The 53474-nt window shown below is 55.4% G+C and carries 51 protein-coding genes, 2 tRNA genes, 1 rRNA gene and 2 pseudogenes; 35 read left to right on the top strand and 21 right to left on the bottom strand.

Going from position 1 to position 53474, the window contains the following annotated elements:
- The first annotated feature begins 36 nt into the window (after nucleotides 1-36).
- The 3 genes from rrf (at nucleotide 37) to dkgB (ending at nucleotide 1254) form a co-directional block, all read left to right on the top strand.
- A 5S ribosomal RNA gene (gene rrf, locus HMPREF1024_RS01895) occupies nucleotides 37-152 on the top strand.
- A gap of 57 nt (nucleotides 153-209) precedes the next feature.
- Nucleotides 210-286: transfer RNA gene (locus tag HMPREF1024_RS01900), tRNA-Asp, on the top strand.
- A 164-nt stretch (nucleotides 287-450) separates the two neighbouring features.
- Entirely contained in the window at nucleotides 451-1254 is an 804-nt protein-coding gene (gene dkgB, locus HMPREF1024_RS01905; RefSeq protein WP_009309810.1) for a 2,5-didehydrogluconate reductase DkgB, read from the top strand.
- 45 nt (nucleotides 1255-1299) lie between these two features.
- Here dkgB and yafC read toward each other — a convergent pair whose 3' ends face one another.
- A complete protein-coding gene (yafC, locus tag HMPREF1024_RS01910) occupies nucleotides 1300-2205 on the bottom strand; it encodes a DNA-binding transcriptional regulator YafC (protein ID WP_009309809.1) in 906 nt (301 codons plus the stop codon).
- A gap of 104 nt (nucleotides 2206-2309) precedes the next feature.
- Between yafC and HMPREF1024_RS01915 the strand changes: the two genes are divergently transcribed.
- The 3 genes from HMPREF1024_RS01915 (at nucleotide 2310) to HMPREF1024_RS01925 (ending at nucleotide 5261) form a co-directional block, all read left to right on the top strand.
- The gene (locus tag HMPREF1024_RS01915) at nucleotides 2310-3500 is read left to right on the top strand and encodes an MFS transporter (protein WP_009309808.1); all 1191 of its coding nucleotides are present in this window, start codon (nucleotides 2310-2312) and stop codon (nucleotides 3498-3500) included.
- 102 nt (nucleotides 3501-3602) lie between these two features.
- The gene (locus HMPREF1024_RS01920; RefSeq protein WP_002889629.1) at nucleotides 3603-4400 is read left to right on the top strand and encodes an endonuclease/exonuclease/phosphatase family protein; all 798 of its coding nucleotides are present in this window, start codon (nucleotides 3603-3605) and stop codon (nucleotides 4398-4400) included.
- 90 nt (nucleotides 4401-4490) lie between these two features.
- Nucleotides 4491-5261 carry a class I SAM-dependent methyltransferase gene (locus HMPREF1024_RS01925; RefSeq protein ID WP_004183066.1) on the top strand — a complete coding sequence of 257 codons (771 nt, stop codon included), beginning with the start codon at nucleotides 4491-4493 and terminating at the stop codon, nucleotides 5259-5261.
- Between the two features lie 57 nt (nucleotides 5262-5318).
- Here HMPREF1024_RS01925 and mltD read toward each other — a convergent pair whose 3' ends face one another.
- Both mltD and gloB read right to left on the bottom strand, forming a co-directional pair.
- The gene (gene mltD / locus HMPREF1024_RS01930; protein WP_002889632.1) at nucleotides 5319-6686 is read right to left on the bottom strand and encodes a murein transglycosylase D; all 1368 of its coding nucleotides are present in this window, start codon (nucleotides 6684-6686) and stop codon (nucleotides 5319-5321) included.
- A 71-nt stretch (nucleotides 6687-6757) separates the two neighbouring features.
- A complete protein-coding gene (gloB, locus tag HMPREF1024_RS01935; RefSeq protein WP_009309807.1) occupies nucleotides 6758-7513 on the bottom strand; it encodes a hydroxyacylglutathione hydrolase in 756 nt (251 codons plus the stop codon).
- A gap of 32 nt (nucleotides 7514-7545) precedes the next feature.
- On the opposite strand from gloB, the gene HMPREF1024_RS01940 reads away from it, so the two are divergent.
- Entirely contained in the window at nucleotides 7546-8268 is a 723-nt protein-coding gene (locus tag HMPREF1024_RS01940) for a class I SAM-dependent methyltransferase (RefSeq protein ID WP_002889685.1), read from the top strand.
- On the opposite strand, the gene rnhA is transcribed toward HMPREF1024_RS01940, so the two are convergent.
- Entirely contained in the window at nucleotides 8265-8732 is a 468-nt protein-coding gene (gene rnhA / locus HMPREF1024_RS01945; RefSeq protein WP_002889686.1) for a ribonuclease HI, read from the bottom strand. The two genes, HMPREF1024_RS01940 and rnhA, sit on opposite strands and share 4 nt — an antisense overlap.
- A 64-nt stretch (nucleotides 8733-8796) precedes the next feature.
- On the opposite strand from rnhA, the gene dnaQ reads away from it, so the two are divergent.
- On the top strand, nucleotides 8797-9528 hold the full coding sequence (dnaQ, locus tag HMPREF1024_RS01950) for a DNA polymerase III subunit epsilon (protein ID WP_004152034.1): 732 nt from the start codon (nucleotides 8797-8799) through the stop codon (nucleotides 9526-9528).
- A gap of 133 nt (nucleotides 9529-9661) precedes the next feature.
- A tRNA-Asp gene (locus tag HMPREF1024_RS01955) sits at nucleotides 9662-9738 on the top strand.
- A gap of 59 nt (nucleotides 9739-9797) precedes the next feature.
- Here the strand turns inward: HMPREF1024_RS01955 and HMPREF1024_RS01960 are convergent.
- Nucleotides 9798-10679 (bottom strand): LysR family transcriptional regulator, encoded by an 882-nt coding sequence (locus HMPREF1024_RS01960; RefSeq protein WP_004145830.1) that lies wholly within the window; start codon nucleotides 10677-10679, stop codon nucleotides 9798-9800.
- Between the two features lie 103 nt (nucleotides 10680-10782).
- Between HMPREF1024_RS01960 and eamB the strand changes: the two genes are divergently transcribed.
- Nucleotides 10783-11373 (top strand): cysteine/O-acetylserine transporter, encoded by a 591-nt coding sequence (eamB, locus tag HMPREF1024_RS01965; RefSeq protein WP_004178672.1) that lies wholly within the window; start codon nucleotides 10783-10785, stop codon nucleotides 11371-11373.
- Between the two features lie 30 nt (nucleotides 11374-11403).
- On the opposite strand, the gene HMPREF1024_RS01970 is transcribed toward eamB, so the two are convergent.
- The gene (locus tag HMPREF1024_RS01970) at nucleotides 11404-12174 is read right to left on the bottom strand and encodes an amidohydrolase (RefSeq protein WP_002889689.1); all 771 of its coding nucleotides are present in this window, start codon (nucleotides 12172-12174) and stop codon (nucleotides 11404-11406) included.
- A gap of 179 nt (nucleotides 12175-12353) precedes the next feature.
- Nucleotides 12354-14798: an acyl-CoA dehydrogenase FadE gene (gene fadE / locus HMPREF1024_RS01975; protein WP_009309803.1), complete on the bottom strand. Its 2445-nt coding sequence runs from the start codon at nucleotides 14796-14798 to the stop codon at nucleotides 12354-12356.
- Nucleotides 14799-15037: 239 nt separating this feature from the next.
- Here fadE and lpcA point away from each other — a divergent pair, with 239 nt between their 5' ends.
- Both lpcA and HMPREF1024_RS01985 read left to right on the top strand, forming a co-directional pair.
- Nucleotides 15038-15619, top strand: coding sequence for a D-sedoheptulose 7-phosphate isomerase (lpcA, locus tag HMPREF1024_RS01980; protein ID WP_004145825.1), 582 nt, complete (start codon nucleotides 15038-15040; stop codon nucleotides 15617-15619).
- 74 nt (nucleotides 15620-15693) lie between these two features.
- Nucleotides 15694-16461: a class II glutamine amidotransferase gene (locus HMPREF1024_RS01985; RefSeq protein WP_002889696.1), complete on the top strand. Its 768-nt coding sequence runs from the start codon at nucleotides 15694-15696 to the stop codon at nucleotides 16459-16461.
- Here the strand turns inward: HMPREF1024_RS01985 and dpaA are convergent.
- On the bottom strand, nucleotides 16432-17172 hold the full coding sequence (gene dpaA / locus HMPREF1024_RS01990; RefSeq protein WP_002889699.1) for a peptidoglycan meso-diaminopimelic acid protein amidase: 741 nt from the start codon (nucleotides 17170-17172) through the stop codon (nucleotides 16432-16434). The two genes, HMPREF1024_RS01985 and dpaA, sit on opposite strands and share 30 nt — an antisense overlap.
- Nucleotides 17173-17583: 411 nt before the next feature.
- On the opposite strand from dpaA, the gene HMPREF1024_RS01995 reads away from it, so the two are divergent.
- The 7 genes and pseudogenes from HMPREF1024_RS01995 (at nucleotide 17584) to nqrM (ending at nucleotide 23643) form a co-directional block, all read left to right on the top strand.
- Nucleotides 17584-18927 (top strand): Na(+)-translocating NADH-quinone reductase subunit A, encoded by a 1344-nt coding sequence (locus tag HMPREF1024_RS01995; protein WP_009309799.1) that lies wholly within the window; start codon nucleotides 17584-17586, stop codon nucleotides 18925-18927.
- A gap of 3 nt (nucleotides 18928-18930) precedes the next feature.
- Nucleotides 18931-20169 (top strand): NADH:ubiquinone reductase (Na(+)-transporting) subunit B, encoded by a 1239-nt coding sequence (locus tag HMPREF1024_RS02000; RefSeq protein ID WP_009309797.1) that lies wholly within the window; start codon nucleotides 18931-18933, stop codon nucleotides 20167-20169.
- Complete coding sequence (locus HMPREF1024_RS02005) at nucleotides 20162-20956, top strand: Na(+)-translocating NADH-quinone reductase subunit C (protein ID WP_004191877.1); 795 nt, start codon at nucleotides 20162-20164, stop codon at nucleotides 20954-20956. Before HMPREF1024_RS02000 ends, HMPREF1024_RS02005 begins: the two co-directional genes overlap by 8 nt.
- Nucleotides 20949-21587: an NADH:ubiquinone reductase (Na(+)-transporting) subunit D gene (locus HMPREF1024_RS02010; protein ID WP_002889716.1), complete on the top strand. Its 639-nt coding sequence runs from the start codon at nucleotides 20949-20951 to the stop codon at nucleotides 21585-21587. Before HMPREF1024_RS02005 ends, HMPREF1024_RS02010 begins: the two co-directional genes overlap by 8 nt.
- 6 nt (nucleotides 21588-21593) lie before the next feature.
- Nucleotides 21594-22189, top strand: a pseudogene (nqrE, locus tag HMPREF1024_RS02015) (NADH:ubiquinone reductase (Na(+)-transporting) subunit E).
- A gap of 12 nt (nucleotides 22190-22201) precedes the next feature.
- Entirely contained in the window at nucleotides 22202-23425 is a 1224-nt protein-coding gene (gene nqrF / locus HMPREF1024_RS02020; RefSeq protein WP_002889720.1) for an NADH:ubiquinone reductase (Na(+)-transporting) subunit F, read from the top strand.
- A gap of 2 nt (nucleotides 23426-23427) precedes the next feature.
- Entirely contained in the window at nucleotides 23428-23643 is a 216-nt protein-coding gene (gene nqrM, locus HMPREF1024_RS02025; protein WP_009309791.1) for a (Na+)-NQR maturation NqrM, read from the top strand.
- A gap of 222 nt (nucleotides 23644-23865) precedes the next feature.
- Here the strand turns inward: nqrM and HMPREF1024_RS02030 are convergent, their stop codons facing one another.
- On the bottom strand, nucleotides 23866-24726 hold the full coding sequence (locus HMPREF1024_RS02030) for a glycerophosphodiester phosphodiesterase family protein (protein ID WP_009309789.1): 861 nt from the start codon (nucleotides 24724-24726) through the stop codon (nucleotides 23866-23868).
- A gap of 159 nt (nucleotides 24727-24885) precedes the next feature.
- Between HMPREF1024_RS02030 and dinB the strand changes: the two genes are divergently transcribed.
- Nucleotides 24886-25941, top strand: a complete 1056-nt coding sequence (gene dinB, locus HMPREF1024_RS02035; RefSeq protein WP_002889726.1) for a DNA polymerase IV — start codon at nucleotides 24886-24888, stop codon at nucleotides 25939-25941.
- 2 nt (nucleotides 25942-25943) lie between these two features.
- Nucleotides 25944-26396: a GNAT family N-acetyltransferase gene (locus HMPREF1024_RS02040; RefSeq protein ID WP_004894066.1), complete on the top strand. Its 453-nt coding sequence runs from the start codon at nucleotides 25944-25946 to the stop codon at nucleotides 26394-26396.
- Nucleotides 26397-26438: 42 nt separating this feature from the next.
- Here the strand turns inward: HMPREF1024_RS02040 and pepD are convergent, their stop codons facing one another.
- The gene (pepD, locus tag HMPREF1024_RS02045) at nucleotides 26439-27896 is read right to left on the bottom strand and encodes a cytosol nonspecific dipeptidase (protein ID WP_004183072.1); all 1458 of its coding nucleotides are present in this window, start codon (nucleotides 27894-27896) and stop codon (nucleotides 26439-26441) included.
- Between the two features lie 257 nt (nucleotides 27897-28153).
- On the opposite strand from pepD, the gene gpt reads away from it, so the two are divergent.
- The 3 genes from gpt to crl all read left to right on the top strand — a co-directional run bounded on the left by gpt (nucleotide 28154) and on the right by crl (nucleotide 30418).
- Nucleotides 28154-28612 (top strand): xanthine phosphoribosyltransferase, encoded by a 459-nt coding sequence (gpt, locus tag HMPREF1024_RS02050; protein ID WP_002889733.1) that lies wholly within the window; start codon nucleotides 28154-28156, stop codon nucleotides 28610-28612.
- 105 nt (nucleotides 28613-28717) lie between these two features.
- Nucleotides 28718-29962 carry an esterase FrsA gene (frsA, locus tag HMPREF1024_RS02055; protein ID WP_002889742.1) on the top strand — a complete coding sequence of 415 codons (1245 nt, stop codon included), beginning with the start codon at nucleotides 28718-28720 and terminating at the stop codon, nucleotides 29960-29962.
- Nucleotides 29963-30019: 57 nt separating this feature from the next.
- Entirely contained in the window at nucleotides 30020-30418 is a 399-nt protein-coding gene (gene crl, locus HMPREF1024_RS02060) for a sigma factor-binding protein Crl (protein ID WP_004177332.1), read from the top strand.
- 85 nt (nucleotides 30419-30503) lie between these two features.
- Here crl and csiR read toward each other — a convergent pair whose 3' ends face one another.
- The 6 genes from csiR to glaH form a co-directional block, all read right to left on the bottom strand.
- Nucleotides 30504-31196, bottom strand: coding sequence for a DNA-binding transcriptional regulator CsiR (gene csiR / locus HMPREF1024_RS02065; protein ID WP_004191866.1), 693 nt, complete (start codon nucleotides 31194-31196; stop codon nucleotides 30504-30506).
- A 45-nt stretch (nucleotides 31197-31241) separates the two neighbouring features.
- Nucleotides 31242-32642, bottom strand: a complete 1401-nt coding sequence (gene gabP, locus HMPREF1024_RS02070) for a GABA permease (protein WP_002889795.1) — start codon at nucleotides 32640-32642, stop codon at nucleotides 31242-31244.
- A gap of 149 nt (nucleotides 32643-32791) precedes the next feature.
- Nucleotides 32792-34075 (bottom strand): 4-aminobutyrate--2-oxoglutarate transaminase, encoded by a 1284-nt coding sequence (gene gabT, locus HMPREF1024_RS02075; RefSeq protein WP_009309781.1) that lies wholly within the window; start codon nucleotides 34073-34075, stop codon nucleotides 32792-32794.
- A 12-nt stretch (nucleotides 34076-34087) separates the two neighbouring features.
- Nucleotides 34088-35536, bottom strand: a complete 1449-nt coding sequence (gene gabD / locus HMPREF1024_RS02080; RefSeq protein ID WP_002889845.1) for an NADP-dependent succinate-semialdehyde dehydrogenase — start codon at nucleotides 35534-35536, stop codon at nucleotides 34088-34090.
- A 25-nt stretch (nucleotides 35537-35561) separates the two neighbouring features.
- A complete protein-coding gene (gene lhgO / locus HMPREF1024_RS02085; RefSeq protein ID WP_002889846.1) occupies nucleotides 35562-36830 on the bottom strand; it encodes an L-2-hydroxyglutarate oxidase in 1269 nt (422 codons plus the stop codon).
- Nucleotides 36831-36857: 27 nt separating this feature from the next.
- Entirely contained in the window at nucleotides 36858-37835 is a 978-nt protein-coding gene (gene glaH / locus HMPREF1024_RS02090) for a glutarate dioxygenase GlaH (RefSeq protein WP_002889847.1), read from the bottom strand.
- A gap of 461 nt (nucleotides 37836-38296) precedes the next feature.
- Here glaH and HMPREF1024_RS02095 point away from each other — a divergent pair, with 461 nt between their 5' ends.
- The 3 genes from HMPREF1024_RS02095 to HMPREF1024_RS02105 all read left to right on the top strand — a co-directional run bounded on the left by HMPREF1024_RS02095 (nucleotide 38297) and on the right by HMPREF1024_RS02105 (nucleotide 40097).
- On the top strand, nucleotides 38297-38554 hold the full coding sequence (locus HMPREF1024_RS02095; RefSeq protein ID WP_002889848.1) for a YjhX family toxin: 258 nt from the start codon (nucleotides 38297-38299) through the stop codon (nucleotides 38552-38554).
- 57 nt (nucleotides 38555-38611) lie between these two features.
- Nucleotides 38612-39361, top strand: a complete 750-nt coding sequence (locus tag HMPREF1024_RS02100) for a cyclopropane-fatty-acyl-phospholipid synthase family protein (RefSeq protein WP_009309776.1) — start codon at nucleotides 38612-38614, stop codon at nucleotides 39359-39361.
- Nucleotides 39362-39632: 271 nt separating this feature from the next.
- A complete protein-coding gene (locus HMPREF1024_RS02105; protein WP_009309774.1) occupies nucleotides 39633-40097 on the top strand; it encodes an HNH endonuclease in 465 nt (154 codons plus the stop codon).
- 190 nt (nucleotides 40098-40287) lie between these two features.
- Here the strand turns inward: HMPREF1024_RS02105 and HMPREF1024_RS02110 are convergent, their stop codons facing one another.
- From HMPREF1024_RS02110 to HMPREF1024_RS02130, 5 genes are read right to left on the bottom strand one after another with little or no spacing between them, the layout of a single operon-like run.
- Nucleotides 40288-41022 carry a fimbrial assembly chaperone gene (locus HMPREF1024_RS02110; protein WP_009309773.1) on the bottom strand — a complete coding sequence of 245 codons (735 nt, stop codon included), beginning with the start codon at nucleotides 41020-41022 and terminating at the stop codon, nucleotides 40288-40290.
- A complete protein-coding gene (gene stbD, locus HMPREF1024_RS02115) occupies nucleotides 40988-42322 on the bottom strand; it encodes a fimbrial usher protein StbD (protein WP_009309772.1) in 1335 nt (444 codons plus the stop codon). The genes HMPREF1024_RS02110 and stbD overlap by 35 nt, the downstream gene beginning before the upstream one ends.
- Before the next feature lie 4 nt (nucleotides 42323-42326).
- On the bottom strand, nucleotides 42327-44882 hold the full coding sequence (locus HMPREF1024_RS02120) for a fimbrial outer membrane usher protein (protein ID WP_009309771.1): 2556 nt from the start codon (nucleotides 44880-44882) through the stop codon (nucleotides 42327-42329).
- Complete coding sequence (locus HMPREF1024_RS02125; protein ID WP_009309770.1) at nucleotides 44866-45624, bottom strand: fimbria/pilus periplasmic chaperone; 759 nt, start codon at nucleotides 45622-45624, stop codon at nucleotides 44866-44868. The genes HMPREF1024_RS02120 and HMPREF1024_RS02125 overlap by 17 nt, the downstream gene beginning before the upstream one ends.
- A 59-nt stretch (nucleotides 45625-45683) precedes the next feature.
- Nucleotides 45684-46220 (bottom strand): fimbrial protein, encoded by a 537-nt coding sequence (locus HMPREF1024_RS02130; RefSeq protein ID WP_004183089.1) that lies wholly within the window; start codon nucleotides 46218-46220, stop codon nucleotides 45684-45686.
- 477 nt (nucleotides 46221-46697) lie between these two features.
- Here HMPREF1024_RS02130 and HMPREF1024_RS02135 point away from each other — a divergent pair, with 477 nt between their 5' ends.
- From HMPREF1024_RS02135 to HMPREF1024_RS30210, 8 genes and pseudogenes are all read left to right on the top strand, one after another.
- Complete coding sequence (locus HMPREF1024_RS02135) at nucleotides 46698-47444, top strand: membrane protein (protein WP_032419511.1); 747 nt, start codon at nucleotides 46698-46700, stop codon at nucleotides 47442-47444.
- Nucleotides 47417-47917, top strand: a complete 501-nt coding sequence (locus tag HMPREF1024_RS0127645; protein WP_026005907.1) for a hypothetical protein — start codon at nucleotides 47417-47419, stop codon at nucleotides 47915-47917. The genes HMPREF1024_RS02135 and HMPREF1024_RS0127645 overlap by 28 nt, the downstream gene beginning before the upstream one ends.
- Before the next feature lie 58 nt (nucleotides 47918-47975).
- Nucleotides 47976-49538, top strand: a complete 1563-nt coding sequence (locus HMPREF1024_RS02140; protein ID WP_009309768.1) for an EAL domain-containing protein — start codon at nucleotides 47976-47978, stop codon at nucleotides 49536-49538.
- Nucleotides 49539-49594: 56 nt separating this feature from the next.
- Nucleotides 49595-50329, top strand: a complete 735-nt coding sequence (locus HMPREF1024_RS02145) for a transcriptional regulator (protein ID WP_009309767.1) — start codon at nucleotides 49595-49597, stop codon at nucleotides 50327-50329.
- Nucleotides 50302-50790, top strand: a complete 489-nt coding sequence (locus HMPREF1024_RS02150; RefSeq protein ID WP_009309766.1) for a hypothetical protein — start codon at nucleotides 50302-50304, stop codon at nucleotides 50788-50790. Before HMPREF1024_RS02145 ends, HMPREF1024_RS02150 begins: the two co-directional genes overlap by 28 nt.
- A gap of 209 nt (nucleotides 50791-50999) precedes the next feature.
- Nucleotides 51000-51536: an Ail/Lom family outer membrane beta-barrel protein gene (locus HMPREF1024_RS02155; RefSeq protein ID WP_009309765.1), complete on the top strand. Its 537-nt coding sequence runs from the start codon at nucleotides 51000-51002 to the stop codon at nucleotides 51534-51536.
- A gap of 238 nt (nucleotides 51537-51774) precedes the next feature.
- Nucleotides 51775-52131, top strand: coding sequence for a DUF4156 domain-containing protein (locus tag HMPREF1024_RS29495; protein ID WP_011977699.1), 357 nt, complete (start codon nucleotides 51775-51777; stop codon nucleotides 52129-52131).
- Between the two features lie 129 nt (nucleotides 52132-52260).
- Nucleotides 52261-53154 (top strand): annotated as a pseudogene (locus HMPREF1024_RS30210) (IS3 family transposase); the annotation flags it as partial.
- Nucleotides 53155-53474: the final 320 nt, after the last annotated feature.

Raw genomic sequence — 53474 nt, 5'->3', positions numbered from 1 at the left:
AATATAAAGAATTGCGTACTGAGCACAAAGAATTTGCCTGGCGGCACTAGCGCGGTGGTCCCACCTGACCCCATGCCGAACTCAGAAGTGAAACGCCGTAGCGCCGATGGTAGTGTGGGGTCTCCCCATGTGAGAGTAGGGAACTGCCAGGCATCAAATTGCAGTAAGCCGGGGTGACAACCGGTGGTAATAAAGCGAAGAAATTCGGTGGAGCGGTAGTTCAGTCGGTTAGAATACCTGCCTGTCACGCAGGGGGTCGCGGGTTCGAGTCCCGTCCGTTCCGCCACTTATTAAGAGCCCTGAGCATTTGCTCAGGGCTTTTTTGTTTGATCTGTTCTCTATTATTGCTAATTCAGCAAAAATCCTCTGCATTAATCGCTCTTTTTCCCCTCCACACCATCAGCCATAATTTCATCCGTTAACCGAAATGAAGAAATAACGAGGAAAATCATGGCAATCCCTGCATTTGGTCTTGGCACCTTCCGTCTGAAAGATGATGTTGTTATCGCATCCGTAAAAACCGCGCTGGAGCTGGGCTATCGTGCTATCGACACCGCGCAAATCTATGACAACGAAGCCGCGGTGGGTCAGGCTATCGCCGAAAGCGGCGTGCCGCGTGATGAGCTGTTCATCACTACCAAAATCTGGATCGAGAACCTGAGCAAAGACAAACTCATCGCCAGCCTGCAAGAAAGTCTGCAGAAGCTGCGCACGGACTATGTTGACCTGACGCTCATCCACTGGCCGTCACCGAACGATGCGGTTGCCGTTGAAGAGTTTATGGCAGCCCTGATGGAAGCGAAGAAGCTGGGTCTGACCCGTCAGATTGGTATCTCCAACTTCACTATTCCACTGATGGAGCGCGCGATTGCCGCCGTTGGCGCTGAAAACATTGCGACCAACCAGATTGAACTCTCGCCGTATCTGCAAAACCGTAAAGTCGTCGACTGGGCACGTGAGCACGGCATCCACATCACCTCTTACATGACGCTGGCTTATGGTAAGGCGCTGAAAGATGAAGTGATTGCCCGTATCGCGGCGAAACATAATGCGACTCCGGCGCAGGTTATCCTGGCATGGGCGATGGGCGAGGGGTACGCGGTGATCCCGTCCTCGACGAAGCGTGATAACCTGGCCAGCAACCTGAAGGCGCTGGATCTGCAGTTGGAAGATGAAGATCGACAGGCGATCGCTGCGCTGGATTGCAACGATCGGCTGGTGAGCCCGGAAGGTCTGGCGCCACAGTGGGATTAATCACTCGCTACCGGTATGCCGTTCGCCCTGCCGCCCGAGAAGGTATTACGACAGCTCCTTCGGGAGCTGTTTTACGTGGTCGCTCAGAAAATCAATAAATGCCCTGATGCGAGTGCTGACCGCCCGGTCGCTGTAATAGACGGCACTGAAAGGCATTTCCACCGGTAAGCGCTTATCGGCCAGTAGCTCGACAAACTCTCCGCTGGCAATCTCTTTATCCACCATGTAATCCGACAGGCAGGCAATACCGTTGCCGGTCAGGCACAGCTGCTTGAGCGTTTCGCCGCTATTGGATGACACCGCCGCTTCGATCTCTAACAGCTGGCCATCGCAACAGGAGACCGGCCAGGTATTCAGCGATACCGGCTCGGTGAAGCCGAGGCAGTGATGCTGTTTCAGATCGGACGGATGCTGCGGCATACCGTAGCGCGCGACATAGTCGGGCGAGGCGACGATCTTACGATAGCTGGTAAACAGCGGTCGGGCGCGCAGGCTGGAATCCGTTAAGGTCCCGGCCCGAATGGCCACATCCACTTTCCGTTCAATCAGATTGATAAACGTCTCAGACGAGACGAGCGACAGCGTCATTTCCGGGTAGCGCTCGCGAAATGGCTTCACCAGCGGCATGAGAAAATGCAGAATCACCGGCGTCGCGGCATCTACCCGCAGCAGGCCCCGCGGCGTCGTGCGCGTCTCCAGCAGATCGTTCTCTGCCGCCGCCATTTCCTGCAAGACCACCTGCATCCGGCGAAAGTAGCGCTCGCCTTCTTCTGTCAGGCTGAGCTGGCGGGTGGTCCGATTGAGCAGGCTTACGCCTAGCTTTGATTCCAGCTTTTTGACCGCCCGGCTGACGGCGGAGTTGGCCTGTCCGAGCTGCTCGGCCGCCCGGCTGAAACTCCCGCTTTCCACCACCGCCACAAAGATGGCGATCTCCTCTGATGTGGCTCTCATTATTGCACCTATAGCAAAATTCTATTGATACTTTGATAGTTTTTGTTATTTATACAACCCTTCATACTACGTGTCATCTTAATCCTGATGCTACGGAGTAAATTATGCCACTGGCGCTATTTGCCTTAACCATCGGTGCCTTCGCAATTGGCACCACTGAATTTGTGATTGTCGGCCTGGTCCCGACCATTGCTCAGCAACTCTCTATCTCTCTGCCTTCGGCGGGACTGCTGGTCTCTATCTACGCGCTGGGCGTGGCGATCGGCGCCCCGGTACTGACGGCGTTGACCGGGCGTATGCCGCGTAAACAGCTGCTGCTGGCGCTGATGGTGCTGTTTACGGCGGGTAACATACTGGCCTGGCAGGCCCCTGGCTATGAAACGCTGATCCTGGCGCGACTGCTGACTGGTCTGGCGCACGGCGTGTTCTTTTCTATCGGCTCGACAATCGCCACCAGCCTGGTGGCAAAAGAGAAAGCAGCCTCGGCCATCGCCATTATGTTCGGTGGCCTGACGGTCGCGCTGGTGACCGGCGTTCCCTTTGGCACCTTTATTGGCCAGCATTTCGGCTGGCGGGAAACCTTCCTCGCGGTATCGATTCTCGGGGTGATTGCGCTAATCAGCAGTCTGCTTCTGGTGCCGAATAATATTCCGGGCCGCGCCAGCGCCAGCCTGCGCGATCAGCTTAAAGTATTAACCCATCCGCGCCTGCTGATGATCTACGCCATTACCGCGCTGGGCTATGGCGGCGTGTTTACCGCTTTTACCTTCCTGGCGCCGATGATGCAGGAGCTGGCCGGCTTCAGCCCGTCAGCGGTGAGCTGGATCCTGCTGGGCTATGGTGTCTCGGTGGCTATAGGTAACGTGTGGGGCGGCAAACTGGCCGATAAGCATGGCGCCGTCTCCGCGCTGAAGTTTATCTTCGCTGCGCTGGTTGTGCTGCTGCTGGTCTTCCAGCTGACCGCCAGCGTTCACTATGCCGCGCTGGCGACAGTGCTGGTGATGGGCGTTTTCGCCTTCGGCAACGTGCCGGGTCTGCAGGTCTATGTGGTGCAAAAAGCAGAGCAGTATACCCCGGGGGCTGTCGACATCGCTTCCGGCCTGAATATTGCCGCCTTCAATATCGGTATCGCGCTGGGGTCGATCGTCGGCGGACAGACGGTCGAACGGTACGGTCTGGCGCAGACGCCGTGGATTGGCGCGATGATTGTGCTGGTCGCTTTGCTGTTGGTGGTTCTGAGCGGACGTTTAGATAAATTGCCACGCCGTTCGGCAGCGCTTTCTCCCGAAGGCTAAGGGTTTCTCGCAATTTGCATTGAAAGTGTATGGGAAAATCCCTATAACAGAATAACCAGTCGTCGTCGGGCTGGTTTCTGTTATCGAGGATTAATGCCCAAATTGCGAAAGAACACCTACGCCATGCGCTATGTCGCCGGACAACCTGCGGAGAGAATATTGCCTCCGGGGGCGTTTGCGGGCGTAAGTCCGGTTTATCCCGCCGGTACGCCATTAAGCAGCGATGAGAAGATCCGCGTGCTGGTATGGAATATCTTCAAGCAGCAGCGCGCAGAGTGGCAGTCGGTCCTCAAAAATTTCGGCAAAGATGCGCATTTGGTCCTGTTGCAGGAGGCGCAAACCACCCCAGAACTGGTCCGGTTCGCGACTTCAAACTATCTGGCCGCCGATCAGGTGCCGGCGCTGGTATTGCCGCAGCATCCTTCCGGCGTAATGACGCTGGCCTCCGCGCACCCCATCTATTGCTGTCCGCTGCGCGAGCGCGAGCCTATTTTGCGATTGCCGAAATCGGCGTTAGTGACCGTTTATCCGCTGCCGGATGCGCGGTTGTTGATGGTAGTCAATATCCATGCCGTCAACTTTAGCCTTGGCGTCGACGTCTACAGCAAACAGCTGCTGCCAATTGGCGATCAGATCGCCCATCACAGCGGGCCGGTGATCATGGCCGGCGACTTCAATGCCTGGAGCCGGCCGCGGATGAATGCGCTGTACCGCTTTGCGCGTGAGATGTCGTTACGCGAAGTTCGTTTCTCAGACGATCAGCGCCGCCGCGCGTTTGGTCGTCCCCTCGATTTTGTGTTCTACCGTGGGTTAAGCGTGCACGATGCTTCCGTGCTGGTGACCCGCGCCTCCGACCACAACCCGCTACTAGTCGAATTCAGTCCCGGCAAGCCTGATTAATTTAAGGTTGGTCAGGCCTGCCATGGGGCAGGCCTGCGCATGCATGGTGCTGCCTTTTATTACTCAAAAAAACCGTAAGGACAAGACAACATGACAACACGCTCTCACCATGACAACGTCGAAAAGCAGTTCGGCTCCCAGGCCAGCGCCTATCTGACCAGCACCGTACACGCCTCTGGTCGCGATCTGCAGCGGCTGGCGGAACGGCTGGCTGATTTTCCTCAGGCGAAAGTGCTGGATATGGGCTGCGGGGCAGGGCACGCCAGCTTTACCGCGGCGGGACAGGTTGCCGAGGTGACCGCCTATGATTTATCGAGCCAGATGCTGGAGGTCGTTGCCGCCGCGGCAAAGGAGAAAGGTTTTAGCAATATCGTGACCCAGCAGGGGTACGCCGAAACGCTGCCGTTCGCTGATGCCAGCTTTGATGTGGTGATTAGCCGCTACTCCGCGCACCACTGGCATGACGTTGGCCAGGCGCTGCGTGAGGTGAAACGTGTTCTCAAGCCGGGCGGGGTGATTATCGTGATGGACGTGATGTCGCCGGGTCATCCGGTACGTGATGTCTGGCTGCAGACGGTGGAAGCCCTGCGCGACACCTCGCATGTGCGTAATTATTCCAGCGGCGAGTGGTTGACGCTGGCGACTGAAGCGGGGCTGGTGGTTAACCAGTTGTTGACCGATCGCCTGCCGCTGGAGTTCAGTTCATGGGTGGCGCGGATGCGTACTCCTGAGCCGCTGGTGGAGGCGATTCGCTTATATCAGCAGAGCGCTTCGGCGGAGGTCAAAGCGTACTTCGAGTTACAGGAGGACGGATCGTTTACCAGCGATACCATTCTGTTCGAAGCGCATAAAGCGGTTTAATTTAGGCAACAAAAAAGGCACCGGGGAAGTCGGTGCCTTTTTGTCGAACCAGAGGTATCAGGACTCTGGTCGATCGCTGTTTTTCACAAACAACGTTAGCTGATCGCCTGGGCGCAGGTTGTCGGTATCGCTGTTCCAGCGCATCACGTCGCGAATATTAACGCCGTGACGTTTGGCGATGCTCGACAGCGAATCGCCTTTACGAACGCGATAGGTGATGCTATCGCTGTTGTTCGCCAGACGCTGGGCGCTGCTGCCAGCGCCAATAACCAGATTCTGCCCAACCTTTAATCCAGAGCCGCGCAGGTTATTCCACTGCTGCAGATCGCGGGTCGTCACACCAAGACGGGAAGCTATCCCGGAAATGGTGTCGCCGGAACGCACCTTATAGCTACGGCTGGTCAGCGGCGTATTGTCCGCGAGCTGCGTCGGCTGCACGGCGGCAATGTCGCCAGAGGCCAGCGATTCACGCAGCTGTGCGGCGTGCTTCTGCGGCACCATGACGTACTTTGGCCCGCTCGCGCCCAGCGTTGACCCTTTTACGCCCGCATTGAACGTCTTCAGCTTGCTGACCGGCATACCGGCCATGTCCGCGAGCTGAGAAATATCAACCGGACTGTCGAGGCGAACGCGCGCCAGCGCACGGCTTTCATCAGCCGTAGGCAGCTTTACGCCGTAACGTTTGCTGTTTTTGAGAATGTCGCTCAATGCCAGCATTTTCGGGACGTAGATTTTCGTTTCATGCGGCAGAGACAGCGACCAGAAATCGGTGGGTTTGCCACGCGAACGGTTCGCTTTTACTGCCTTCATGACCCGGCCTTCGCCGCTGTTATAGGCTGCGACCGTTAACAACCAGTCGCCGTCGAACATTTTGTTCAGACGTTGCATCATGTCCAGCGCCGCGGTAGTAGACGCGACGACATCACGACGCGCATCGTAACTGCGGGTCTGTTTTAAACCATAATTGCGCCCTGTGCTCGGAATGATCTGCCAAATGCCTGCGGCATTGGCGCCAGACGTCGCGTGTGGGTCAAAAGCGCTCTCCACTATGGGTAGTAATACCAGTTCCATTGGCATGTTACGTTTCTTAACCTGCCCGGCTATCCAGTACATATACGGCTCTGCCCGTAAAGTTACATCGTGGAGATAGCTCTTATTTCTTAAGTACTTCTGTTTCTGTTCGCGAATCCGGGGATTATCCGGTATTCCCATCTTTAGCTCGTCGCCTATGGAAGTCCACAGATCCTGGTCTTGCGCGTAGAAGGTTCCATCATCTAACCAGCGCGCTTGACTTGTGAACTTGCCTGCTTCCCCTTGACCAGCCGCAGAAAGGCTCTGTGCTCGCTGTTCGACGGTGCCATCGTGCTTAGACGCCTGGCACCCCACCAGCAGGACAGAGGCGAGTAATATCGCTCGTGCCTTCATGTGTGTGTCAATAGTTGCTTAAAAGACGACCAAGGATAACGGCGAAGTTGGCCGATGACAAGAATTAAATATCAGAAGTCATCTTTCTTTGACCTTAACCATGCAAATCGCGCCACAGAGTGTTGCAAATTTGTTTCTTTGTTAATTTTGTCAATTAAATCAATATCATTTACGCGTAAAAATAAATTTATACGCCGCTCATTTTTCAGAGTTACGGGTAGTGTTTTTGTTTTTTTGTCACGTAACTCATTAACTTTATGATAGTAATCGTTTATGTCCCTATCATCTGGCAGGATACTCAATGCAAACTTCATATTCGCTAACGTATATTCATGTGCGCAACATATGAGGGTTTCTTCAGGAAGGGCGTTAATTTTCATAAATGATTGATACATCTGCTCTGCTGTACCTTCGAACAGCCTTCCGCAGCCGCCGGAAAACATCGTATCGCCACAGAACAGATAAGGTTCGCTGTAGTAACAGATATGTCCTAATGTGTGACCTGGCGTAGAGAAAATGGAAAAATCGTGCCCGAGAATTGACAGCCGATCGCCATCGCCTACCACCTGAGTGACGCCTTTATCCTGGGTTTCCGCCGGCCCGTAAACCACTATAGAAGGGAATTTTTCACGTAATTGTTTTACGCCGCCGACGTGATCCTGATGATGATGGGTCAATAAAATAGCCTCGAGCTGCCACTGGTTTTCCTCGATGGCCGCCAGAACCGGCGCGGCTTCGCCTGGATCTACGATGATGCAGCGGCCGTTATTCTCACTGAGAACCCAGATGTAGTTGTCCTGAAACGCGGGAATACTGATAAGATTCATAAATTACCTCTAAAGCGTAGCGGAAGGTGGCAATGAAGCCGGCAAGGATACCTCACACAGTGACAGCGCCTGAGCATTGGTCCAGTATGCCGTGGGGCGAATACTATCGCGAAACGCTGGAGCAGCAGATGAAACCGTGGCTGGCTAAATTATATGGCTTTCATCTGCTTAAGATTGGCAATCTGAGCGCGGAAATCAATACCGAAGCTTGCGCCATCTCGCACCAGGTGAATGTCTCGCTGGCGGGAAATCCAATGCAGGTCCGGGCTGACCCGCTGCATTTACCCTTTGCCGAAAAGTCCGTTGACGCCTGCCTGCTGGCGCACACCCTGCCGTGGTGTAGCGATCCGCATCGTCTGCTGCGGGAAGCCGATCGTGTACTGATCGATGATGGCTGGATGATCCTGACCGGGTTTAATCCGGTCAGCCTGATGGGGTTGCGTAAGCTGGTGCCGGTCCTGCGCAAAGGAACGCCTTATAATAGCCGTATGTTTACGCTGATGCGCCAGCTGGACTGGCTGGCGCTGCTCAACTTTGAAGTGCTGCACTATGGACGTTACCAGGTTTTGCCCTGGTCGCGCCATGGCGGCAAATTGTTGAGCACCCATCTGCCGGCGCTGGGCTGTTTGCAATTGATTGTCGCCCGCAAACGGACCATTCCGCTGACGCTCAATCCGATGAAATCCGGCAAAGCGAAAACTCAGCTGCGGCCGGCGGTGGGCGCCACCCGGCAGTGGCGCAAAGGGCAGAATTAACTCTCAGGCAGGTAGCCGACATCGTCCAGTGTGGGGTGGGAGGCCGCCGCGCGCGCCAGCTCGTCGCAGCGTTCATTTTCAGGATGGCCGGCGTGGCCCTTTACCCATTCCCATTTAATTTTATGCTGGCCAAGCGCGGCGTCCAGCCGCTGCCAGAGGTCGACATTTTTCACCGGCTTTTTCTCTGCCGTTTTCCAGCCGCGCTTTTTCCAGTTGTGGATCCACTGGGTGATCCCCTGACGAACATACTGGCTGTCAGTGCTGAGCACCACTTCGCAATGCTCTTTTAACGCTTCCAGGGCAACAATTGCCGCCATCAGTTCCATGCGGTTATTGGTGGTCAGACGGTAGCCAGCGCTGAAGGTTTTTTCGTGCTGGCGGTAGCGCATGATGGCGCCGTAGCCGCCAGGTCCTGGATTACCCAGGCAAGAGCCGTCGGTGAAAATTTCTACCTGTTTGAGCATCTCTGGTAGACTTCCTGTAATTGAAATCGATTTGTAAACGATAAGTCTGACATAAATGACCGCTATGAGCACTGCAATTACGCGCCAGATTGTTCTCGATACCGAAACCACCGGTATGAACCAGATCGGGGCACACTACGAAGGACACAAGATCATTGAGATCGGCGCCGTGGAGGTGATCAACCGCCGCCTGACCGGTAACAATTTTCACGTCTATCTGAAGCCCGATCGGCTGGTGGATCCTGAAGCATTCGGCGTACACGGGATCGCCGATGAGTTTCTGCTGGATAAACCTACCTTTGCCGACGTGGCTGATGAGTTTATGGATTACATCCGCGGCGCGGAGCTGGTGATCCATAACGCCTCGTTCGATATCGGCTTTATGGATTATGAATTCAGTAAGCTAAACCGCGGCATCGGAAAAACCGAGACCTTTTGTAAAATCACCGACAGTTTGGCGCTGGCGCGGAAAATGTTTCCTGGCAAGCGCAACAGCCTCGATGCGCTATGTTCGCGTTACGAAATAGACAACAGCAAGCGTACGCTGCACGGGGCGTTGCTCGATGCCCAGATCCTTGCCGATGTCTATTTGATGATGACCGGCGGCCAGACTTCGATGGCGTTCTCTATGGAAGGCGAAAGCCAGCAGCAGGCGGGAGAGATGGGAATTCAGCGCGTCGTCCGCGCCGGCAGTCAGTTACGCGTGGTTTATGCCTCAGATGAAGAACTGGCGAACCATGAATCCCGCCTCGACCTGGTACAAAAGAAAGGCGGAAGCTGCCTGTGGCGTGCCTGATAGCCACTAAAATGAATTAAAAGTAGGCGGTTGGGTGATTTTTGCAGCAAACGATTCAAAATGGTAGAAAAAGCGTTGACGGGGTAGAGGGGAATCCGTAATATTCGCCTCGTTCCCAACGGAACAACAACGCGGAGCGGTAGTTCAGTCGGTTAGAATACCTGCCTGTCACGCAGGGGGTCGCGGGTTCGAGTCCCGTCCGTTCCGCCACTATTCAGAAAGCCTGAATCAGCAATGATTCAGGCTTTCGTCGTTTTCGTCGCCGAATTTCAGCGCGCCTCTTGTTCCTCCTGCATGCACTGCATAAATACCCGCATCGCCGGACTGATAGCCTTCCCGGCATGGTGGGCGCAGAGCGCATGGATCGTCAATGGCGTCTCGCTGAATGGCAGCTCAACCAGCGTCCCGCGCTTGAGCTCGTCCTCCACCGCAAAGCGTGGCAGAAAACTCACTCCCAGATTTCCCGCCACGCACTGCTTGATACTCTCAATACTCCACAGCTCAATGGTGTTCTCCAGAGTAATTTCGCGCTGGCGCAGGGTGCTTTCAAAAATCTGCCGGAACACGCACTGGGGTTCGTTGATGATAAAGCTCAGCGGGATATGCTGCCGCGGGCGCATGAAGTCTACCGGCGCCTGCTCGACCGATGCGACCAGCGTCAGCGACTGCTGGCCAAGCTCCATTATCGTGAGCGCGTCATCGTTACCCACCCGGTAAAACACCCCCAAATCGACCTCGTCGGCAAGCAACGCATCGCGGATGCTGTAGCAGTTGAGCGACTGCAGCGACAGGCGCACTTTCGGAGCGCGTTGCTTAAAACGCTGCAGCACCCGCGGCATTTTATACGCCAGCAGCGTTTCGCCAGTGGCGACGCGAAGTTCGCCGCCGGGCTCATCGTCCTGGCGTGCCGCCTGACGAATCGAGGCCATCACTTTAGTCAGGTCGTAGACATGCGGCAGGACCTTCTTACCGGCGGCGGTGAGACACATCCGCCGGCCGATTTTCTCAAACAGCGGAATGGCAAGCTCCTGCTCCAGCTGCTGGATATGAAAAGTCACGGTGGACTGAGTGCAGCATAGTTTCTGCGCCGCGCGCAGAAAGGAACCTTCTTCGACAACAGTTTTGAAGGTGATGAAGCGTCGCAGATCCATATTTCCTCTTTGTATCGATATTATCGAAGCGAGAATGAAAAAATATTCATTTTTTTAAATTATCAGCTTCGGGTAGTGTCTGCCAGACAAGAGGAGAAAACCCGTGACACCTACCCTGATTAGCGCCTTTTTAACTTACACTTTGATCACCGCCCTGACACCCGGGCCCAACAATATCCTGGCGCTGAGCAGCGTCACCTCCCATGGTCTACGCCGCAGCCTGCGGGTGCTGGCCGGGATGAGCGTCGGGTTTATTATCACTATGTTGATTTGCGCGGCTTTAACCTTTTCGCTGGTTGAACTCGACTCACGCTTTACCCTGGTATTGGGATGGATTGGCGCGGCGTACATCCTGTGGCTGGCCTGGCAGATTGCCAAAAGCAAACCGGCGACAGGGACGCCGAGTGTAGAACCGGTAGGCTTTTGGGCGAGTCTGGGGCTACAGTTCGTCAACGTTAAAATTATTCTGTATGGCATCACCGCGCTTTCTACCTTTGTTCTGCCCGTTACTCGCGAGCCTGTTTGGCTTATCAGCGTGAGTCTGCTGCTGGCGGCGATTGGCGCGCTGGGAAATCTGTGCTGGGCGCTGGCGGGGCATCTGTTTCAGCGCCTGTTTTTGCTGTACGGGCGGCAACTGAACTGGATGCTGGCAGCGTTATTGGTCTACTGTGCTGTGCGGATCGTGGTGGAATAAAAAGGGAGCGCAGCGGCTCCCGAAGGGTGATTAGCCGATCGTGAAAGGATCGGCATCGCGCCAGGCGGGGAATTTTTCACGATATTCCTGAAGGGCGCTCAGCGACAGCTCGGCATCAAGACGAGTGGCCTGATGCGGATCGGCGGTGGCGATAATCTCCCCCTGGGGATTGATAATCCGACTATCGCCGCGGTAATGATGGCCGTTGCCGTCAGTGCCAACCCGGTTACAGCCGGCGACATAGGCCTGGTTTTCAATCGCGCGGGCGATCAGCAGCGACTGCCAGTGCAGCGAGCGCGGCGCCGGCCAGTTGGCGACATACAGCGCCAAATCATAGTCGTTCTGATTACGCGACCATACCGGAAAGCGCAGGTCGTAACAGACCAGCGGCAGGATCCGCCATCCACGCCATTCAAAGACCACGCGCTGGTTTCCGGCCTCATAGTGATGATGTTCATCGGCCATACGGAACAGGTGCCGTTTATCATAATGGTGCACCGTACCGTCAGGCTCGACCAGCAGGAAGCGGTTAACAGCGCCGTGTTCAGTTTGCAGCGCAGCGCTGCCGGCAATCAGCGCCTGGGATTGCGCAGCCCGGGCATGCATCCACTCCACCACGTCGGCCTCGGGTAAAGACTGTTTTGCCGCTTCCATGGCAAAGCCGGTGGTAAACATCTCTGGTAAAACAATCACATCGCGCCCGGTGATTCCTTCCAGTTGGCGATCAAAATGGCGCAGGTTGGCAGGGCCGTCCATCCAGACCAGCGGTTGTTGCAACAGCGAAATTTTCAGGCCAGGCACAATGGTCAACTCCATTCTCATGAGGGGGTTAGGTTAACTGTAACACCATATCAGCCGCGCGGCGGTCCGCGGAATATTTTGTTAAAAAAATGCTACTGATGGAAACGAAAGGGGGAGGAGAGGGCGAAAAAAAGGCGGGGAAAGTTCCCCGCCCGGCGTGTGATGTGGTAGTGGTTTTATTATGCAGCTTCAACTTTACGAACTTTTTCCGGCAGCTTTACCGGCTTTGTCGCCAGCTCCTCTGGCGCAAAGTCGTCGACGTTAATGCTGCGCAGACGGCTATGCTCTGCACGGGTAAGAATGGCGGCCTCATCCTGACTGATTAATCCTTTGGCCAGCGCGTTGTGGGCCAGCTCATCCAGACGGGTGAACGGCAGATTTTTACCCAACTCTTTGCAGATCCGCTGGTGGATAGGATCGGCCGCCATCACTTCCAGCAGGGCCTCTTCCAGCAGGCCTACCGGGTTATGCTCGCTCGGCGTCAGGTACTGACCGCGACCGATGCGGGAGCGCGTGGCGCTGGGCACCTGCAGAATTTTGGCGACCTGGTGGTCCAGCCTATCCGACGGCGCATGATGATGACGGCCGGTCGGGAAGATGACCAGGCGCATTACGCCTGCCACCAGACGGTTCGGGAAATTGTCCAACAGATCGTCAATGGCTTGCTCGGCCTGGTGCAGCGCGTCCTGTACCCCCCAGTGAACCAGCGGCAGATCGGCTTCATTGCGTCCTTCATCGTCATAGCGTTTCAGCACCGCCGAGGCCAGGTACAGCTGGCTTAACACATCTCCCAGACGGGCGGAGATACGTTCGCGTCGCTTGAGGCTGCCGCCGAGCACCGCCATTGAGACGTCTGACAGCAGTGCCAGGTTGGCGCTCAGACGATTCATTTGCTGATAGTAGCGACGGGTGGCGTCACGAGTCGGCGCGCTGCTGGTGCGCCCGCCGGTCAGGCCCAGCCAGAAACTCCGCACTTTATTACTGCCGACATGGCCGATGTGTTTGAACAGCAGCTTGTCATAGGCGTTCAGGTCATTATTCTGCGCGGCGGCCATCTCCTCCAGTACGTACGGATGGCAGCGAATCGCCCCCTGACCGAAGATCATCATGCTGCGGGTCAAAATGTTTGCGCCTTCCACGGTGATGGCGATAGGCGCGCCCTGATAGGCCCGGGCGAGGAAGTTGCCTTCGCCCAGCATAATGCCTTTCCCGCCGGTAATATCCATCGCGTCGATAATGGAGCGCTGGCCGCGGTGGGTGCAGTGATATTTCACGATAGCGGACAGCACTGCAGGTTTCTCGCCGAGCATGATGCCGTAGGTGATCAGCGACGCCGCAGCGTCCATCACATAGGCGTTACCGGCGATACGCGCCAGCGCCTCTTCAATCCCTTCCATTTTGCCGATGGAGATTTTGAACTGGCGGCGAATATGGGCGTAAGCGCCAGTCGCCATGGCAACGGATTTCAGACCACCGGTGGCGTTGGACGGCAGAGTAATACCGCGGCCGACCGATAGACATTCAACCAGCATGCGCCAGCCCTGACCGGCCATGCTTGGGCCGCCGATGATGTAATCGATAGGCACGAAGATATCTTTGCCGCGGGTTGGACCGTTCTGGAACGGCACGTTCAGCGGGAAGTGGCGACGGCCGATTTCCACGCCCGGGGTGGAGGTGGGGATCAGCGCGCAGGTGATACCCAGCTCTTCTTCTCCGCCCAGCAAACGATCCGGGTCAGAGAGTTTGAAAGCCAGCCCCAGCACGGTGGCGATAGGCGCCAGCGTGATATAACGTTTGTTCCAGGTCAGGCGCATCCCCAGCACCTGTTGACCCTGCCAGTCGCCCATGCACACCACGCCGGTATCCGGGATGGCGCCGGCGTCAGAGCCCGCTTCCGGGCTGGTGAGAGCGAAGCAAGGGATTTCCAGGCCGCGTGCCAGACGCGGCAGATAATGATTCTTCTGTTCTTCGGTACCGTAATGCTGCAGCAGTTCGCCCGGGCCCAGCGAGTTCGGGACGCCGACGGTGATCGCCAGGATGCCGGAGACGCCAGAGAGTTTCTGCAGTACTCGTGCCTGAGCGTAAGCGGAAAACTCAAGTCCGCCATACTCTTTCTTAATGATCATCGCGAAGAAGCGGTGCTCCTTCAGATAGGCCCACAGCTCCGGCGGCAAATCGGCCATTTCGTGGGTAATGGCGAAGTCGTTAGCCATCCGGCAGGCTTCTTCAACTGGGCCGTCGAGGAAAGCTAGCTCTTCGGCGGTCAGCCGCGGCTGCGGATAGTTATGTAACTTTTGCCAGTCAGGATTGCCGCGAAACAGATCGCCTTCCCACCAGGTGGTGCCGGCGTCGATGGCTTCTTTTTCCGTGCGCGACATCGGCGGCATCACCTTGCGGAATGTGCGAAACGCCGGTGCGGAAATCATGGATTTACGCATAGGCGCAAAGTTAAACGGCAACAGTATGATCGCCAGCGGCAGCAGCAGCCAGATATTCCACACTCCGGCCGCGCCGAGCGCCGCGGTCCAGGCGAGCAAAATCACGCTGCTGAGCAGCAGGCTGACCCGGTGATAGAAGAGCGCGCCAAGTAAAACGACGGTTGCAACAATACTCAAAATCATCATAGAGAAATGCTCCCTGAGCTTGTAGGAGGTCTGACCACTTGTGATGTATTGGTTGTAGTGCATGCGTTTTTATTTAGCAATGTGTTTACAAAATAATTACAACCTTGCTCACATTGTTGTATGCAAAAGCGGCACATAAAATCAAAAGAGCGAGGGATAACGCTGCCTGCTGCTTCTCGCTTCGACGGCTATCCGGTACACTGCCGGGGTTATTCCACTCATACTGAAGGATTATCCTCATGTACCAGGATCTTATTCGTAACGAACTGAACGAAGCCGCGGAAACGCTGGCTAACTTTCTGCAGGACGAAGCTAATATCCATGCTATCCAGCGTGCCGCTGTCCTGCTGGCGGATAGCTTTAAGGCGGGTGGGAAAGTGCTGTCCTGCGGTAACGGCGGTTCCCATTGCGATGCGATGCATTTTGCGGAAGAGCTGACCGGACGTTATCGCGAAAACCGCCCGGGTTACCCGGCCATCGCGATCTCCGACGTCAGCCACCTCTCCTGCGTGAGCAATGATTTTGGCTATGAGTATGTGTTCTCCCGCTACGTTGAATCCGTTGGCCGCGCAGGCGATGTGCTGCTCGGTATCTCCACGTCTGGCAACTCCGGCAACGTGATTAAGGCCATTGAGGCCGCGCGGGCGCAGGGGATGAAAGTGATCACCCTGACCGGTAAAGACGGCGGTAAAATGGCCGGTAGTGCTGATGTGGAAATTCGCGTGCCGCACTTTGGCTACGCCGACCGCATCCAGGAGATCCATATCAAAGTGATCCACATTCTGATTATGCTGATCGAAAAAGAGATGGCGAAAGGCTAACAGGCAGGTGAGTGTGTACTGTTGACGGTGGCCTCGCTCCGGCGCCGTCGTGATTTGTGAGGGTGAGGTGATCTATGTGCGAACTGCTCGGGATGAGCGCCAATGTGCCAACCGATATCTGTTTTAGCTTTACCGGGCTGGTGCAGCGCGGCGGCGGGACGGGGCCGCATAAAGACGGCTGGGGCATCACCTTCTATGAAGGTAAAGGCTGTCGCACATTCAAGGATCCCCAGCCGAGCTTTCAGTCGCCGATCGCGAAACTGGTTCAGGATTACCCCATTAAGTCCTGTTCCGTCGTCGCCCATATTCGTCAGGCCAACCGCGGGAGGGTGGCCCTGGAGAACACCCATCCCTTCACCCGCGAACTGTGGGGGCGCAACTGGACCTATGCGCACAATGGGCAGCTAAAAGGCTATAAGTCGCTGAAAACCGGTAATTTTCATCCGGTAGGTGAAACCGACAGTGAAAAAGCGTTTTGCTGGCTGCTGCACCGTTTAACCGAGCGCTATCCGCGCACGCCGGGCAATATGCTGGGCGTTTTCAAGTATATCGCCACCCTCGCGGGTGAACTACGTGAGAAAGGGGTGTTCAACATGCTGCTGTCGGACGGGCGCTACGTAATGGCGTTCTGCTCGACCAATCTGCACTGGATCACCCGGCGAGCGCCGTTCGGCGTGGCAAAACTGCTGGACCAGGATGTGGAGATCGACTTTCAACGCGAGACCACACCCAACGATGTGGTCACGGTTATCGCCACGCAGCCGCTGACGGCCAATGAAACCTGGCATAAGATCATGCCAGGCGAGTGGGCGTTATTTTGTCTCGGGGAGCGTGTAGTTTGAGGCCAGCTGCGGCTGGACAACCTCGTGGCTGAGCGGCTTGCTCACCACATAGCGGCCGTCGGTCACTGATACGACCGGCGGTTTGTGGGTCTGCTGGAAATAGTCATAGCCAGGCTTGAGCTGTTTCCAGAAATCCGCGTAGTAGGAGTATTTGTGGCGTTCCATGTTGGCGTTGGTCATGCGGAACGGATAGATACTCACCTGCACGCTTGGCTGGCCGAAGACTAAAGCGCCGGTCACGAACTGGAAGATCTCATCGATACCGCTGTCGGTCATGGCGTAGCAGCCGACTGAGACGCAGTCGCCGTGGATCATCAGGTATTTCCCTTCATAACCATGGGCGCGATCGTAGGCGTTCGGGAAGCCGATGTTAATCGCTTTATAGAAGCGGCTGTCGGGTTTGAGCTGGCTGCGGGTGACGTTATAGAACCCTTCCGGACTCTTGAAATCGCCCTGGCGCTGTTTCGGACCGAGGCCACCGGAGTAGTTGCAGATCCGGTAGCTGTCGAGGAGCTGGTAGGTCTCACCCATTTTGACGTAAAGGTCGAGCATGCGCTCTTCTTTAAAGATCTCAATGTAAACCGGTGAACCCATTAATTGCTGCTTATATTCTTTGCTTACCGGCGTTGTCGGGCTGTTGCTGCTGAGCAGCCCGGCAAATGACACGCACGGCAACAGAAGCATCGCAATAAATAATGCGATTTTGCGCATACTGCTTGTTCCTTGATAAAACAAAATAGCCACATTGCCAGGACGGCAAGAGAGACCCGAAATCAGAGTTTTCTGGATTTAGAGCGCTCACATTAGCATCACGGCATTTTTTCGCAAGGGCGACGTGGCGGCGTTTACAAATCAGCCTCACTTTATACCCTGCCAGCGACGAAAACACAGTGAGAACTTTGCGCAATAGCTCGCATTTTAGAAGCACTTATCGCCCCTTGCGCTACAGCCGCCGCTCACGAAATGTTACACTTGCGCCGGTTCATCATCAGAGTAAGAAAGGATGCTTCTCTTCCGTCCTGAGCGCTACTGGCGCCGTTTCGCCCTTTCTTCTCTGCCATTCTGTCAATAAGCTGGCCCTGACCTGCGTCGGGGTTGAGGTTACGGATACCTGCTAACGATATGATTAAAATCACGAAAGGGCTGGATTTGCCCATAGCTGGCATGCCATTACAGCAGATTTCTCCCGCGCCAGCGGTGAAGCGCGTCGCGCTACTCGGCGAAGAGTACGTTGGTATGCGCCCCGCGATGGCGGTTAAAGAAGGCGATCGGGTCAAAAAAGGTCAGATCCTGTTCGAAGATAAAAAGATCCCTGGCGTCTGCTTTACCGCCCCGGCGAGCGGGATCGTCAGCGCGATACACCGCGGCGAACGGCGCGTGTTGCAGTCGGTGGTGATTGATATCGAAGGCGATGACGCGGTGGCGTTTACCCGTTACGCCGCGGACGCGCTGGCCGAACTACCGCGCGACACCGTACAGCAGCAGCTGCTGGCGTCGGGCCAATGGACGGCGCTGCGTACCCGACCGTTCAGCAAAACGCCGCTCCCGGGGAGCATGCCCGCCGCTATCTTTGTTAACGCCATGGACACCAATCCGCTGGCGGCGGAGCCGCAGCCGATTATTCTGGCTGAACGTGCCGCCTTCGACGCCGGTCTTACCGTGCTCACGCGCTTGACCGACGGGAAAGTGCACGTCTGCCAGCCCAGCGGCGGCAAGCTGGGCGGTCATCCTCTCGGCCAGGTCTGTTTTAATCAGTTCAGCGGGCCGCACCCGGCGGGGCTGCCGGGAACGCATATTCACTTTCTGGAGCCGGTGAGCCTGAATAAGCAGGTCTGGCACCTCAATTATCAGGACGCGATCGCCATTGGTAAGCTTTTCCTCGACGGGGAGCTCTACTGCGAACGGATAATTGCGCTCGGCGGCCCGCAGGTAACATCTCCGCGGCTGGTCAAAACGACGCTCGGCGCCAGCCTGGAGGATCTGCTGGCAGGTGAGCTGCAGGAGGGGGAAAACAGGGTCATTTCCGGCTCGGTGCTTAGCGGCGCCCGCGCCCATGGCCCTCACGCCTTCCTGGGGCGCTTCCATCTGCAGGTGAGCGTGGTCAAAGAAGGGCGGGAAAAAGAGCTCTTCGGCTGGGTGATGCCGGGCAAAGAGAAATTCTCGATTACCCGCACCACGCTGGGCCATTTCTTCAAGCGCAAGCGCTTTCATTTTTCCACCGATACCAACGGCGGCGAGCGGGCGATGGTGCCGATCGGCAACTACGAGCGGGTGATGCCTCTGGATATCCTGCCGACCATACTGCTGCGCGATCTGCTGGCCGGAGACACCGACAGCGCTCAGGCGCTGGGCTGTCTGGAGCTGGATGAAGAAGATCTGGCGCTGTGCACCTATGTTTGCCCTGGAAAGTATGAATATGGCCCGGCGCTGCGCAGCGTGTTAACCCGGATTGAGCAGGAAGGATAAGAGATGGGCTTAAAGCACCTGATTGAGAAACTTGAGCCGCATTTCACGCATGGCGGCAAGCTGGAAAAATATTACCCGCTGTATGAGGCGGCGGCGACCATCTTCTACACGCCGGGCCAGGTAACCCGCGGCGCGGCGCACGTGCGCGACGCCATCGACCTGAAGCGGATGATGATCCTCGTGTGGTTTGCCGTATTCCCGGCGATGTTCTGGGGCATGTACAACGTTGGGCTGCAAACCATTCCGGCGCTGCACAAGCTATACGGCGCCGAACAGCTGCAGCAGGCGATCGCCAACAACTGGCACTACAGCGTCGCCCAGTGGTTAGGGGTGAGCTTCAGTGCTGACGCCGGCTGGCTGAGCATGATGACCCTGGGCGCGGTCTTCTTCCTGCCGATCTATATTACCGTTTTTATCGTCGGTGGCTTCTGGGAAGTGCTGTTCGCGATTGTGCGCAAGCATGAGATTAACGAAGGTTTTTTCGTTACCTCTATTCTCTTCGCGCTGATTGTGCCGCCCACGCTGCCGCTGTGGCAGGCGGCGCTGGGGATCTCCTTCGGCGTGGTGATCGCCAAAGAGATTTTCGGCGGCACCGGGCGCAACTTCCTCAACCCGGCGCTGGCGGGGCGCGCGTTCCTGTTCTTCGCCTATCCGGCGCAGATTTCCGGCGATCTCGTATGGACCGCGGCGGACGGTTTCTCCGGCGCCACGCCGCTCTCCCAGTGGGCCAGCTGCGGCGGTGAAGCGCTGGTGAACGTGGCGACTGGCGTGCCGGTGAGCTGGATGGACGCCTTCCTCGGCAATATTCCCGGCTCAATAGGCGAAGTGTCAACGCTGATGATCTTCATCGGCGGGGCGATCATCCTCTTTGGCCGCGTCGCGTCCTGGCGCATCGTCGCCGGGGTAATGATCGGTATGATCGCCACCGCCACCCTGTTTAACGTTATCGGCTCCGACACCAACCCGATGTTCGCTATGCCATGGTACTGGCATCTGGTGCTCGGCGGTTTCGCCTTCGGGATGATGTTTATGGCGACGGACCCGGTATCCGCCTCGTTTACCGATAAAGGGAAATGGAGTTACGGCGTGCTGATCGGCGTGATGTGCGTGCTGATCCGCGTGGTGAACCCGGCTTATCCGGAAGGGATGATGCTGGCGATCCTCTTCGCCAACCTCTTCGCACCGCTGTTCGATTATCTGGTGGTGCAGGCCAATATTAAGCGGAGGAAGTCGCGTGGCTGAGAAGAAAAGTAACGATAGCATCGGCAAAACGCTGCTGGTGGTGCTGGTGCTTTGTCTGGTCTGCTCCATCGTGGTGGCGGGCTCGGCCGTGGGGCTGAAATCCCGCCAGCAGGCGCAGAGGGCGTTGGATAAGCAGCGCAATATCCTGGCAGTGTCAGGGCTGATGCACCCCGATATGGATGCGGATGCGGTAGCGGACACCTTCGCGGCGCGCATTACCCCGCGACTGGTGAATCTGGCCACCGGCGAACTGCTGGAGAAAGACCCGGGTAAATTTAATCAGGCTCAGGCGCTGAAGGATCCGCAGCAGAGTATGGCCCTGGATGCCAGTCAGGATCCGGCTGGTATAAAGCGACGCAGTAATCTGGCGGAAATTTACCTGGTGCGCGACGCGCAGCAGAAGATTGAGCAGGTGGTGCTGCCCATTTATGGCAACGGCCTGTGGTCGATGATGTATGCCTTCGTGGCGCTGGACGTCGATGGCCGCACGGTAAAAGGCATTACTTACTACGATCAGGGCGAAACGCCGGGGCTGGGCGGCGAGGTGGAAAACCCGAACTGGCGCCAGCAGTTTGTCGGCAAGCAGGTGCTGGATGACAACGGCATGCCGGCGCTGAAGGTGGTGAAAGGCGGCGCGCGCGCAGGCGATCTCCACGCGGTTGACGGTTTATCCGGCGCCACGCTGACGTCCAATGGCGTACAGCATAGCTTTGATTTCTGGATGGGCGAACTGGGCTTTGGTCCGTTCCTGAAAAAGGTTCGTGAGGGAGAGCTGAATAATGGCTGAACAGAGCGATATGAAAGAGGTGAAGCGCGTGCTGGTGGGGCCGCTCATCGCCAATAACCCCATCGCCCTGCAGGTGCTGGGCGTCTGCTCCGCACTGGCGGTAACCACCAAACTGGAAACCGCCTTCGTGATGACCATTGCGGTGACCCTGGTGACGGCGTTCTCCAGCATGTTTATCTCGATGATCCGCCACCATATTCCCAATAGCGTGCGCATCATCGTGCAGATGGCGATCATCGCCTCGCTGGTGATCGTGGTGGATCAGCTGCTGCGGGCTTTCGCCTATGAGACCTCCAAACAGCTGTCGGTATTCGTCGGGCTTATCATCACCAACTGCATCGTGATGGGCCGCGCCGAAGCCTACGCCATGAAGTCGCCGCCGCTGGCGAGCTTTATGGATGGTATTGGCAACGGTCTCGGCTATGGCGCGATCCTGATTATCGTCGGCTTCCTGCGCGAGCTTATCGGTAGCGGCAAGCTGTTCGGTATCACGGTGCTGGAGACGGTGCAGAACGGCGGCTGGTATCAGCCGAACGGCCTGTTCCTGCTGGCGCCGAGCGCGTTCTTCATTATCGGTTTGCTGATCTGGGCCCTGCGTAGCTGGAAGCCTGAGCAGCAGGAAAAGGAGTAATCGGTGATGGCTCATTACATCAGCCTGTTTGTCCGCGCGGTGTTCGTTGAGAACATGGCGCTGGCCTTCTTCCTCGGGATGTGCACCTTTCTTGCGGTGTCGAAAAAGGTCTCCACCGCCTTCGGCCTCGGCGTCGCGGTGACGGTAGTGCTGGGGCTTGCCGTGCCAATCAATAACCTGGTCTATAACCTGGTGCTGCGCGACGGTGCGCTGGTTGAGGGGGTGGATCTCAGCTTTCTTAACTTCATCACCTTTATCGGAGTGATCGCCGCGCTGGTGCAGATCCTCGAGATGATCCTCGATAAGTATTTTCCGGCACTGTACAACGCGCTGGGCATCTTCCTGCCGCTGATTGCGGTTAACTGTGCGATTTTCGGCGGCGTGTCGTTCATGGTGCAGCGCGATTACAACTTCCCGGAGTCCATCGTCTACGGCTTCGGCTCCGGCATTGGCTGGATGCTGGCGATCGTGGCGATGGCGGGGATCCGCGAAAAATGAAGTACGCCAACGTGCCTGCCGGTTTGCGCGGGTTAGGGATCACCTTTATCACCACCGGACTAATGGCGCTGGGCTTTATGTCCTTCTCCGGCGTGCAGCTATAAGGGCGAATAAGTATGGAAATTATTCTTGGCGTCGTGATGTTCACGCTGATTGTGCTGGTGCTGTCGGGGCTTATCCTGGCAGCGCGCTCAAAGCTGGTGAACGCGGGCGACGTGGTTATTGAGATCAATAACGAAGCGGATAAACAGATCCGCACCCCGGCGGGTGACAAACTGCTGAACACGCTGTCCAGCAACGGGATCTTCGTCTCCTCCGCCTGCGGCGGCGGCGGCTCCTGCGGCCAGTGTCGGGTAACTGTTAAAGAGGGCGGCGGGGATATCCTGCCGACCGAGCTTTCGCATATTACCAAGCGGGATGCCAAAGCCGGTTGCCGTCTGGCCTGTCAGGTGGCGGTGAAGCAGAACATGAAGATTGAACTGCCGGAAGAGATTTTCGGCGTCAAAAAATGGGAGTGTGAAGTTATCTCTAACGATAACAAAGCCACTTTCATTAAAGAGCTCAAGCTGCGGATCCCGGAGGGGGAGGTGGTGCCGTTTCGCGCCGGGGGCTATATTCAGATTGAATGCCCGCCGCATAAAGTGGCCTATGCAGATTTTGATGTTCCCGATGAATACCGTTCAGACTGGGATAAGTTCAACCTGTTTCGCTATGTCTCTGAGGTGAAAGAGCCGACCCTGCGCGCCTACTCAATGGCTAACTATCCGGAAGAGAAGGGCATCATTATGCTCAACGTGCGCATCGCGACGCCGCCGCCGAAGGTCCCGGATGCGCCGCCGGGGATCATGTCATCCTATATCTGGTCGCTGAAGCCGGGCGATAAGGTGACGATTTCCGGGCCGTTTGGCGAGTTCTTTGCTAAAGAAACCGACGCCGAGATGGTGTTTATCGGCGGCGGCGCCGGGATGGCGCCGATGCGTTCGCATATTTTCGACCAGCTCAAGCGCCTGCACAGCACGCGCAAAATCAGCTTCTGGTACGGCGCCCGTTCGCTGCGCGAAATGTTTTACGATGAGGAGTTTGAACAGCTGGCGCGCGACAATCCAAACTTTACCTTCCACGTCGCGCTCTCCGATCCGCTGCCGGAAGATAACTGGACCGGGCATACCGGCTTTATCCATAACGTTCTGTACGAGAACTATCTACGCGATCACCCGGCGCCGGAAGACTGCGAGTTCTACATGTGTGGGCCGCCGGTAATGAACGCCGCGGTAATTAAGATGCTCAAAGATCTGGGCGTCGAGGACGAGAATATTCTCCTCGACGACTTTGGAGGCTGACGATGCTGACGGTATTTATCGCGACCTTTGTGATTTTTGCGCTGGTGATCCTCGGCATGTCGCTGGGCTACCTGGTGAAGCGCAAGAGCATCCAGGGCAGCTGCGGTGGGATCTCCGCGCTGGGGCTGGAGAAAGTCTGCGATTGTCCGGAACCGTGCGACGCGCGTAAAAAGCGCCTCGCCCGCGAGGCGCAGCGTCAGCAGCAGCGTATTTTGTAATGCCCGGCGGCGCTGCGCATGCCGGACCTGCTGCTTCAGTTTTGTAGGCCGGGTAAGACGTCAGCCGCCACCCGGCATAAAGCGGCTCCGTGCCCGGCGGCGCTGCGCTGGCCGGGTCTGCTGCTTCGGTTTTGTAGGCCGGGTAAGGCGCCAGCCGCCACCCGGCAACAACATCCCAGCAATGTGAGGCCGCTTTCGCGGCCTTTTTAGCCGTTGACTCCCTTACTGCCAGCTTTTCGCCTGCGCCGGAGAATCCACCATCACCCCGTCGGCGCCCAGTTCTTTCGCCGTGCGGTAATCTTCCGCACTGTTGATGCCGAAGAAGATAATGTGCGCTTTATCCTGCGAGCGGAAGCAATCCATTGCCTCTTTATCCCAGGTGAGCGTCGCCGGGGAGATCCCTTCGCCAAGGGTGAATTTCTCCACCACCTCGACTTTGCGCTTCAGCTCCAGGCCATACCACTGCTCACCATCGCGTTGACTCGCTGGCTGGCACTGATGGCTGAGCGAAATATTGGCAAGCCTGGTGCGGGTTTCACTGCGAGTGACAAAGCGAGGGATGGCTGGCGGCAGGGCGGCGATATAGCGGTCTTCGGTGGAATAGACCCGCACGCGATCGAGGCTATCGGTGGTTTTTAACACTTCAAGCAGGCGCTGGCCCATCACGGTCGGATCGGCATCCGGAGATTTGATATCGATATAGAAAAAAGTGTGCGGCCATTGCTGTAAAACGCTTTGCAAGGTCGGAATGGTGGCCTGCTTACCGCGCCACGGGTGGCTGTCATCCCCCCATTTCCAGCCGGCGTCGACTTTCGCCAGCTCGGCGGCGGCCAAACTGGAAACTTTGCCCTCGCTATTGGTCAATGCGGAAAGATCGCTTGACCGGTAGAGCACCGGTACGCCGTCGCGGCTTAACTGCACCGTGACCCAGATGGCTTCGGCGTTATTCTCCAGCGCCAGCTTAATGGCCGGCAGGGTATTTTCCGGCGCATCGCCGGTGCCGCCGCGGTGGGCTATCAGCTGTGGAGCGGCCCAGGCGCCGGCTGTGGCCAGCAGGCAAAGCGCGGTAAGTATTTTCTTCATGATTATATCTTCCTGATTTATCTTTTAACTCAATGAAAATAAACATGATTTATTGCAGATTTATGTTTTAACCGCTTTTTTAGCCGATGAAATAAAAAAAGCATAAAATTCGCATCTGATTTTGCTATGCTGTATGGGTATACAGTGTTGAGTCTGACGATGCGTAAAATTATCCATGTCGATATGGACTGTTTCTTTGCGGCGGTGGAGATGCGCGACAACCCAGCGTTGCGCGATATCCCCCTCGCGATAGGCGGCAGTCGAGTACAGCGTGGCGTGATTAGTACCGCGAACTATCCTGCGCGTAAGTTTGGCGTGCGCAGCGCCATGCCGACGGCGACGGCGCTCAAGCTGTGCCCGCATCTCACGCTGCTTCCCGGCCGCTTTGATGCCTACAAAGAAGCCTCGAACCATATCCGCGAAATTTTCTCCCGCTATACCTCGCGCATTGAGCCGCTGTCGCTGGATGAAGCCTATCTTGACGTCAGCGACAGCGAGCATTGTCACGGGTCAGCCACCCTGATAGCCCAGGAGATCCGCCAGACCATCGAACGGGAGCTGCGCCTCACCGCCTCGGCGGGGGTGGCGCCGGTGAAGTTTCTCGCTAAAATCGCTTCAGATATGAATAAACCCAACGGCCAGTTCGTTATCGCCCCCCATCAGGTGGCAGAGTTTGTGCGGGCGCTGCCGCTGGCGAAAATACCCGGCGTCGGGAAGGTATCGGCAGCGAAGCTGGAAAATATGGGCCTGCGAACCTGTGGCGATGTGCAGAACAGCGATCTGGCCATGCTGCTTAAGCGCTTCGGTAAATTCGGGCGTATTCTGTGGGAGCGCAGCCACGGGATTGATGAGCGGGAAATTCATAACGATCGGCAGCGTAAATCGGTGGGCGTGGAGCGCACCTTAGCGGAAGATATCCATGAATGGCCGGAGTGCGAAGCGATTATCGAAAACCTCTATCCCGAGCTGGAGAGGCGACTGGCGAAGGTCAAACCTGATCTGCTGATCGCCCGCCAGGGCATTAAACTGAAATTCAATGATTTCCAGCTGACCACCCAGGAGCACGTCTGGCCGCGGCTGAACAAAGAGGATCTGATCGCCACCGCGCACAAAGCCTGGGATGAGCGCCGCGGCGGACGGGGCGTGCGCCTGGTTGGGCTCCACGTGACGTTGCTCGATCCGCAGCTGGAAAGGCAGCTTTTATTAGGGATTTAGCCATGCATATTCGTGCTTACCGCGACAGCGATTTGCCACTGCTCTGCCAGATCTTTCTGCGCGCGGTGCGGGAAACCGCCAGTCGGGACTATACCCCGGGGCAGATCGCGGCCTGGGCGCAGGTGGATGAGACGCGCTGGCGACAAAAGCTGGCCGACTCAATCGGCCTGGTGGCCATGGTCAACAGCCAGCCGGTTGGCTTTATCACCGCCATCGGGACGCATATCGATTTGCTGTTCGTCTCGCCGGATCGTGCCCGCCAGGGTATCGGCGGCGCGCTTATCGAGGCGCTCTGCGTTCAGTATCCAGCGCAAATCCTGACGGTAGACGCCAGCATTACCGCAAAGCCCTGTTTTACGGCTCATGGTTTTAAGGTGGTGGCTGAGCAGCGGGTGGCGGCGCACGGGGAGTGGTTTATTAATTACCGGATGGAAAAACGCGTGGCGCTAAGGTGATGCGGGGTAAAACCGGCGGCGGGCCGCCGCCGGTTGTGGGGCTTATTTAGCCGGAATGGCTTTCAGCAGCTCGGTCAGCAGCGTCCAGTACTGACCGACGCTCTCGATATGGACCTGCTCATCCGGGGAGTGCGGACCGGTAATGGTTGGCCCGATGGAGACCATGTCCATCTCCGGATACGGTTTTTTGAACAGACCGCATTCCAGACCGGCGTGAATGATCTGGATGTTCGGCGTCTTGTTGAACAGACGCTGGTAAGTCTCGCGCACCAGGTGCATCACCGGCGAATTGGCGTCCGGTTGCCAGCCAGGGTAAGCGCCTTTGGCTTCGGTTTTCGCCCCCGCCAGCTTACCCAGAGAATCCAGCATGCTGACCACGTAGTCTTTGCCGCTGTCGATCAGCGAGCGGATCAGGCAGTGGATCTGTACGTTGTCATCGGTCATGGTGACGACGCCGACGTTCAGCGAAGTTTCCACTACGCCTTTCGCCACGTCAGAGTTGCGGATAACCCCGTTCGGCGTGGCGTTCAGCAGACGGATGAAAGTGTCGCGGGAAGCCTGAGCCAGCGCCGCTTTGTCGTTATCGACCGCTTCCACGAGCACCACCAGGTTCTTCTCTTTGGCCTCCAGTTCGTTTTTCAGCAGCGCCTGGTAAGTATTCACCAGCGCTTTCAGCGCATCGGTTTTATCCGCGGCGACGGCGACAGTAGCGTAAGCTTCACGCGGGATGGCGTTGCGCAACGTGCCGCCGTTGAAATCGACCAGACGCAGATCCAGCTCATCGGCGTGGCCGGCGAGGAAGCGCGACAGCAGCTTGTTGGCGTTACCCAGACCAAGGTGAATATCACCGCCGGAGTGGCCGCCTTTCAGCCCTTTTAAGGTGACTTTAAAGCTCTGGAACCCGGCGGGAATCGCTTCGCGGGTCAGCGCCAGGTTAGAGGTGAAATCGATCCCGCCGGCGCAACCCATATAGATTTCGCCTTCTTCTTCGGAGTCGGTGTTGATCAGGATATCGGCCTGTAGCCAGTTGGCCTGCAGACCGAACGCGCCGTCCATACCGGCTTCTTCGGTCATGGTCAGCAGCACTTCCAGCGGGCCGTGAGCGACGCTATCATCGGCCAGTACCGCCAGTGCGGACGCCATTCCGATACCGTTGTCCGCGCCCAGCGTGGTGCCGCGCGCTTTCACCCATTCGCCGTCAATGTACGGCTGGATCGGATCTTTAACGAAGTCGTGGACGGTGTCGTTATTTTTCTGCGGCACCATATCGAGGTGCGCCTGCAGCGCTACCGGCTTACGGTTTTCCATACCGGCAGTCGCGCCTTTACGAATCAGAATGTTGCCAACCTGGTCGCGTTCCGCATGTAAGCCTTTTTCTTTTGCCCAACCCATAATGTGCTCGGCGAGCTGTTCTTCGTGATAGGACGGGTGCGGGATGGAGCAAATCTTGGCAAAAATATCCCAAAGCGGCTGCGGGGATAGTTGAGACAGTTCAGACACGGTAAGTCTCCTTACAGACTCCTGCATACAGCGGTTGCAGGACGAGGGTTAGCGTTAAAATACACAACAAGCCCGGGCTTGCGCGATGGGGTTGAGAATACCACTTTCCACCGCCGCAGGTAGTGTAAACAACGCAAAAAGCGTTGCGCAAACCGCTTAACACTGGTTTTTAGTGCGTCAGATCTCTATAATCTCGCGCAACCATTTTCCCCCTCGAACATTATTTAAGCCGTATTACACAGGCTGGGACACTTCACATGAGCGAAAAATACGTCGTCACCTGGGACATGTTGCAGATTCACGCCCGCAAACTGGCCAGCCGTCTGCTGCCGGTTGAGCAATGGAAAGGCATTATTGCCGTTAGCCGCGGCGGACTGGTACCGGGAGCCTTACTGGCGCGTGAACTGGGCATTCGTCATGTTGATACCGTATGCATCTCCAGCTACGACCATGATAACCAGCGCGAGCTGAAAGTGCTGAAACGTGCGGAAGGCGATGGCGAAGGCTTTATCGTCATCGACGATCTGGTGGATACCGGCGGTACCGCCGTGGCGATCCGCGAAATGTATCCCAAAGCGCACTTTGTCACCATTTTCGCCAAGCCGGCAGGCCGCCCGCTGGTGGACGATTACGTTGTGGATATTCCGCAGGATACCTGGATTGAACAGCCGTGGGATATGGGCGTGGTGTTTGTACCGCCTATCGCAGGTCGTTAATTCTTCAGGACAGTGCTATTTACCACGCCCGGCTTGCCGGGCGTGGTTTTTTTTATCCTTTAGCAGGTTACAATATCCGGAGTGGCACTACGACGGAGACTGCACATGTCACAGGCTAACCTCAGCGAAACGCTGTTTAAACCTCGCTTCAAACATCCCGAAACTTCTACGCTGGTGCGTCGGTTTTCTGCCGGAAAACCCCAGGCGATGCAGTCGGCGCTGAGCGGCAATCACGTCGATCACTGGTACCGTCTGATCAACCGTTTGATGTGGATCTGGCGCGGCGTAACTCCGCAGGAGATTCTCGATGTGCAAGCGCGCATTGTGATGAGCGAGGCCGAACGAACCGATCCTGAGCTGTTCGATACCGTCATCGGCTATCGCGGCGGCAACTGGATCTTCGAGTGGGCGAAAGAAGCCATGCAGTGGCAGCAAAAGGCCGGGCAGGAAGCCGATCCTTTGCTGAGCGGCCGCCACTGGCTGCATGCCTCGAACCTGTATAGCATTGCCGCTTATCCGCATATTAAAGGCGATGAGCTGGCGGAACAGGCGCAGGCTTTAGCCAACCGGGCGTATGAAGAAGCCGCCCAGCGGCTGCCGGGCTCGCTGCGCGAGCTGGAGTTCACCATCCCTGGCGGCTCGCCGATAACCGGGTTTTTGCATATGCCGAAAGGCGAGGGGCCGTTTCCGACGGTGCTGATGTGCGGGGGGCTGGACTCGCTGCAGACCGATTATTACAACCTGTATGAGAACTACTTCTCACCGCTCGGCATTGCCATGCTGACCATTGATATGCCCTCCATCGGCTTCTCGTCAAAATGGACGCTAAATCAGGACACCAGCCTGCTGCATCAGCACGCGCTGCGCCATCTGGAAAATGTGCCGTGGATTGACCATACCCGGGTCGCCGCTTTCGGCTTCCGCTTTGGCGCCAATATCGCGGTGCGTCTGGGCTATCTGGAGCCGCAGCGGCTGAAGGCTGTAGCCTGTCTGGGCCCGGTCGTTCATGGTCTGCTGGTGGATCCCCTGCATCAGGGGCGCGTGCCGGAGATGTATCTTGACGTGCTGGCTTCGCGGCTGGGCATGCATGACGCCTCCGATGAAGCGCTACGCGTGGAGCTCAACCGCTATTCGTTAAAAACCCAGGGACTGCTGGGGCGCCGTTGCCCGACGCCGATGCTCTCCGGCTTCTGGAAGGACGATCCGTTCAGCCCCGAAGAGGAGTCGCGGTTAATCACTTCGTCATCTGCCGATGGCAAACTGCTGGAGATCCCGTTTAACCCGGTGTATCGCAATTTTGATCACGCATTGCGACAGATCGCCCGCTGGATCAATCATAGATTTGGTTAATTTATTGCTAAATTCTATTGGTTTGGTAAAACAGTTGCATCACTAAAGGAGATCGCAATGACGTTACCGAGTGGACACCTGAAAAGTAAGTTGATCAAGAAATTCACGGCGCTGGGGCCTTACATTCGCGAAGAGCAGTGCCATGACAACCGTTTCTTTTTCGATTGCCTGGCAGTTTGCGTCAATGTTAAGCCCGCACCGGAGAAGCGTGAATTCTGGGGCTGGTGGATGGAAATGGAAGCACAGGAGTCACGTTTCACCTATAGCTACCAGTTTGGCCTGTTCAATAAGGAAGGATCATGGCAGGCGGTCGACATTGGCGACCCGGAAGTGAGCGACAGGCTGGAAAAAACGCTGCGCGAGTTTCACGAGCGCGCGGCAGCGCTGCTGACCACCTTTAATCTGAAGCTGGAACCGGCCGACGATTTCAGCGAGCCGGTTCGCCTGCGGGCCTGATTGATCTACGGATACGCTTTCTCCACGCCCGTGCGGCGTGGAGGAGCGTGACGCCATACCCGTAATTTCAACCCCACCATCTGACTCACCCTGCCTGCGGCGACAGCTTGCCAGCCATCGCCTGCTGAATAATCGGGATCGGAGTCAGTAAGTGCTCACGCATCAGCGCGCTGGCCTGTTCGGCGTCGCGCGCCAGAATAGCGTCCACCAGGGTCTGATGCTGGACATGCTTATCTTCCAGCATCTCCACCGACAGCACGGTAGTGCGCAGCCAGATGAAGCGGTAGCGCGCCGCCAGATCGAACAGCCGTTCGCGCATCTGCAGCAGATACTGGGAGCCGCAGCCGGCGACGATGGCGGTGTGAAACGCCTGATGGCGCTGATCCCATTCATCCAGTAAGCGCTCACTCGCCTCGCACGACTCCAGTTTGTTGAGCAGGTGGGCGCGGGCCAGCAGCTCGGCTTCCCACTCGTCGCCGCCGCGTTCAATGGCGAGACGCACCAGCATGGCCTCCATGTTGGCGCGCGCGTCGAAGATATCGAGAAGCTCCTGTTCCGACATGGGCGCCACCCGATAGCCTTTCTGATTGACCACCGTTACCAGCCGCTCGGCCACCAGTTGCGAAAGCGCCTCGCGCAGCGGACCGACCCCCAGGCCATAGCGTGACGTCAGCAGGCTCATCCGCAGCTTCTCATCGGGGTGGTAAACCCCGCGGATGATGTCGTTTTTTAACCAACGGTACCCGTCAATGGCCGTCGCCTGGGGAATGGCGGTCATGTTCTTACTCCTGAATACTCTTCCCGGCGGGCGCCGGGAACAGAGTTAACGCGTATTTTGCAGCGGTAGTTTTTGCCACAATACCAGCTTTTTCCAGCGTGACATAATCGGTACCGTACAAATAATTCCCAGTGCTAACAGGCCGGTAGAGATCACCTCCAGCTGCTGCGCCGGACGAAACAGCATCACCACCAGCACGAAGGTGATAAAGGCGATCACCAGCCAGGTCAGGTACGGATAGAGCCACATTCTGAGACGGATCTCGCCGCCTTGCGCCTGAAGGATTTTGCGCATCCGCAGTTGTGAAACGGCGATCACCAGATAGACCAGCAGGGCGATGGCGCCAGAGCTGTCGATGAGAAATTTAAACACCTTGGCGGGGGCATAGTAGTTCACCACTACGGTGAGGAACGCCGCGCCGGTGGAGAGCAGCACCGCCACGTATGGCGTTTTGCTGCGGTTGGTTCGGCCCATAATGGCCGGCGCATCGCCGCGACGGCTCAGGGAGTAGAGCATCCGCGAGGCGGTATACAGCGCCGAGTTCAGACAGCTGGTGACCGACAGAAGGATCACGCCGTCCATAATCAGCTTGGCATAGGGAATATGCAGCAGCTCGAGCACCGAGCGGTAGGAGCCGATGCTCTTCAGCCCCGGCATATTCCATGGGATGAGGGCGACGACGATAAAGATCGAGCACAGATAAAAAATAGAGATACGCCAGATCACCGAGTTGGTGGCGCGCACGATATGTTTATCCGGGGTATCCGATTCGGCGGCGGCGATGGTGACGATCTCCGCGCCCATAAACGAGAACATGGTGATCAGCATCGCGCTCAGCACCGCGCCGAAGCCGTTAGGCATAAAGCCGCCGTGATCCCACAGCCGCGAAATGCCGCTCACTTCGGCATAGGGGTAAAAGCCGGTAATGGCGACCGCGCCCAGTACGATAAACGCCAGAATAGCGATCACTTTGCACAGCGCCAGCCAGAACTCGAATTCGCCGTAGTTCTTGACGCTCAGCAGGTTACTGCCGGTGAGGGCGAGAGTGATGACCAGGGAGAACAACCACACCGGGACGCCCGGCACCCACGAATGCAGAATAATCGCCGCGATATTGGCTTCCAGCGGAATAACCAGGACCCAGAACCACCAGTACAGCCAGCCGATGGTATACCCCGCCCAGCGGCCGATGGCTTTATCGGCGTAGGTGGAAAAGGAGCCGGTATCCGGCGTGGCGACCGCCATTTCGGCCAGCATACGCATAATCATCACCACCAGCAGCCCGGCAAACAGATAGGCCAGCAGCACCGCCGGGCCTGCCTCGGCAATGGCGACGCTGGATCCGACAAATAAACTCGCGCCGATCACCCCGGCGATAGATAACATCGTGACGTGGCGCGACTTCAGCCCCGCCCCTAAATCCTGTGATTGCGACAGTTGCCCCATCATTTACCCTCTCGAAGTGTGTCACCTGGGAGAGCGCCCCGACGTTCCCGCGCCGGGGCACGCGTATTATTGTTGTTTTGCAGGTCTCGTCTTCATTCCCTTACGAACGTACTTCGCTTCCGCATGTGTTCTGTTCTATGCCTGTTTCTCTATGCCTGTTTCGCCTCGCTAAAGCAGTCGGCAATGATGTTGAGCCCCTGCTCGATCTGCGCCTCTTCGATGGTCAGCGGCACCAGGATGCGCAGCACGTTGTAGTACGGCCCGCAGGAGAGCAGGATCAGGCCTTTGTCGCGGGCGCGGGCGACGATATCCGCCGTCAGCCTGGCGTTCGGCCTGCTGCGGTCGCCCTCTTCAAACAGCTCAATGGCGATCATCGCCCCCAGACCGCGCACGTCGCCGATCTCCGGATGATCTTCAGCGATCGCCAGCAGGCCCTGGCGCAGGGTGTCGCCGAGCTGGTTGGCTTTTTCCAGCAGATTCTCCTGCTCGAAAATCTGTAATACCGCCAGGGCGGCGGCGCAGGCGATGGGGTTGCCGGCGTAGGTGCCGCCCAGTCCGCCGGGGGCGATGGCGTCCATCACCTCTGCGCGGCCGGTGACGCCCGCCAGCGGGAAACCGCCGGCGATGGATTTGGCGAAGGTGGTGATATCCGCCGCGACGCCCATCTGCTCCATGGCGAACAGGGTACCGGTGCGGCCCGCGCCGCTCTGGACCTCATCGGCGATGAGCATAATGCCGTGCTCGTCGCACAGGGCGCGCAGGCGCTGCATAAAGGCCGGGGAGGCGGCATAGAACCCGCCTTCACCCTGCACCGGCTCAATAATGATGGCGGCGATATCTTCCGGCGCGGCATCGTTTTTGAAGATGCGATGGATGCTGGCGATCGCCTCGTCATCACTGACGCCGTGCAGCGCGCACGGGTAGAGGGCGCGATAGACATGGCCCGGCATTAAGCCCATACCGGCGGAGTAAGGATTCACTTTGCCGGTCAGCGACAGGGTGTAATGGGTGCGGCCGTGATAGGCGCCGGTGAAGGCGATAGCGCCGCTGCGCACGGTTGCCGCGCGGGCGATCTTCACCGCGTTCTCCACCGCTTCCGACCCGGTGGTGACCAGCAGGGTTTTCTTGGCGAAATCACCGGGCACCTTCTGGTTCATCTTTTCGCACAGCGCCAGATAAGGCTCATAGGCCAGCACCTGGAAGCAGGTATGCGACAGCTTTTTCAGCTGGTCTTCGACGGCGGCGACAACCTGCGGATGCAGGTGGCCGGTATTGAGCACCGCGATACCGCCGGCAAAATCGAGATATTCCCGGCCTTCCACGTCCCACACCCGACAGTTCTCCGCGCGTTCGGCGAAGATAGGGTGGATCTGGCCGACGCCGCGCGGGACCGCGTCGCTGCGACGCGCCATCATTGCTTTATTGCTGTTCATCCGTCGCTCCTGTTAAAGGCCAATGCACATATATTTGATTTCTAAGTAATCTTCGATGCCGTACTTCGACCCTTCGCGGCCGAGGCCGGAGGCCTTGACGCCGCCGAACGGAGCGACTTCGGTGGAGATAATGCCGGTATTGATGCCGATTATGCCGTACTCCAGCGCTTCGCCGACGCGGAAGACGCGGCTCAGATCGCGGGCGTAGAAATAGGCGGCGAGACCGAACTCGGTATCGTTGGCCTGGGCAATGACGTCGGCTTCATCTTTAAAGCGGAACAGCGGGGCCAGCGGGCCGAAGGTCTCCTCTTTCGCCACTTTGGCGCTGTCGGGAACGTTGACCAGGATGGTCGGCTGGAAGAAGTTGCCGCCCAGGGCGTGCGGTTTGCCGCCGGTGACCACCTTCGCGCCTTTGGCGATGGCATCGGCAATGTGTTCTTCAACTTTGGCCACGGCTTTCTCGTCGATCAGCGGGCCGGTGGTGACGCCGTCCTGCAGGCCGTCGCCAATGCGCAGTTTTTCCACCGCCTGCTGCAGCTTCTCGGCGAAACGGTCATACACCCCGTCCTGGACGTACAGGCGGTTGGCGCAGACGCAGGTCTGCCCGGCGTTGCGGAACTTCGACGCCAGCGCCCCCTCGACGGCTTTATCGAGGTCGGCATCGTCAAAGACGATAAACGGCGCGTTGCCGCCCAGCTCCAGGGAGACTTTTTTGATGTCTTTCGCGCACTGCTCCATCAGCTGGCGGCCAATCTCGGTAGAGCCGGTAAAGGAGAGCTTGCGCACCAGCGGGTTGCTGGTCAGTTCGCCGCCGACCGCGCCGGCGGAGCCGGTGACCACGTTGAACACTCCGGCGGGGATCCCGGCGCGATTCGCCAGTTCGGCCAGCGCCAGCGCGGAAAACGGCGTCTGGCTGGCCGGTTTCAGGACCATGGTGCAGCCGGCGGCCAACGCCGGGCCCGCTTTGCGGGTGATCATCGCCGCCGGGAAGTTCCACGGCGTGATGGCGGCGGTAACGCCGATGGGCTGCTTAATCACCAGCAGGCGCTTGTCGGCCTGGTGGCCCGGAATGGTGTCGCCGTAGATGCGCTTACCTTCTTCGGCGAACCACTCAATAAAGGAGGCGGCGTAGCTGATTTCGCCTTTGGCTTCCGCCAGCGGTTTTCCCTGCTCGAGGGTCATCAGGCGAGCGAGATCGTCCTGGTTCTCCATCATAAGATCGAACCAGCGGCGCAGAATGTTCGCCCGCTCTTTGGCGGTCAGGGCGCGCCAGGCGGGTAGGGCGCGATTGGCGGCTTCAATCGCTTCGCGGGTTTCATCGGCGCCCATTTTCGGCACGCTGCCGAGCTGCTCGCCGTTGGCCGGGTTGGTGACCGCAATCACGTCGCCGTTGGGCGCATCGCGCCACTGGCCATCGATCAGCGCCTGCTGGCGAAACAGTGTCATATCGTTGAGTTGCATAATTGCTTCCTGTCTTCAGGGGGGGTTAACGGGTAAAAGCGGCGTGTAGTGTCTCCACGCTACGTGCCGCACGCAGCGTGCGTCCGGGATTGCTCTGGCTGGCCAGCAGGCTCTGCACCTTGCTGACGATATGCGCGCCGATCGGGATAGCGGAGGTGGCCGCTGGCGATGGCGCATTGCAGGTATGTATCGAACGCGCGGTGGTAACGAAGAGAAAATCGTCGATCAGCTTGCCCTGCGGCGACACGGCCTGCGCCCGCACGCCGGCCGGCCACGGGCGTAAATCGCTCAGCGTCAGGCTCGGGCAGTATTTTTGCACCAGCCGCAGATAGCCGCTTCTGCACAGCGAATTCTTCATTTCGCCCAGTCCGGAGCGCAGGTTGTTTTGCAGTACCCGGCGGATGCCGGGCGAGGTGAGGATCTCCAGGGTATCGGCCAGCGAGATATCGCGCTTGCGGTAGCCTTCGCGCTTCAGAGCCAGTACGGCGTTGGGGCCGACGGTGACGCTGCCGTCGATCATGCGGGTCAGGTGGACGCCGAGGAACGGCATCGCCGGATCGGGGATCGGATAGATCAAATGGTTGACGATCTGGTTGTGCTGCGGCGCCAGCTGGAAATACTCGCCGCGGAACGGACAAATGATAAACCCGGGATCGACGCCGAGCATTTTCACCAGCCGATCGGCCATCAAGCCCGAACAGGCGATCAGCGTCGAGGCCTCATATTCTCCGCCCTGGCGGGTGCGGATCACCACGCCGCTGGCATGTTCTTTCAGGGCGCTGACTTCGGCGTTGTAGACGATCGTTCCGCCTTTCGCTTCGAAGTTCTTCGCCATTGCCGCCGCCACTTCGCGGTAGCTGACGATGCCGCTGGAAGGGACGAAGATCCCGCCGAGCCCGGTAATGTTCGGTTCGCGCTCGCGTAGCTCCCCGGCGCTTAGCCACTCGCGCTGCAGGCCGTTGGCGGCGGTGCGATCCCACAGGGCGCGCATCCGCTCCATCTCCAGCGGCGAGGTGGCGACCAGCATTTTGCCGCAGACGTCATAGCGGATGCCGTTCTGCTCGCAAAAGGCCTTGGTGGCGCGGTTGCCGGCGAGGCAAAACTGCGCCTTGAGGCTGCCGGGCGTGTAATACACCCCGGCGTGGATCACGCCGCTGTTGTGGCCAGTCTGATGGCAGGCCGGGCCGGCCTCTTTTTCCAGCAGCGCAATGCGGGCGTCCGGGTAAATCTCAATTAACTGCATGGCGGTCGACATGCCGATGATGCCGCCGCCGATAATCACGAAATCATACATCCGCTCAATTCCTTCGCCTGAAAACCCTTATTGATGAGTCTGGTAATGATTCGTGGAATACGCAAAGTAGCCGCGCTGGCGCATCAGCTCGCGGCGCAGGTCCGGGTGCGGCGTAAAGCGGTCGCGGCCGTGCAGCCAGAACAGGTTGTTAATGAGCAGAAATTTGCCCACCGGCACCGGTATGGAAAGGATGTTTTTGCTGGTCTCCAGCGCGTCGGAGAGGCGGCTCAGCCAGGTGCCTTCTTCGAAATCTTTCGGCTGGACGAACTGGTCGATATAGCGCATTACCGGGCGGCCCAGCGAATCGACGTCGAACACCGGGTGGAAAACATCCTTGCTGACGTTTTTGCTCGGCGGCGCGGCCCAGCGCATTGGGCGGCGAGCCAGCGGGTCGCGGAAAAATTCGTCGAGATGCTCCCAGTCGTCGAGATGCAGCAGCAGGGAATTGCCGCCCTGCATGTTCTGCTCGTCGATCTTCATCATTAATACGTAGTCGGTTTGCTCTTCGACGTAGGTGCCGTCGTTGTGCAGCTCCATCACCCGGTGCGGCTGGCGCAGGTAGCTGTCTGAGTTATCGACATTTTTCACCACGAAGCGGGCGTAATACTGACCGCTCATGGCGTCGAAGTTGGAACGACCAATCAGGTGGGCGACGGCGGTGGCCAGCTTGACCATCTCCTCGGCCTGGCTGACGTGATCGATCCCTTCGCCGTTGATAAGCAGCGCGCCTTCCGCGCGATCGAGCAATGTTTTGATCAGCAACGGCTGCAGCTGATTGCCACACAGATCGTCGAGGATCTTGCCGACCTGGAAGCGTAAGAAAGATTTGTACTCCAGCGCCTGCACCGGCCACTGCGCGACCTGCTGCAGGAACTGCGTGGTCGTTTCGGCGGAAAAGGTGAGCTCCAGCAGGCGCGGCGACTGGGCGGAAGGGGTGAAAGAAAAGCCAGGGTATTGCTGGGCTACCGGCGCGGGTGTCGGTTTTACTGCGGTCAGGGCGTTCATCAGGATCGTTCCTCGCTGTAAGGTCAGGGTGATGTTCATTTCGTAGCCATAAATTAAAAATATCTACATTTTTATAAAATGCGTACGAAATGGCCTTTTTGTTTCCATTTTGTGATCTGACAACAATTATTTAACAATGCGGGAGGGGGGATAAGGTGGTGGTGAAAGTGGCGGAACAGAGCGGGTGGCGTATAGCGCAAAATGGGGATAAGGCCGAGGGAAATCGTAATACCGGTCACAGTTTTTAATCTGCACAATATCCTTACCAGATGAAGGTGTTAATATTCAGCCGGTAAATACCTTTCAATGCTCACTGAGGCTTCGATGCTGGAGAATGTCATTATCAGATAATCAGTTTCCCGACCTGCCCAGGCCGGACTGATTATCGCTGCGCTTAAACCTTACGCACACACCTGCGGGTGTAGGCATGTTTTCGCACATGATAATGAACAGGTTTCAGTATGAATTTATCCCGTCAGGAACAACGGACCTTACACGTTCTCGCCAAAGGTGGCCGTATTGCGCACGTCCGCGATACCTCCGGCCGCATTACCGCCGTTGAATGCTACACCCGCGAAGGGCTGTTGCTGAGCGACTGCACCCTTGCGGTCTTCAAAAAGCTCAAAACTAAAAAGCTGATTAAGTCGGTGAACGGCCAGCCGTACCGGATCAACACGACCGGTTTGAATAACGTTCGCGCGCAAGCGGACAACCGCTGAAATAGCGACCCGGGCAGGGTCGCTGCCCGGGCGTATGGCTCTCAAGGAGAAAACCTCATGATCGATATCCCTCGCATTTTTACCATCAGTGAAAGCGAGCACCGTATCCATAACCCTTTTACCCCGGAAAAGTACGCCACGCTGGGACGGGCGCTGCGAATGGCGCCGGGCACCACCATTCTCGACCTCGGCAGCGGCTCCGGCGAGATGCTCTGTAGCTGGGCGCGCGATCATCAGATCGTCGGCACCGGCGTAGACATGAGCCTGCTGTTCAGTCAGCAGGCGGCCGCCCGGGCAGAGGAGCTCGGGGTAAGCGACCGGGTAACCTTTGTGCACCAGGATGCCAGCGGATATGTCGCCAGCCAGCCGTGCGATGTTGCCGCCTGCGTGGGGGCCACGTGGATCGGCGGCGGGATGGCAGGCACAATCGAGCTGCTGAAGCAGAGCCTTACGCCAGGCGGCATGTTGCTTATCGGCGAGCCATGGTGGCGCAAACGTCCGGCCACGGCAGAAGAGGCGATTGCCTGCGGCGCGCAGTCACCCGATGACTTCCTGACGCTACCGGCGCTGGTCGCCCACTTTGGCGAACTGGGCTATGACGTGGTGGAGATGGTGCTGGCCGACAAGGAGGGCTGGGATCGTTATGAAGCGGCGAAATGGCTGACAATGCGCCGCTGGCTGGAGGCCAATCCGCACGATGACTTCGCTCCGGAGGTTCGCCAGCAGTTGACCACTGCGCCGCTACACCACGTCACCTGGACCCGGGAATATCTCGGCTGGGGCGTGTTTGTCCTGATGGCGCGTTAACCGATATGTCGGTAGCGTCAGGAGGCGCTACCGACCATCTTCAGACCTTCAGTTCGTCGTAGCTGACCATGACGTGTTCTGGGGTATCACAACGTACGGCCAGGAGAGTAGGGGCACAATAGCGATGAGTCGCCTGGGGGTGGATGAGCTGTGGGGGCTGGCTAGCCTTGCGATAACGCAATTTCATCCCTACAAAGGTATAATGACCATCAATATGGCGCTTGTATAAAATAATGCAGCAATTATCTTTGAATGAGAATAAGGCGAGGGAGTGGAAACGTTAGTTATTCTGGCCGTAGTCGTATGGGTACTTTTCAAACTGGTACAAAAGGTTACGAGCAAACTCTATCCTCCAGACTCGGTGAAGGTACAGGAGAAGCCCGACACAACGCCAGCGACGGATGCCTGGGGAAATTACCCTAAAGCTGAAGGGCATGTCGTTTTATTCGAGCAGTACCGGCGTGAGCAGGCGCTGCGGCAGCAAGCAGCTAAAGAGGCTGATACGTTCTACCGCTCAAGGGAGTGGCGGCGTTTACGTTACCAGGCGTTCCAGCGCTACGGCAATAAATGTTGCGTATGCGGGCGAGGCGCCAGTGACGGGATGGTGATGCACGTTGATCATATTAAACCGCGTTCTCTTTACCCGCATTTAGCCCTCGATATTGCCAATCTGCAAATCATGTGCAACGAGTGCAACGTCAGTAAGGGCAACAGAGATGAGGTCGAGTGGCAATAATAAGGATAAGATGCAAATATCGCAGCAAAACGAACCATTTACTTTCAGACATTTTCCTGCGTAAAAATATATGCTTTGAGCGGAGCGTGAATTGCACAGACCGCGCCAGATAACCGCCATAACTGCTATCTGCAATAGAGTGGCTGAAGAGTGAGGCTTCTGATTCACTTTCGGTAATAAAAAATGGCGCTCAAATTTCTTTATCCATAATGGTTGCGGTATAGGTCCGCCAGTTTCCCGAATCGTTAATCACCGCATAGTCTACTGTTGACCCCACCGCTGGCATATTCGAAAGCGCGACATCGCGCTGCTCATAGGGCGCGAGCATGATGTTACCGATACTTATTCCCTTTATCGGCATGACAGCCAGGCTCATATACCACGGGGTCGGATTGGTTATCGTGATGCCCTGCGAAGCGATACTGAAGCGTAATTTCCGCTCATCGTTGCTGGTGGGGGCCTTTAAGCCGTGCGGACGAATAAATACCTTTAACCGTAATCGCAGGGGTAACACTAATTTGCGAGTGACGCTGTCTGTTGCATTCTGCTCGGGGGGGATCTGGTAAATATTAAGCCAGAAAAGGCTTTCCCGATCCCCGGGTAAACTACGGCGCGAGCTCAGCATCACACGAAGCGTTCTCAACTCATCCGGCTGCATTTTAAAGACAGGGGGCAAGACCACCAGCGGCGTGCGGCTACTGTCTGGTGAAGAGGCCGTCTCTCCGGCATCGGTCCAGACCTGTAACAGCATCGGCGTCACGCTATCGTTTGTGAGCGTCAGCGACTGGACAACATCGTTAGCAGCGAAGACGATCCGGGTTCGATCAACGTTAACCGCAGCAAACGGCGCCGGAGTGATGCCTGCCAGCAACAATAGCGCTAACAAAGCCTTACTGAAAACTAACCACTGCCTGTAACTGCGCATTCACGCTCCCTACCGTTACCGTTTGTCCTCCACGCGCCTCAAGGGAGGCCGTAAAATCACCGTGCCAGATTTCCACCGAACCATGATCTTTTTTGCCGGTTTGTACCGTGAGCTCCTTATACCCATACCAGCCACGGGCATTGCCCGTTCCCGTACTCGTTTTGTCTGGTAACAGGTTAAGCGGCGCACCGCGCTCATCGTAAATCCGTATTCCTACTCCGGAAGCCACGCCCTTTTCGCCATAATGCGTATCCAGTAACCAGGTTAATCCGCCACCGGTGGTCGTCAGGCCCAGGCGGCGCGCGGCGGCAACAGCCGCAGGCTGGTTGACCAAAAAGCCCATGGCGACATTAGCTACCTGGGTTGTGGGGTGAGTTGAAGACATCGCGCCGGCTTCGCACTCAAGCGTTATACTGAAAGGCGCCTCGCTGCTTTCGCCAGAGGTAAGCGCTTCTGCTGATATGGTGGGGAGCAGCACTGTCGCAGGATAATCTTCAATGGTGCAAGCTGCGCCGCGAATATAGGTAACCTGATTATAGCTACTCCATGCACCGGGCCAATAAGCAGGCCAACCATAATAGCTTGAAGCATGATCCATACCTGGCTGAATAGCGGATGTTATTAAGCCCGGCCCTTTAAAGGCGATATAACCGCGCGGCTGGGTATAGAGGTCTTTGTTGATTCTGTCCGAATAAATATACTGATCCGAGGCGGCGATTTTAATCATCTCATACAGGACATTACTAAACGCGCCTGCGGGAATATAGATTGCGCGATCGTCCTGAAACCAACTATCCGCTGTAAGCTGGCGCTGCTTCCAGTAGCGGCTATAGTATTCGCCAGTACTCAGGTTAGTCATCCGTACCGCGACGTTACGTTCCGCGTCATAGTAGGCCCCTTCAACTTCTTTCGCCCGGCGTCCTCCAACAAAAGGGTTATCGGCATTGGTAGAATATAATTCGTACAGTTGCCCGGCATCCTTCAAATCACAGCGGTAAAGCACCTGTTTTGCCGAGTAGGGCGTCTGAACGCCGGCGGTGAGGAAATTAGCCACTGCGCTGGCAAGCACAGTACCTGAAGGCTGGAACTTGTTATTGGCGCTAACGCTAATGACTGACGGCAGACCAAGATGACCGATATTGTCATCATAGGCGCCGCGCCAGTAGCGCGCGGTATAACCCGCTTTAATCGCAGCCTCAGAAAGGAAACTATTATCCGTGACCTTAACGCAGTTAGCCCAGGGCGCGGTGCTGAAAAGCAGGCCAGCTGCAAACAGCAGCGTTCGGCGAAGATGACACATGAGACTATTTCCTCTCGCAGGTAGTCGTGAGATAAATCACGTTTTCAGGAGAATGCATATCGAACTGGTAAGGCACACGGCAACGTCGGTTGGCTCCTTTTCCCCAACGCACCAGTAATGAGCCAGAGGGTGTGCTGATCCGGGCATACACCTGCCCGCCTTGCCCGACCATCCCAATGACGGCGCCTTCGCTGTTCATGACCTCGGCGCCCATTGGCGGTATGCCGCCATCTGCCATTTTCACCGCGATGAGCACCGCTTTGCCGGTAATCGTTGAGAAGTTCACCCGTGCGATCGCGCCAGCATAGGGAACCACCTGTTGACTTCCCCCGGTCAGCTCAGCATCGCTGCGCATCTGCCGGGTATCGAGTGAGACGTTGTTGCGACGATAGGGAGATAGCGAGGGCAAAATGGCATACCCAAAACGGTCGATTACCGCCCCCTGACCGTTCTGTACGACGGCGCCCTGTGCGCCATCGGCGTGAATTAATGCAAACGTGTCGCTGGCGTAGGGGCCGAACGTCACGCCACCGGAATGCAACACCACGGTTCCGGAGGAGCCTAGCGCCACCTGACGATAGTCTTTTCCCTGATCGTAGCCCACGCGCAGCGCCCCAAAACGGGTGTTTTGCTGGACGTTGCCGCCAAAAGTCGTTGCTGTCCCTTCATCCCCATAGCGATAGCGATCATAGCCGCCGTAGACCGACCAGGAGAGTTCGTTCTGCTCGCCACGGGTTCCGTTCATCGACAAGGTTGAGGATCGGTTCGCGCGCGACTGGTTATAATTCATTGCCACGGAGGTCGGATTGTCGCCCCAGTTAAAGGGAATGGATAAAGTGAACGATAGCGTCGTCTCGGTATATTTTTGCCGCTGGTTCAGATCCTGCGGTTCGTTAACGCTGTGGTAGAAGCGGCCATCGTCCCAGGTGGAGCGCTGCCTGGCAAGGTTGAATCCATAACTCACTTTTCGCCACTGGTTGCTATAGCCCAGCTGCAGTTGCGTGATCCGCGACCGGTTATTGTAATAATCAGCGGTACTGGCGCTAAGATTGAGCGTCCCCAACCGACCTAACGGCTGGCTGACGGTTGCAGAAAGACGTTGGCGTTGGTGTAGGGTATCGGAGTAGTAAACAATGCTGTTGTGCTCCTGTTGCCGGACGCCAAACACATCTTCTAAATCGCGGAATCCGCCGGTTGAGTAGCGATAAGCCGCCAGTACCAGATTAGTGCCTGTGGAAAAGGTCTTGCTATAGCTGAACTCCGCGCGCCAGCCCTGCTGCCGATCGTTATGTTCCACTTGTGCGCCAGACCAGGTGGCATTCATCCCGAACGCGCCCAGACGGGTTGCCAGAACGCCGCCAGCCAGCCAGGCCTGATAATCATGCGCCAACCGCGATCCAAGATTAAGCGTGAGATGATTATTCACCCCGTGCTGCAGCGTCCCCTCAAGAAAACGGTTGTCGATGCGGTAATATTGGCGGACCTTGCCTAGAGCAAAAGCGTAGTGCCAGTTACCAGGGCGCACCGAGTCGGGAACGGCGGAATAGGGAACGGTAAAACGAGATACCTTTCCGTTAGCCTCAATCACCTTAACCTGCAAATCCCCCTGATAGCGGGTGTTGTAAAGATCATCTATATAGAACGGGCCAGGTGGAACATGGGTTTCATAGATAACTTTGCCTAGCTGTTTGATGACCACCCGCGCGCTGCTTGACGCCACGCCATGCACCTCCGGCGCATAGCCGCGTTTGCCCTGCGGCCACATGCGCTCATCCGTGGCGAGTTTAATACCATTGAATGACAAGCTGCCGAATAAACTGGAGTCGGTATAGTTATCGCCAAATGCCATGATGCTGTCGATTGCGGTGAGTGGCCGCTGTACCCAGGTGCGCACGCGATTATAATGCCAGGCGCTACCGCTTTGGTTACTGTCGGCATAGCGCAGATTCCCCTGATGGCGGAGCTGCCACAGGCCAATATTGCTGCCAACGTTGATGCCGCTCCACAAATAGTGGTAGCGGAAGTGCTGGCTGGTGTTGTCTGTGTGGGTCCAGTTGGTGTTATGGCGTAAAAACAGCGCCAGCGCGCCGCTGTCCCACTGCGAAGGCGGGATATAGCCGCGCGGCCTGTGCATCAGCTCGCTCATCGGCAGCGTAAGCCGGAGCTGTAGCGTCGCGCTATCAAATTGCCATTCACCGCGGGATACCCAGTCCCTTAGCGGACGGCAGCTATTTTGCAGCGCGTTGTCCGGGAGCGATTTAACCTGAGCGGCCTGCATCAGCGATAACGGAAGGCAGGGCTCGGTGCGCTGTCCGCCATTGACTGGATTAAAGCGGATTTTTACGCCGGATTTTATCAGCGTTCCATTGACGATAACGTCAACCAGATACTCTCCGGCGGGGGTGTCGGGTCCGTTAACGCTCGCCATACCTTGTCCGTAAGCTGTTCCCTGCAATAGAGAGGGGTCGAAATAATATTCTTCACCGAAAGCCTGGCCAACGCAGGCTACGGCTAAGATAACGAAGATATTTTGGCGTGAGAATTTAACCTTCAGCGACATGATAACGCTCGCTTATCCTTGCACCCTGGTCGTTAACCACCGTCACAGTGACGGTACCGTTAAGTGAATTGGCGCTGACGTTTCCCGGTATCCAGAAAGTGCGACTGGAAAAAGGGGGGACCATGTCGACATTAAGCTCGCGTGAAGTACCATTTACTTTCACGCTCAGATTACTGAGGGAGGCATACCAGGGTTGCGGATTGCTGATGACAATACCGGCGCCTTTTCGGGCATTACGCACCACGGTGATGTGCAGTTTTTTCGCCAGGTTACCTGGTGAACCAATGCCTTCCGGCCGATAGAAGAGTTTGATCCGCGTCCTTAGCATCACCAGCACTTTATTTTGCTGGCGGCCACCTATATTGGCTGGCGGTACCTGCAACGCGTTGAACCAGAAAACCGATTCACGATCGTGCGGCAGCGCTTTACGCTGGCTATAGACAACGCGGACGATCTGCCCTGATTTCGGTTGGATTCGAAATACTGGCGGCGTAGAGATAAAAGGAATGCCACTCGCGTTCTCCGGCCCAATATGCAGATCGCCATTGTCAAACCAGGTTTGTACGATATAGGGAAAGTCATCGTTATTTTTTAGCTGTACATCGACTGAGGCGACGGTCGATGGATAAATAATCCGACTGCCTACAATGGTAACGCTGGCCCAGGCCCCGGTAACGGGAAAGAACAGGGCTATCAGCAGCACCAGATAGCGTAGCCCTGAACGGGGGGCATCCTTTTTCATCGCAACAACTCCATTGCTATCAAAAAGGTCCGACGGCAAGCACCGGACCACGGAGAGTTTTACAGGTAGGAAACGGCGTACTGGAGAGTGGCTTCGACCGTACCAGCCGATGCTGCTCCTGTGGCGTAATACTGCGCAGTGTAGGTGGCGCTGGCTTCCGTCTCTCCAGGCTTCAGTTGTAGATCGCCTTCACCTTTGAAGCCGTTGGTCAAATTGATAACTTTATTTGCGGTATCAAGGAGTTGTACTTCAACGTTGGTCGCGTCTCCCGTATTCCCAAGATTACCGTTGCTGGTCACCTGGTTACCAACGAAGACGGTAGAGATTTTGGTCGCTCTATCGGTATTACCCGTGCAGCCGGTGAGACCAATATCAAATGTCACCTGACCTGCGACATCTCCGCCTTTCGCCAATTCCTTGGCACTCACCGTCGGCAGAATAACTACCGGTTTTGCCTGATTGCCGTTAATCGCCACAGAACAGGTTTCATCGGAAACTTCACCGCGAAAGGTAATAGTATTATTAGATATGGCTAGCGCGCTGGTGGAAATAAAAAGTGAGGCTGTTAATAAAGCCAGTGTGGTTTTCTTGAACATGGTTTTTTTATTCCTTTGTTGCTATTCATTTATATATGATGAGGCTCGCTCTGCAGCTAGGGCAGATAAAGACAACGTCCTTTAGTTGATGCAAAACAAAATAGCGTCTCGCCAGGTGATTTTATTGTGCGGTTTCCGGTGATAAGGTTGCATAGCGACGTGGTCAATCGCCGGGCGGCGCCATCATGTTTTAAAGGCAAGATTACGAACCATTTTCTGAAAAGAGCTTACTGATGTGCTGAATATTCCTTAAATTTATCTTACTTGACTGGTGTGTTGATATTCAAAAAAGGTAAGAAAAATTCATAAAGGAAGCTAATCTATTGATTTGGTGAAGAGTAAGTAATAAGGGTAGCAGAGTTGATGTTAGTGACTGTGTTTTGTGAAAAGATTGCGAATGTTAAGGTGGGTGAAATCATTTCACCCTGTGTTAATATGACAGGCGACAGAGTAAGTGTATTGAAGAACGGATTTTCCATGGATGAAGAGTTATTGTTAATCGCTAAAAAGGTGATATTTGATAGTGCCAGAATGACATTGGCTAATGGTAATAAGATTATTAAAATCTCTGAGTCGGAGACAAACCTACTTCTTGCCTTCCATCGCGGTATATATAAAAAAGAAGATATCATTGATTTCGTCTGGAAGAACCGTGCGGGTTGTGTTTCAGAATCGAGTTATTACAAGCTTATTAATCAAATGCGGAATAATTTTTCGCTCGTTGGTTTGAAAGCGGACGATATTGTTACCCGTCCACGAATTGGTGTTTCGTTGTCACTGCCATTAGAACCGTTCAAAAAACAACGTTCGGAAGCAGGCGAACAGGCCAGCGATACAGCGCGGGGTAAAGACAGTCGACAGACTCATCTCGCGGAGGGTAAAAAATTTACCGCCAAAATACGTCTTCTGGTGCTGACAATGTTGTTGATGCTGTTAACGGCTATAGCGATGCTATTTCAACATGCACCGGTGCAAAATAAACACAAAAGCACCTTCAGGATGCTTGGTGATAAGGATGGCTATATCTTCTTCAAAATGGCGAGCGATAAAGTGACATTTAAGGAGGTGGTTTCGGCCTATAACACCCTGACGCTACCGCTATGTCGCCAGAACGGACATTATCTTTATTACCTCCGGGAGCCGAACATGAATCTTTTTTTGCAGTGCCTGAATCCTGTTGAAACGGCGGTACCAAAATGCATTACCATCAAAGAGCGTTACTAATTATCCTGTGTGGTCTGCTCTGCGCATGTATGGTGCTGGCAACGCAGGTGTATCGGGGAGCCAGACGCGATACGGAAGAAGTGAATAACCTTATTTGCACTGCTAAATCAAATGTTTATATAAAGTCGCGAAAATTAATTTTGAGCGGAACATTGGTGCTGGACTTGAAATCCAATCGGATTGCTATTCATTACGCCGTGCAGGATCAACAGCGGGAGCAGCGGTTATTCTTTCAGGACATCACCATCAGTGCGCCTAACCGCATTGGCCCGAAAACCTACACTTTCCGGATTGAAGCCGTACACAAATTTGATTCGGATACGACGGGGGAGATGTTTTCCTGGCTGCGTCTCCTGCAACCGGCAACCGTGAATGAGCTGACGATAAACAAAGTCGGTCAGCGAACCTATCTTTTTTCACTAAACCGGCAGATCTATAATTTTTGCACAACCAGCGGTAGCACCAAGGCATAATGGGGCTTGCGGTCAGCTATACCACCGCACATCCATTCGTGAATGAGAGGCGAAACCAGTGAAGCTAAAACTATCGTATATAATTTGTGCAGTGCTGGTGCCGCTGGTCATGATGCTTACGTTAGCGCTGCTGGTCAGTGTCCTGCAGTTTAAACAGGATGTCGCCCTGAGTGCGAAAACCTTATTACGTTTTAGTGAAGATGTCTCAACTGCTTCGTGGCGGGTCACCGGGCAAGCCGTAAAATTAGCGGACAGGCCCTGCGCTGAAATTTTGTCGGAGCTTAACCGTACCCGCGCCTTTACTCCTTATATTCGTGATATTGGTTTGCTGGAAAAGGGCAATCTGCTCTGTTCCTTTGTTAGCAGAGAGCAGGCGCATCCTTTTCCTCTGCCACCAGGTAAAACGCTCCCAACGCCGCTACCTGCCAGGTGGGTTCGCTCATTTAGCTGGATGGCCGGTGGGCCTGGCAGGCCCGCGGTGGTTTACACACAGCAAGTCGCGGCGGATAAAGCGGCGTTTGTTATCGTCGATTCTCGGTATGTCCAGGAGCTGATGGATGTACTCTCAGAGGAGAGAGAGGCCGTTTTCAGCCTTAGATTTGGCAAAGGCGATGCCATTATCAGTCAACCAGCACAGTATGATCGAATAGTGATGACCCAGAATTACGTCACTGACGACGGAAAGATTTCTCTTACCGTCGCTGCGCCTCTTGGCACATTGACGGCAGTTTGGATGAAATCTCTGCTCATTTTTATCCCTCTCTCGTTTTGCTTCTCATTTTTGACCCTGGTTCTTTACCGGCATTGGTCGAAAATGCGGATGTCCATGGCGCGAGAAATTATCCGCGGTATGAAAAATGCGCAGTTCACGGTGCATTATCAACCAGTATTTAACGTCAACCGCGGTAATTGTGGTGGGGTAGAGGCATTAATGCGTTGGCCTCTTCCCGATGGTCGTTTTATTACACCCGACATTTTCATCACCGCCGCAGAAAACGAAGGTATGATCGTTCCGCTTTCGCGGCATCTTTTTAAGCTCATCGCCGAGGATGTCGAAAGGTGGCAGGTCGCCGAAGGCTTTTATATCAGTGTTAATGTTTCGCCTGAACACTTGGTGCATGAGAGCTTTATTGAAGACGTTGAGTTGTTACAGGCAAGATTAGGCAATCTGCGTCTGATGCTGGAGCTCACCGAACGCAGCCTCATTGTACAACCAGCACTTGTGTCAGATAAGCTGATACGGCTACGTGAGAAAGGCATATTGATAGCGATAGACGATTTTGGTACCGGCTACTGTTCGCTTTCTTACCTCCAGCAGCTACCCGTTGATTATCTGAAAATCGATCGTACTTTTGTCGATACGATTGATACCAGCGGTAGCGACGTGCCCATTCTGGATACCATTATCATGCTTAGCCATAAACTCGGTCTTAATATCGTTGCGGAAGGCGTGAGTTCAGAACATCAATTGAGCTATATTCTCGATCATAACGTAGGATTTATACAGGGCTATCTTTACGCAAAGCCTATGTGTTCATCTGATTTTACGCGCTGGCTTGATACGCGTGCCAATGAGCAAAATGACAGGATTAAATGCAAAAAATGTTCAATAAATCAGTAACCACTGAGGTAACATAATGGTTTAACCTGAACGACGCATTCTTAACAGAAGGTCTTATGAGTAAGAAAAAATACCTAATTGATAAGAAAGTCATTCTTGATTGCGAAAAGATGACGCTGTCGTGCGATCGCGAAAGCTTGAGAATTTCCGAATCCGAATGCAATTTGCTTATTGCTTTCCATGAAGGGTTATTTAAGAAGGATGACTTAATTGCCTGGGTATGGGGACGAAAAGGCGTTGTGGTTTCCAGTGCGAGCTATTATAAATTAATCAACCAGTTACGCGGTTCATTTGAAAAGGTCGGCCTTCCCCCTTCAGCGGTATTAACGCGTCCTAAGGTCGGCGTAACGCTCTCGGTATCCATCGAATCATTGCCTGATGCTTCAACACCCGCAATGCAAAATATCGCCAGCGATACCGTTGCGCGAGTTGCAGACGCGTCGCCAGAACCAACGCAAATTTCTCAGTTTACCATCAGGAAAGAATGGTTTTTTTTAATCGGCGCAACGTTATTCTTGCTGGTAATGATTTATATATACCACAACAGTAAGCCAGATTATTTTTCTGAACTGGGAACCTATAACGGATATACCTTTTACGGTGTTACAGAGGATAACCGTACTCTTGAGGATGCGGTGGGGGCTTTTTCCGAGCTGAGCCCGCAAGTCTATAAGCAAAATGGCAATTTTATTTATTATATTCGCGTCCCTAACACCAATATTTTTGTTCAGTGTCTGAATCAACTGAATGTTCCGGAGCCCAAATGCATCACTATCAAAGAACGGTATTGAACAGCATTACGCTGTTTATTCTGGTGGTATCCTTCGCGTTGCTGATTATACATGTCCGTCAACAACGTTACCCTTTGCCAGATTTGAACGCTTTTTTATGTACTACCAGGACGGTAACCGCAGTTCAGCCGGGGAATTTTCAGGCAGATGGCAATATCGTCCTTGATTTTAAGAATAAACGCATTACGCTTCAATATGACATCCTCACCGCCCAGCAGATAAAAAAAGTATTGTATCGCGATGTATATATAAAAAACCTGAAGATGCCGGGGGCCGGAATTTATACATTTGATGTTGATTCGGTAAAGGTGTTTTCTACTGATACTGCCGGTGATTTTTTAGCACATTTTCGCTTGCTGCACCCCGGTGCCGCTAATGAAATAAGAGTCACCAGAGTCGGTAATAGCACCTATTTGTACTCAATAAATCGTCAGATATATAACGTTTGTACCTTGCAGTGAACCTGGGTTTGCGTTGCTAATAGGTTTTTTATCTATTAATATCAATATCTTACTAAATCATACTTTTTCTGAAAGTGACGGTAAAATATATGTAAGACTAATTTCATAATTTTCTCTCGATTTTTATGGTTATATTGCTGCCGCAATCGGTCTTCTACGGTGATTGCTTGTTGATAAGCATTGAGTTATTTACCAGTAAGGAGCTTTACATGCAGCGTATTTTTTCACCATGGATTATGGCGGCACTATTATTTTCGCCCGCATTAGCGGTAGCGATGGAAAATCATACCCTCTCGGTTGGCTATGCCCAAACGCACCTTAGTGCGTTAAAGAGCTCTGCCAGTAAAGATCTTCGTGGCCTCGCACTAAAATATCGTTATGAGTTCAATTCTGACTGGGGAGTATTAACCTCTCTTACCGCCACTCGTCATGAAGTACAAAATTACAAGTGGGACGCGGGGAAGTTACATAAAGATGGGGATAATACTACCAGCTATAGTTCGTTAATGATTGGACCGACCTATCGGTTTAATGACTATATTAGTTTGTATGGTAATGTCGGCATGGCAGAAATGAAGATAAAAAACCGGGATAATCATTCCTCTTCAGAAAATGCTTTTGCCTATGGAGCAGGCGTTATTTTTAATCCATTAACGAATCTTTCCCTTGGCCTCTCATGGGAAACGGCCAAATTACTTTTCGTTGATACAAATACATTTGGTGTGAGCGTAGGTTATCGTTTCTAATACCTAAAACGCCTCTGTTTATGGCAAGGAATACATTATCTCAAAAAAATAAAATATCATGACGACGATAAGAGATATTATGGACCCTTAAGATAGTTATACTTGATGGTAGTTTAAATCGTAAATCTCCCTGGAGCTCCCTGGGAAGTATATTTTATTGCCAGCACAATGCGCCTCAACATTCGACTGGTTTCGCAACTATTGGATTATTTTTAGCAGAATTGATTAAGGTATTAACATGAACAAAAAAATGGTCTTTCTGGCCGCTTTTATGCTAACAGCTTGTAGCGCTAACTCCTTACAACATGGCGCTGAGGGAGTACGTATAACACATAACGAACCTGATGCTTCGTGCACCTATTTAGGGGACGTGACTGGTAGCCAGGGTAATTTTTTCACGGGAGGATGGACGTCAAATAGCAACCTCGAGACGGGGGCCCGAAATGATCTAAAAAATAAAGCGTGGAAAATGGGGGGGAACGTCGTGGTACTGTTAACCCAAAGAGCGGGTCAGACCGGTAGCGTCTATCATGGTACAGGTTCAAGCCAGCAAACAAACGTTACATTAAGCGGCACGGTTTATCGGTGTCGGTGATAATATCTCTATCTTGATAACCTCCTGAGGATAATGCAGGTAGTAAAGTTTAAACTATGCTGCCTGTTCAACTCTCCCTTTCTTTATTAACTATGTAGTGGCACAGTAAATTTGGCCACCTGATTAAAGGTGATATTCTCACCTCAACACAAAACAGGTGACTTAATGAACAAGAAAACTAAGCGTACTTTCACCCCCGAGTTCAGGCTGGAATGTGCACAGCTGATTGTTGATAAGGGCTACTCCTATCGACAAGCCAGTGAAGCGATGAATGTCGGTTCTACCACGCTTGAGAGCTGGGTACGCCAGCTCAGGCGAGAGCGCCAGGGGATTACGCCCTCTGCCACACCTATTACTCCAGACCAGCAACGTATCCGCGAGCTGGAAAAGCAGGTTCGTCGCCTGGAGGAGCAGAATACGATATTAAAAAAGGCTACCGCGCTCTTGATGTCCGACTCACTGAACGGTTCACGATAGTTGCCAGACTGAGTGACAGCCACACGGTCGTCAGCCTGTGTTCTGCTCTTGGAATACACCGCAGCAGTTACCGATACTGGCGAAAACGACGCGATACGGTTAATCCGGCGCGAGTCAGGCTGTGCAGCGAAATACGCCGGGCGTGGAATCAGAGCAGGGGCGCGCACTCTGGCTGACGTGCTGACCCAGAACGGCGTCCCGATGAGCCGTTACCGTGCGGGGCGTCTGATGAAATATCTGAACCTGAGCAGTTGCCAGCCTGGAAAACATCAGTACAAAAATGCCCGTCAGGAGCATACCTGCCTGCCGAATCTGCTTGAGCGCCAGTTCGCTGTGCCCGAGCCAGATCGGGTATGGTGCGGAGATATTACGTATATCTGGGCAGGAAATCGCTGGTGCTATCTGGCGATCGTTATGGATCTTTTTGCCCGCAGGGTTATCGGCTGGAGTCTGTCAGCGCATGCCAATACCGCACTGATAAGCAACGCTCTGCGGATGGCTTATGAGACGCGTGGTCAACCGCATGATGTCATGTTCCATAGCGATAGTAATAATGCCGATGTCAGTCTTTACCACCACTTAGTTTGCCGTTTAACCAGATTGGTGTGATTACTGATGCAGTGAAGACCTTCCCGCATCCTGACTCACACAGCGATCGACCTTTTGTGTCCTGCCCTGGACCCGTCGGTTGCCGGAAGCGCCTTCATGCGAGGCATCTCCTCACCGATGCGCGTGACTCAAGAAGGGCCTGACGGCTTGTCTCGTTACTGTCCTGTCCGGGTTATCTGTCTGGAGATTCAACTCTGTTTCCTCACAGGAGCTCTGTCATGGTTGATAAAGTTACCGAAGCTGCCGTTGTGGGTGGC

This window comes from Klebsiella sp. 4_1_44FAA (genome assembly GCF_000238715.1).
Classification (GTDB): domain Bacteria; phylum Pseudomonadota; class Gammaproteobacteria; order Enterobacterales; family Enterobacteriaceae; genus Klebsiella; species Klebsiella pneumoniae.
The sequence above is the reverse complement of the archived record's forward strand: the minus strand, read 5'-3'. Positions and strand labels throughout refer to the sequence as shown.

Excerpts from the sequence above, each read along its gene's own strand:
- dkgB (WP_009309810.1), top strand. The coding sequence starts at position 451 with ATGGCAATCCCTGCATTTGGTCTTGGCACCTTCCGTCTGAAAGATGAT.
- yafC (WP_009309809.1), bottom strand. The coding sequence starts at position 2,205 with ATGAGAGCCACATCAGAGGAGATCGCCATCTTTGTGGCGGTGGTGGAA.
- HMPREF1024_RS01915 (WP_009309808.1), top strand. The coding sequence starts at position 2,310 with ATGCCACTGGCGCTATTTGCCTTAACCATCGGTGCCTTCGCAATTGGC.
- HMPREF1024_RS01925 (WP_004183066.1), top strand. The coding sequence starts at position 4,491 with ATGACAACACGCTCTCACCATGACAACGTCGAAAAGCAGTTCGGCTCC.
- mltD (WP_002889632.1), bottom strand. The coding sequence starts at position 6,686 with ATGAAGGCACGAGCGATATTACTCGCCTCTGTCCTGCTGGTGGGGTGC.
- gloB (WP_009309807.1), bottom strand. The coding sequence starts at position 7,513 with ATGAATCTTATCAGTATTCCCGCGTTTCAGGACAACTACATCTGGGTT.
- HMPREF1024_RS01940 (WP_002889685.1), top strand. The coding sequence starts at position 7,546 with ATGAAGCCGGCAAGGATACCTCACACAGTGACAGCGCCTGAGCATTGG.
- rnhA (WP_002889686.1), bottom strand. The coding sequence starts at position 8,732 with ATGCTCAAACAGGTAGAAATTTTCACCGACGGCTCTTGCCTGGGTAAT.
- dnaQ (WP_004152034.1), top strand. The coding sequence starts at position 8,797 with ATGAGCACTGCAATTACGCGCCAGATTGTTCTCGATACCGAAACCACC.
- HMPREF1024_RS01960 (WP_004145830.1), bottom strand. The coding sequence starts at position 10,679 with ATGGATCTGCGACGCTTCATCACCTTCAAAACTGTTGTCGAAGAAGGT.
- fadE (WP_009309803.1), bottom strand. The coding sequence starts at position 14,798 with ATGATGATTTTGAGTATTGTTGCAACCGTCGTTTTACTTGGCGCGCTC.
- lpcA (WP_004145825.1), top strand. The coding sequence starts at position 15,038 with ATGTACCAGGATCTTATTCGTAACGAACTGAACGAAGCCGCGGAAACG.
- HMPREF1024_RS01985 (WP_002889696.1), top strand. The coding sequence starts at position 15,694 with ATGTGCGAACTGCTCGGGATGAGCGCCAATGTGCCAACCGATATCTGT.
- dpaA (WP_002889699.1), bottom strand. The coding sequence starts at position 17,172 with ATGCGCAAAATCGCATTATTTATTGCGATGCTTCTGTTGCCGTGCGTG.
- HMPREF1024_RS01995 (WP_009309799.1), top strand. The coding sequence starts at position 17,584 with ATGATTAAAATCACGAAAGGGCTGGATTTGCCCATAGCTGGCATGCCA.
- HMPREF1024_RS02000 (WP_009309797.1), top strand. The coding sequence starts at position 18,931 with ATGGGCTTAAAGCACCTGATTGAGAAACTTGAGCCGCATTTCACGCAT.
- HMPREF1024_RS02010 (WP_002889716.1), top strand. The coding sequence starts at position 20,949 with ATGGCTGAACAGAGCGATATGAAAGAGGTGAAGCGCGTGCTGGTGGGG.
- nqrF (WP_002889720.1), top strand. The coding sequence starts at position 22,202 with ATGGAAATTATTCTTGGCGTCGTGATGTTCACGCTGATTGTGCTGGTG.
- nqrM (WP_009309791.1), top strand. The coding sequence starts at position 23,428 with ATGCTGACGGTATTTATCGCGACCTTTGTGATTTTTGCGCTGGTGATC.
- HMPREF1024_RS02030 (WP_009309789.1), bottom strand. The coding sequence starts at position 24,726 with ATGAAGAAAATACTTACCGCGCTTTGCCTGCTGGCCACAGCCGGCGCC.
- dinB (WP_002889726.1), top strand. The coding sequence starts at position 24,886 with ATGCGTAAAATTATCCATGTCGATATGGACTGTTTCTTTGCGGCGGTG.
- HMPREF1024_RS02040 (WP_004894066.1), top strand. The coding sequence starts at position 25,944 with ATGCATATTCGTGCTTACCGCGACAGCGATTTGCCACTGCTCTGCCAG.
- gpt (WP_002889733.1), top strand. The coding sequence starts at position 28,154 with ATGAGCGAAAAATACGTCGTCACCTGGGACATGTTGCAGATTCACGCC.
- frsA (WP_002889742.1), top strand. The coding sequence starts at position 28,718 with ATGTCACAGGCTAACCTCAGCGAAACGCTGTTTAAACCTCGCTTCAAA.
- crl (WP_004177332.1), top strand. The coding sequence starts at position 30,020 with ATGACGTTACCGAGTGGACACCTGAAAAGTAAGTTGATCAAGAAATTC.
- csiR (WP_004191866.1), bottom strand. The coding sequence starts at position 31,196 with ATGACCGCCATTCCCCAGGCGACGGCCATTGACGGGTACCGTTGGTTA.
- gabP (WP_002889795.1), bottom strand. The coding sequence starts at position 32,642 with ATGGGGCAACTGTCGCAATCACAGGATTTAGGGGCGGGGCTGAAGTCG.
- gabT (WP_009309781.1), bottom strand. The coding sequence starts at position 34,075 with ATGAACAGCAATAAAGCAATGATGGCGCGTCGCAGCGACGCGGTCCCG.
- gabD (WP_002889845.1), bottom strand. The coding sequence starts at position 35,536 with ATGCAACTCAACGATATGACACTGTTTCGCCAGCAGGCGCTGATCGAT.
- lhgO (WP_002889846.1), bottom strand. The coding sequence starts at position 36,830 with ATGTATGATTTCGTGATTATCGGCGGCGGCATCATCGGCATGTCGACC.
- glaH (WP_002889847.1), bottom strand. The coding sequence starts at position 37,835 with ATGAACGCCCTGACCGCAGTAAAACCGACACCCGCGCCGGTAGCCCAG.
- HMPREF1024_RS02095 (WP_002889848.1), top strand. The coding sequence starts at position 38,297 with ATGAATTTATCCCGTCAGGAACAACGGACCTTACACGTTCTCGCCAAA.
- HMPREF1024_RS02100 (WP_009309776.1), top strand. The coding sequence starts at position 38,612 with ATGATCGATATCCCTCGCATTTTTACCATCAGTGAAAGCGAGCACCGT.
- HMPREF1024_RS02110 (WP_009309773.1), bottom strand. The coding sequence starts at position 41,022 with ATGCGCAGTTACAGGCAGTGGTTAGTTTTCAGTAAGGCTTTGTTAGCG.
- stbD (WP_009309772.1), bottom strand. The coding sequence starts at position 42,322 with ATGTGTCATCTTCGCCGAACGCTGCTGTTTGCAGCTGGCCTGCTTTTC.
- HMPREF1024_RS02120 (WP_009309771.1), bottom strand. The coding sequence starts at position 44,882 with ATGTCGCTGAAGGTTAAATTCTCACGCCAAAATATCTTCGTTATCTTA.
- HMPREF1024_RS02125 (WP_009309770.1), bottom strand. The coding sequence starts at position 45,624 with ATGAAAAAGGATGCCCCCCGTTCAGGGCTACGCTATCTGGTGCTGCTG.
- HMPREF1024_RS02130 (WP_004183089.1), bottom strand. The coding sequence starts at position 46,220 with ATGTTCAAGAAAACCACACTGGCTTTATTAACAGCCTCACTTTTTATT.
- HMPREF1024_RS02135 (WP_032419511.1), top strand. The coding sequence starts at position 46,698 with ATGGATGAAGAGTTATTGTTAATCGCTAAAAAGGTGATATTTGATAGT.
- HMPREF1024_RS0127645 (WP_026005907.1), top strand. The coding sequence starts at position 47,417 with ATGCATTACCATCAAAGAGCGTTACTAATTATCCTGTGTGGTCTGCTC.
- HMPREF1024_RS02145 (WP_009309767.1), top strand. The coding sequence starts at position 49,595 with ATGAGTAAGAAAAAATACCTAATTGATAAGAAAGTCATTCTTGATTGC.
- HMPREF1024_RS02150 (WP_009309766.1), top strand. The coding sequence starts at position 50,302 with ATGCATCACTATCAAAGAACGGTATTGAACAGCATTACGCTGTTTATT.
- HMPREF1024_RS02155 (WP_009309765.1), top strand. The coding sequence starts at position 51,000 with ATGCAGCGTATTTTTTCACCATGGATTATGGCGGCACTATTATTTTCG.
- HMPREF1024_RS29495 (WP_011977699.1), top strand. The coding sequence starts at position 51,775 with ATGAACAAAAAAATGGTCTTTCTGGCCGCTTTTATGCTAACAGCTTGT.